The organism is Pseudomonas sp. GW456-E7, from assembly GCF_059424105.1.
Map to the genome: position 1 here is coordinate 1 of NZ_JBWKZB010000024.1, position 57,671 is coordinate 57,671.

General features: G+C 61.7%; 38 protein-coding genes. 11 read left to right on the forward strand and 27 right to left on the reverse strand.

Features of this window, described 5'->3' with window-relative positions:
* The 13 genes from AC07YV_RS16570 to AC07YV_RS16630 all read right to left on the reverse strand — a co-directional run.
* The coding region (locus AC07YV_RS16570) for a sulfatase-like hydrolase/transferase (protein WP_494990327.1) at positions 1-1,001 on the reverse strand (1,001 nt) is incomplete at its 3' end.
* Positions 1,002-1,070: 69 nt separating this feature from the next.
* Positions 1,071-2,099 (reverse strand): HAD family hydrolase, encoded by a 1,029-nt coding sequence (locus AC07YV_RS16575; protein WP_102700019.1) that lies wholly within the window; start codon positions 2,097-2,099, stop codon positions 1,071-1,073.
* On the reverse strand, positions 2,096-3,523 hold the full coding sequence (locus AC07YV_RS16580) for a BatD family protein (protein ID WP_102700020.1): 1,428 nt from the start codon (positions 3,521-3,523) through the stop codon (positions 2,096-2,098). Before AC07YV_RS16580 ends, AC07YV_RS16575 begins: the two co-directional genes overlap by 4 nt.
* On the reverse strand, positions 3,520-5,100 hold the full coding sequence (locus AC07YV_RS16585) for a VWA domain-containing protein (RefSeq protein ID WP_102700021.1): 1,581 nt from the start codon (positions 5,098-5,100) through the stop codon (positions 3,520-3,522). The genes AC07YV_RS16580 and AC07YV_RS16585 overlap by 4 nt, the downstream gene beginning before the upstream one ends.
* A 1-nt stretch (position 5,101) precedes the next feature.
* Positions 5,102-6,094: a vWA domain-containing protein gene (locus AC07YV_RS16590; protein ID WP_102700022.1), complete on the reverse strand. Its 993-nt coding sequence runs from the start codon at positions 6,092-6,094 to the stop codon at positions 5,102-5,104.
* Positions 6,081-6,653 (reverse strand): DUF4381 domain-containing protein, encoded by a 573-nt coding sequence (locus AC07YV_RS16595; RefSeq protein ID WP_102700023.1) that lies wholly within the window; start codon positions 6,651-6,653, stop codon positions 6,081-6,083. Before AC07YV_RS16595 ends, AC07YV_RS16590 begins: the two co-directional genes overlap by 14 nt.
* Positions 6,650-7,594: a DUF58 domain-containing protein gene (locus AC07YV_RS16600; protein WP_494990328.1), complete on the reverse strand. Its 945-nt coding sequence runs from the start codon at positions 7,592-7,594 to the stop codon at positions 6,650-6,652. The genes AC07YV_RS16595 and AC07YV_RS16600 overlap by 4 nt, the downstream gene beginning before the upstream one ends.
* Positions 7,594-8,574 carry an AAA family ATPase gene (locus tag AC07YV_RS16605; protein ID WP_102673574.1) on the reverse strand — a complete coding sequence of 327 codons (981 nt, stop codon included), beginning with the start codon at positions 8,572-8,574 and terminating at the stop codon, positions 7,594-7,596. The genes AC07YV_RS16600 and AC07YV_RS16605 overlap by 1 nt, the downstream gene beginning before the upstream one ends.
* 14 nt (positions 8,575-8,588) lie before the next feature.
* Positions 8,589-9,632, reverse strand: a complete 1,044-nt coding sequence (locus tag AC07YV_RS16610; protein ID WP_102700024.1) for a hypothetical protein — start codon at positions 9,630-9,632, stop codon at positions 8,589-8,591.
* 13 nt (positions 9,633-9,645) lie between these two features.
* Positions 9,646-10,593: a SphA family protein gene (locus AC07YV_RS16615; RefSeq protein ID WP_102700025.1), complete on the reverse strand. Its 948-nt coding sequence runs from the start codon at positions 10,591-10,593 to the stop codon at positions 9,646-9,648.
* Between the two features lie 12 nt (positions 10,594-10,605).
* Positions 10,606-12,021, reverse strand: a complete 1,416-nt coding sequence (locus tag AC07YV_RS16620; protein ID WP_102700026.1) for a DUF1254 domain-containing protein — start codon at positions 12,019-12,021, stop codon at positions 10,606-10,608.
* Positions 12,022-12,031: 10 nt separating this feature from the next.
* Entirely contained in the window at positions 12,032-12,823 is a 792-nt protein-coding gene (locus AC07YV_RS16625) for a hypothetical protein (protein ID WP_102700027.1), read from the reverse strand.
* A 293-nt stretch (positions 12,824-13,116) separates the two neighbouring features.
* On the reverse strand, positions 13,117-13,542 hold the full coding sequence (locus AC07YV_RS16630) for a YciI family protein (RefSeq protein WP_102700028.1): 426 nt from the start codon (positions 13,540-13,542) through the stop codon (positions 13,117-13,119).
* A gap of 423 nt (positions 13,543-13,965) precedes the next feature.
* Between AC07YV_RS16630 and tpx the strand changes: the two genes are divergently transcribed.
* The 7 genes from tpx to AC07YV_RS16665 all read left to right on the forward strand — a co-directional run bounded on the left by tpx (position 13,966) and on the right by AC07YV_RS16665 (position 27,072).
* Positions 13,966-14,466, forward strand: a complete 501-nt coding sequence (gene tpx / locus AC07YV_RS16635; protein WP_102700029.1) for a thiol peroxidase — start codon at positions 13,966-13,968, stop codon at positions 14,464-14,466.
* A gap of 177 nt (positions 14,467-14,643) precedes the next feature.
* A complete protein-coding gene (locus tag AC07YV_RS16640; protein WP_102700030.1) occupies positions 14,644-15,960 on the forward strand; it encodes an MdtA/MuxA family multidrug efflux RND transporter periplasmic adaptor subunit in 1,317 nt (438 codons plus the stop codon).
* Positions 15,957-19,052, forward strand: coding sequence for an MdtB/MuxB family multidrug efflux RND transporter permease subunit (locus AC07YV_RS16645; RefSeq protein WP_102700031.1), 3,096 nt, complete (start codon positions 15,957-15,959; stop codon positions 19,050-19,052). The genes AC07YV_RS16640 and AC07YV_RS16645 overlap by 4 nt, the downstream gene beginning before the upstream one ends.
* A 148-nt stretch (positions 19,053-19,200) precedes the next feature.
* The gene (locus AC07YV_RS16650) at positions 19,201-22,308 is read left to right on the forward strand and encodes an efflux RND transporter permease subunit (protein WP_102700032.1); all 3,108 of its coding nucleotides are present in this window, start codon (positions 19,201-19,203) and stop codon (positions 22,306-22,308) included.
* Positions 22,305-23,786, forward strand: a complete 1,482-nt coding sequence (locus AC07YV_RS16655) for an efflux transporter outer membrane subunit (protein ID WP_102700033.1) — start codon at positions 22,305-22,307, stop codon at positions 23,784-23,786. The genes AC07YV_RS16650 and AC07YV_RS16655 overlap by 4 nt, the downstream gene beginning before the upstream one ends.
* Positions 23,787-24,065: 279 nt before the next feature.
* A complete protein-coding gene (locus AC07YV_RS16660) occupies positions 24,066-26,147 on the forward strand; it encodes a putative bifunctional diguanylate cyclase/phosphodiesterase (RefSeq protein WP_102700034.1) in 2,082 nt (693 codons plus the stop codon).
* A gap of 178 nt (positions 26,148-26,325) precedes the next feature.
* Positions 26,326-27,072, forward strand: coding sequence for an SDR family oxidoreductase (locus AC07YV_RS16665; protein WP_102700035.1), 747 nt, complete (start codon positions 26,326-26,328; stop codon positions 27,070-27,072).
* A gap of 149 nt (positions 27,073-27,221) precedes the next feature.
* On the opposite strand, the gene mapR is transcribed toward AC07YV_RS16665, so the two are convergent.
* From mapR to AC07YV_RS16680, 3 genes are all read right to left on the reverse strand, one after another.
* On the reverse strand, positions 27,222-28,631 hold the full coding sequence (gene mapR / locus AC07YV_RS16670; protein ID WP_102700036.1) for a GntR family transcriptional regulator MpaR: 1,410 nt from the start codon (positions 28,629-28,631) through the stop codon (positions 27,222-27,224).
* 212 nt (positions 28,632-28,843) lie between these two features.
* Positions 28,844-30,256 carry a cytochrome c oxidase accessory protein CcoG gene (ccoG, locus tag AC07YV_RS16675; RefSeq protein ID WP_102700038.1) on the reverse strand — a complete coding sequence of 471 codons (1,413 nt, stop codon included), beginning with the start codon at positions 30,254-30,256 and terminating at the stop codon, positions 28,844-28,846.
* Between the two features lie 195 nt (positions 30,257-30,451).
* The gene (locus AC07YV_RS16680) at positions 30,452-30,685 is read right to left on the reverse strand and encodes a DUF3203 family protein (RefSeq protein ID WP_015095303.1); all 234 of its coding nucleotides are present in this window, start codon (positions 30,683-30,685) and stop codon (positions 30,452-30,454) included.
* 120 nt (positions 30,686-30,805) lie between these two features.
* On the opposite strand from AC07YV_RS16680, the gene AC07YV_RS16685 reads away from it, so the two are divergent.
* Positions 30,806-31,306 carry an MgtC/SapB family protein gene (locus AC07YV_RS16685; protein ID WP_102700039.1) on the forward strand — a complete coding sequence of 167 codons (501 nt, stop codon included), beginning with the start codon at positions 30,806-30,808 and terminating at the stop codon, positions 31,304-31,306.
* Positions 31,307-31,795: 489 nt separating this feature from the next.
* Here AC07YV_RS16685 and AC07YV_RS16690 read toward each other — a convergent pair whose 3' ends face one another.
* Positions 31,796-31,963, reverse strand: a complete 168-nt coding sequence (locus tag AC07YV_RS16690) for a hypothetical protein (RefSeq protein WP_172435747.1) — start codon at positions 31,961-31,963, stop codon at positions 31,796-31,798.
* A gap of 203 nt (positions 31,964-32,166) precedes the next feature.
* Here AC07YV_RS16690 and AC07YV_RS16695 point away from each other — a divergent pair, with 203 nt between their 5' ends.
* The 3 genes from AC07YV_RS16695 (at position 32,167) to glgB (ending at position 39,877) form a co-directional block, all read left to right on the forward strand.
* Positions 32,167-34,164: an alpha-1,4-glucan--maltose-1-phosphate maltosyltransferase gene (locus AC07YV_RS16695; protein ID WP_102700040.1), complete on the forward strand. Its 1,998-nt coding sequence runs from the start codon at positions 32,167-32,169 to the stop codon at positions 34,162-34,164.
* A gap of 137 nt (positions 34,165-34,301) precedes the next feature.
* Entirely contained in the window at positions 34,302-37,643 is a 3,342-nt protein-coding gene (gene treS / locus AC07YV_RS16700; protein ID WP_102700041.1) for a maltose alpha-D-glucosyltransferase, read from the forward strand.
* Between the two features lie 2 nt (positions 37,644-37,645).
* Positions 37,646-39,877: a 1,4-alpha-glucan branching protein GlgB gene (glgB, locus tag AC07YV_RS16705; RefSeq protein WP_102700042.1), complete on the forward strand. Its 2,232-nt coding sequence runs from the start codon at positions 37,646-37,648 to the stop codon at positions 39,875-39,877.
* Between the two features lie 117 nt (positions 39,878-39,994).
* Here the strand turns inward: glgB and AC07YV_RS16710 are convergent, their stop codons facing one another.
* The 10 genes from AC07YV_RS16710 to glgA all read right to left on the reverse strand — a co-directional run bounded on the left by AC07YV_RS16710 (position 39,995) and on the right by glgA (position 57,211).
* Complete coding sequence (locus AC07YV_RS16710; protein ID WP_102700043.1) at positions 39,995-41,062, reverse strand: autotransporter domain-containing protein; 1,068 nt, start codon at positions 41,060-41,062, stop codon at positions 39,995-39,997.
* Positions 41,063-41,362: 300 nt separating this feature from the next.
* A complete protein-coding gene (locus AC07YV_RS16715) occupies positions 41,363-43,960 on the reverse strand; it encodes an autotransporter family protein (protein ID WP_102700044.1) in 2,598 nt (865 codons plus the stop codon).
* A gap of 272 nt (positions 43,961-44,232) precedes the next feature.
* A complete protein-coding gene (locus tag AC07YV_RS16720) occupies positions 44,233-45,066 on the reverse strand; it encodes an endonuclease/exonuclease/phosphatase family protein (RefSeq protein WP_256358999.1) in 834 nt (277 codons plus the stop codon).
* 209 nt (positions 45,067-45,275) lie between these two features.
* On the reverse strand, positions 45,276-46,034 hold the full coding sequence (locus AC07YV_RS16725) for a PIG-L deacetylase family protein (protein WP_102700047.1): 759 nt from the start codon (positions 46,032-46,034) through the stop codon (positions 45,276-45,278).
* Positions 46,035-46,250: 216 nt separating this feature from the next.
* Positions 46,251-48,413, reverse strand: coding sequence for a glycogen debranching protein GlgX (gene glgX / locus AC07YV_RS16730; RefSeq protein WP_102700048.1), 2,163 nt, complete (start codon positions 48,411-48,413; stop codon positions 46,251-46,253).
* A gap of 197 nt (positions 48,414-48,610) precedes the next feature.
* Positions 48,611-48,931 (reverse strand): DUF2934 domain-containing protein, encoded by a 321-nt coding sequence (locus AC07YV_RS16735; protein WP_102700049.1) that lies wholly within the window; start codon positions 48,929-48,931, stop codon positions 48,611-48,613.
* Between the two features lie 21 nt (positions 48,932-48,952).
* Entirely contained in the window at positions 48,953-51,748 is a 2,796-nt protein-coding gene (locus tag AC07YV_RS16740; RefSeq protein ID WP_102700050.1) for a malto-oligosyltrehalose synthase, read from the reverse strand.
* Positions 51,745-53,823, reverse strand: coding sequence for a 4-alpha-glucanotransferase (gene malQ / locus AC07YV_RS16745; protein WP_102700051.1), 2,079 nt, complete (start codon positions 53,821-53,823; stop codon positions 51,745-51,747). Before malQ ends, AC07YV_RS16740 begins: the two co-directional genes overlap by 4 nt.
* Positions 53,816-55,615, reverse strand: a complete 1,800-nt coding sequence (gene treZ, locus AC07YV_RS16750) for a malto-oligosyltrehalose trehalohydrolase (protein WP_102700052.1) — start codon at positions 55,613-55,615, stop codon at positions 53,816-53,818. Before treZ ends, malQ begins: the two co-directional genes overlap by 8 nt.
* A gap of 12 nt (positions 55,616-55,627) precedes the next feature.
* Entirely contained in the window at positions 55,628-57,211 is a 1,584-nt protein-coding gene (glgA, locus tag AC07YV_RS16755; protein WP_102700053.1) for a glycogen synthase GlgA, read from the reverse strand.
* Positions 57,212-57,671 lie beyond the last annotated feature (460 nt).

Below are 57,671 nucleotides of genomic sequence, written 5' to 3' on the forward strand. Positions count from 1 at the left end.
TTGCCCGGCCAACGCACAATGGCCGGCACACGGTAGGCGCCTTCCCAGTTGGAGTTCTTCTCGTTACGGAACGGCGTAGTTGCCGCGTCCGGCCAGGAGAACTGATTCGGGCCGTTGTCGGTGGTGTAGACGACGATGGTGTTGTCGGCGATTTTCAGGTCGTCGAGGGTCTTCAGCAGTTTGCCGACATCGCCGTCGTGTTCGAGCATGCCATCGGCGTAATCGTTGCCGGGCATGCCGCTCTGGCCCTTCATCGACTCGCGCACGTGGGTGAACAAGTGCATGCGTGTGGTGTTCATCCAGACGAAGAACGGTTTGTCCGCCTTGGCCTGTTTCTCGATGAACGCCTGCGCCGCCGCCGTGGTTTCGTCGTCGATGGTTTCCATGCGCTTGGTGGTCAGCGCGCCGGTGTCTTCGATCTTGCCGTCGGCGAAGCTGTGGATCACGCCACGCGGGGTGTTGGCCTTGACGAACTCGGCATCGTCTTTTGGCCAGTACGGACGCTCAGGTTCTTCTTCGGCGTTGAGGTGGTACAGGTTGCCGAAGAACTCGTCGAAACCGTGGTTGGTCGGCAGGTATTCATCCTTGTCGCCCAAGTGGTTCTTGCCGAACTGGCCGGTCGCATAACCCTGGGACTTGAGCGCCTGGGCGATGGTGATGTCACGCTTTTGCAGGCCCACCGGTGCGCCCGGGATGCCGACTTTCGACAGGCCGGTACGCAAAGGCGTCTGACCAGTGATGAACGACGAACGCCCGGCGGTGCAGCTGTTCTCCGCGTAATAGTCGGTGAACATCATGCCTTCCTTGGCAATTCGATCGATGTTGGGCGTCTTGTAGCCGACCACGCCCATGGAATAGGCGCTGATGTTGGTCTGGCCAATATCGTCGCCGAAGATCACCAGAATGTTGGGTTTTTCAGCGGCTCCGGCTGTTGCCGAAATCGCCATCACCGAGGCTGCCACCAAGGCGAGTTTCGGTAGCCACTTACCTATGCGAGTCATCTGACTGGCTCCTTTTCACTGCGTCGCTGAATGCGACAAACGTTTATTGCGGTCCTGCGTTACGTCTTTTTATTGCACTTGCTCGGGTGTGGCGGCGTCGTACGGATAGATCCGGCGCCATTCGGCCGCCATGTCGACGACCGTCCAGCCACGCTTGTTCGCTTCGTCCAGGGCCTTGTCCAGGCGACCGATCTGCGACTGTCGGTCGTAAGCCCATTCGCGTTTGGCGTCGGTGTGGTGCACCAACCCCATGAATCGTTTGCCGGGACCGGCGGCGGTCCACTGGAGCATTTGCAGGTCACCGTCGGAGTTGCCGAACGCGAGGATCGGTCGTTTGCCGATCACGGCATTGATGCTTTCCGGCTTGCCTGGGCCATCGTCGTTGTGGGCCAGTTTCGGCGTGCGCAGGATCGACGCCTCGCCGTCCTTGTACTGGAACGCGGTGACGAAGGTGGTGCCGATGACTTGTTCCGGTGGAATGCCGTAGACCTTCTCGGCAAAGGCGCGCATGAACCCGGTGTCGCCACCGGAGACGATGTAGGTCTTGAAGGCGTTACCGCGCAGGTAGTCGAGCATCTCCAGCATCGGCTGGAAGATCATTTCGGTGTACGGCTTGCCGGTTTTCGGATGCCTGGCCTGATTCAGCCAGGTCTTGGCGTAGTCATCGAACGCTTCGCTGGTCATGCCGGTGTGGGTCGCACCGAAGATCTTCATCATGCCTTCCAGGCCGCTGGCGGCCAGTGCCTTGTGATCGTTTTCCAGCACGGCCTGGAATGGCTGGGTGGTTTTCCATTCCGGGTGCTGCGCCGCGGTGCGTTTGACTTCTTCGAGGGCGAACAGCAATTCGAAGTACATCGGCTGCTCGCTCCACAAGGTGCCGTCGTTATCGAACACGGCAATGCGGTCTTCGGGTTTGACGAAGTCCTTGCTGCTTTGATCGGTGACCGCCTGCACGAACTCGATGATCTGCTTTTTCGACGGCCCATCGTTCCACGAGGGCAGGGGTTCGGCTGCCTGGACCAGCAGCGGCAGGCTCAAGGCCAGGGTCAGCAGGAAGCTGAATACGCGATGATGGTGCAACGATTTCGAATTGGTCATGGGACACCCTTCTCGTGAACGGGGTTGAGCGGTTGAAGAGCAGAAGAGACTGATTCTCTGTTGCACTCGGCCTGACTATGCAGCGTAGACAAGGATTCCCCGATTTGGCGCAGGGCCTGCTCTTTGTCCGTTTCGCGGCCGTAACAGGCCCGCAGGAAGCTTTGCAGGCGCGGGCCGAGACCGGTCAATTTCAGGCCCTGGCGGCTGCGTCGGGTCCACAGGTACAGGGCGCTCAATTGCGTCGGTTTGCCCTCCAGTTGTGCCGGAATCTGCTGCCACGCGTAGTCGGCGGACTCGAGCCAGGCGGCGTGCCGGGTGCGGCGGCGGGCTTGCCACTGGAGGTGCGCGCGGCGTACGAGCGGGCGACTGAACCAGCCCAGTGCTACCACCGCCAACGCCAGTGCCAATAGTCCGAACCAGTGCCCGGAAAGGTGCAAACGATTGTGCTGGCCGAGTTTTTTCAGGTCTTCGGTGATTGAAAACACCGGCTTGTAGGCGCTGTTGGCCGCGGCGTCGAAGGTCACGCCAGGCACTGTGGCCGTGCGGGTTTGCCGGCTGCTGGCATCCCACCATTTCAGTTCGACGGCTGGCAGGCTGTAGTGGCCTTCGGTGTCAATTCGATATGTCACGCTGTCGATGCGCTGGCCGCCAATGAAGTTGCCGCGACCGTCATCCAGATTGCGGATTTGCGCTGGTTTCGGGTAGCGGCTCAGGCCCTTGATGGCGTCCAGCGTCGGTGTCGGCAGTGACATGGCCAGGGCACCGTCGGCCTGTAGCGTCAGTTCCCGGGTGATGCTGTCGCCGACCTTCAGCGGCGTGGCCGAATGGATGGTCTTCTGGGTAAACCGCAGCCCTTGAGCCACCAGCACCGCCTCCCCGGGCTGGAATCCCGGCGGCTGTGCGGCGTTGAAGTGCAATGGCTGACTTTGGGCGCTGAGCTCGTGGCTGGCCTGGCCCGGTGTGGCTTGAACGGTCAGTGCCGGAATGTCGAAGCCCTGGGCCAGGTTCGGGGTGATCAGGTAGCTGTAGCGCATGCCGCTGAAGGATTGGCCGTCGAAAGTCTGGTTCAGGTGTTCGGCGTGGCCATCCGGCGGCATCACCAGTGCGCCGGACAGTTTCAGGTCGGGCAGGGTGGGGGCGCTGGTGAACCAGGTGTCGGTGAAGACATCGAGTTGCAGTTCGACCAGGCTGCCGACCATGACGGGGTCGGCGGGTTGCAGGGTGGCCTGGACTTTCAGTTGAGGGTCGGCGGCGAATGTGTTGAGGCTGATCAGGCCGATGAGCAGGGCTCCGAGATTTGTGGTGAGTGGTCGGGCCCTTTCGCGAGCAGGCTCGCTCCCACAGGGGATTTGAGGTGCGTCTGGATCAAATGTGGGAGCGAGCCTGCTCGCGAAGGCAGCGACTCGGTCTTGAAGGCAGCTCATGGCTTGGCCCCCGCCTGATCCTGCAGACTGAACTTCTGCTTGAGAAACTTCGCCGGCGATGTGGTCAGGTTCTGCAGCCACTGCTCATCCGAGGCCGCTTGTTGGGTTTCCATCTTTTTGCTTTGCCCTTTACCCGGCGCCTTGTCCATCTTGATTTCGTCGGGTTTGACCTCCGGTGTGTTTTTCTCGGCGCTTTCGGTGTCTTTCTGCAAGGCGATGGCCAGGGCCAGGTTGGCCGTGGCTTCCGGAAACTGCGGTTGCAACTTCAGTGCCTGCTGATAAGCCGCGATGGCCTGATCGAACTTGAACCGGCGCACGTAGATATTGCCCAGGTAGAAATACGCCTGTGGTGTATCGAGCCGCGCGAAGCTGGCCAGTGCCAGGTCGAAATCGGCCGCGTTGTAGGCGGCCACGCCTTTCCAGTACGGATCGACGAACAGCGCCGCCGCCTGGGGGTAGTGCTGGTGTTCGAAGGCCCAGCGGCCTTGCTGGTCGCGGGTGAAAAAGGCGTCGGTCAGGGCGTTGGCCTGTGCCGGCGCCGGTGGCAGGCCCAGGCCCACCGCCAGCAGCAATCCAGCCATCCAGTTCACGCTCCAGCCCCTGCGTACGCTGAAGAAAGCGAACAGCAGCAGCGGCCAGCACAACCAGTAACCGGCGTCTTTCCAGTGCAATTCACGCTGTTCGTCGCTGGCTGACTGGTAGTGCTGCTCGGCGTGCAGTTCGATCCAGTCCAGATCGTCATCGTTGAGGGTCAGGCTGCCCAGCGGGGCATCCAGCGTTGAGGCAAGCTGCTTGAGGGCGTCCTGGTCGAAACTGCCGAGTTGCGGGCGACCATTGCTGTCGATGCGCGGCTGGCCGCTGGCTTCGCGGATGATCCCGCCGTCGGTGCTGCCGGCTGCCAGAATCAGCACTTGCAACGCACTGCCAGCCAGTCGTTTGTCCAGCCCGGCCAGGGTCGAGGTGTCGGCGCCATCGGTGATCAGCAGCAGGGTGCCGGGTGTTTTTTCGGCACCGAGCAGGCGCTTGGCCTGATCGATGACAGCGCCGACATCTTTCCCCGGTTTGTTGATCAGGTCGGTGCTCAGGGCCTGGATGAAGGTATCGAGCAGGGCCGGGTCATCGGTGGCGGGCAACACCAGATGCGCGCTGCCGGCGTAGGCAATCAAGGCGTTGCGCGAACCGGCGCGGCGCTGGATCAGGTCGTGGAGCTTGTGCTTGACCGCTTCCAGGCGACTGGGTGGAACGTCGCTGGCGTCCATGGACGGCGACAGGTCGACGGCGATGATCAGCGGTGCGCGGTTTTCCAGAAAGTCCGGGCGATCCTGTTCCCAGGTCGGCCCGGCGGCGGCGAGGGCGCCCAGTACCAACAGCGCACACAGCAGATGCACCGGGCGCAGGCGGTGCCGGTCTTGCGGGGTGATGAGCAGGTGCGGCAGCAGGTGCGCCGCGATGTTGCTGCGCCAGCGCCGTTGCAAATCCTGGCTATGTCGCCACAGCACTGGCAGCAGTGCGCCGAACACGGCGAGCAACAGCCACACAGGACGCAGGAAGTGGAAGTCACCGAGGTTGATGTCCATCTCAGGTCTCCTGCCGTTGACGGGCGAGCATCAGCCGTGGAAGCACCAGGGCGCCCAGGTGATATATCGCCAGCAGCGCGAGGGCCGCGCCCAGTGGCCACCAGAACAGATCGCGTTTGGGCTGATGGCTGAGGGTCTTCACCTGATGCGGGGTGAGCTTGTCGAGGGTGCTGTAGACCTGATCCAGGGTGTTGCGGTCTTCGGCGCGGAAGAAGCGTCCGCCGGTGGCCTGGGCAATCTCCTGCAAACCTTGCAGGTTGACCTTGGCTTCGCCTTCGGCGTTCGGGTCGCCGATGCCGATGGTGTGAATCACCACCCCTTTGGCGGCAGCCATGGCGGCCGCGTGATCCGGGGTGATGGCGCTGCTGGTGTCGTTGCCGTCGGTGAGCAGGATCAGCACTTTTTCCTGCTCGTGGGCCTGCTCCAGCAGTTTCAGGCTCAGGCCGATGGCGTCGCCGATGGCGGTGTTGGGGCCGGCCATGCCGATGCCGGTGTCGTCCAGCAGCAGTGACAGGCTGGCGTGATCGAGGGTCAGGGGTGCCTGCGGATAGGCGCCGGTGCCGAACACGATCAGTCCGATTCGATCGTCCTTGCGCTTGTCGATGAACCCGTGGACCACGTCCTTGACGGCGGCCAGGCGGTTGATTTTCTGGCCGTTGGCGTCGGTGAAGTCGGTGGTTTCCATCGACTGGGATATGTCGATGGCCAGCATCAGGTCACGCACCGGCTGCTGGCGCTCGATGGGCTGTTCCACCCACACCGGCCGGCTTACCGCCACCAGCAACAGTGTCCAGACCAGCAGGTTCAGGAGTAACTGCCAGCCGTTGCTGCGGGTACCGGCCTGACTGGGTGCCTGGCCGACAGCACGGCTCATGGCGCCGAAAAACGGTACGCGCACGGCGCTGCGCGCCTCGCGGTAATCGGGCAGGTAGCGATAACCCAACCATGGCAATGGCAGCAGGATCAGCAGCCAGGGGTAATCAAGCTGCCACATGATGACGCTCCACCCAGGTTTTGCAGGTACTGAACAGTTGCTGTCGCTGTTCGCTGGGCATGGCCCGCAAGGCGGCGTCCGGCGCATAGGCAAGCCGCGCCAGTTGCTGGCTGAAATCGGCCGGTAAGGGCTGTTTACTGTGCCGCTGCAAAAACGCCTGCCATTCCTCTTTCCCCAACGCCGCAACCGTCCCCCTGTAGGAGCTGCCGAAGGCTGCGATCTTTTGATCTTCAGCGGTAAAAGATCGCAGCCTTCGGCAGCTCCTACAGGGGGCGCGGGGGGCAGGCATGGAGAGGGCCACGCGTTTGAGCAGCTCCGGAAGTTCGCGCAATGCATTCAGGTCATTGCTGCGTTGCTGCAACTCCGCCAGCCGTGCCAGCGCCTCGCGCCGATAGCGATCGCGCCGCCATTGCCAGTAACGTCGGGCACTGACCAGCAACAGGCTGAGCACCAACAATGTCAGCAACGCCCACCAACCCCAGGTCTGCGGCGCATAGCTGACCGGCGCCGGCAAGGCCATTTCCTTGAGTTGGTCGATGCTCGGGATAGCGGGGTTCATCGGCGCCCTCCGGCAAGCTTGCCCAGTTCGGCACGCAGTTGTTCGTGGGCTTCGGTGGCGGTGCTGAACATCATCAACGGCACCTGGCTGCGGCGCAGCAAGGTCGCGACATCCTTGAGCCGACCGCTGAGAAAGTCCCCCAATGGCTGATGAACCTGTTGCCGATCCACCGCCAGTTCCACCTGCAATTGCCCCTGGGTGATCAGCACGCGGCCGTTTTTCGGCAGGTTCAGCGCCAGCGGGTCATAGACTTGCATGGCGATCACATCGTTATGGGCCGCCAGTTGCCGCATGAGCTGCAAGGTGCGTTCGCCGGCCCCGGCAAAATCACTGACGATGCAGATCAGGTGATCGTGACCGGCCACGGCCAGGCAATGCTGCAGGACCTTGTCGAGCTGATCTGCGCCCTCGGCATCCGGGTTGCCCGCATTGAGTGCCTGGTTTTGTTGGGCAATGCGACTGCACAGCGCCTCGACGCGTTTGCGGCTGCGCAGTGGGGCGATGCTGTCGATGCGTTGATCGTTGAATACCAGCCCGCCGACGCGGTCGCCGGCGTTGAACACCATCCACGCCGCCAACGCGCCAAGTTCGGCGGCGACCGCGGATTTGAAGCTGCGTTGCGAACCAAAGAACATCGACATGCGCTGGTCGACGAGGATCAGCGCAGGGCGGTCGCGCTCTTCGGTGAATGTGCGTACCACCGGTTTGCCGGTGCGCAGGGAGGCGCGCCAGTCGAGATGACGCAAATCGTCCCCCGGCTGATAACGGCGCAGCTCATCGAAGTTCAGGCCACGGCCACGCAAACGTGAAGCGTGATTGCCCGCGAGGATGCTGCCTTGAGGTTGGCGAGCGACAAAACTCAGGTCACGGGCCTTGAACTCCAGGGCCATCAACTGCGCCAGAGAGACATACACCAGACCGTCGACGCAGTTCATGGACATCAGGCCGGGATCGCGACTTTATCGAGCAGACGGTCGAGCACCTGGTCGGCGCTCACGCCATCGGCCACTGCGTCGTAGCTCAGTTGCAGACGATGGCGCAGCACCGGGTGGACCACGGCGCGCACGTTGTCCGGAGACACGAAATCCTGGCCCTGCAACCAGGCGTCGGCCCGGGCACAACGGTCCAGGCCAATGCCGCCGCGGGGGCTGGCGCCGATGCTGATCCAGCGCCCGAGATCGGCGTCGTAATCGGCCGGATGGCGCGTGGCATTGATCAGGTCGATCAGGTAACGGTCGATGGCCGGAGACACGTGCACCGCACTGACTTCCCGGCGCGCGGCAAAGATCACGTCCTGGGCCAGGGCAAAGCCCTGCACCGCAGCCGTTTTGGCGCCGAGTGCCTGTTCTTCTTCGCGCAGCAGGCGCAGCACCTGGCTTTCGTTTTCCGCGCTCGGGTAATCGAGCAGCACTTTCATCAGGAAGCGGTCCATCTGCGCTTCCGGCAGCGGGTACGTGCCTTCCTGTTCGATCGGGTTCTGGGTCGCCACCACGATGAACAGTTCCGGCAGGGCATGGCTGTTGCCGGCCACGGTGATCTGGCGTTCTTCCATGGCTTCGAGCAACGCGGCCTGGACCTTGGCCGGCGCACGGTTGATTTCGTCGGCCAGGATCAGGTTGCCGAACAGCGGGCCGGGCTGGAAGCGGATTTCGTTTTTGCCTTCGACCTGATGCAGCACCTCGGCGCCGGTGATGTCCGATGGCAGCAAGTCCGGGGTGAACTGGATGCGACTCATCTTCGCGTCCAGGTGTTTGGCCAGTGCTTTCACCGTGCGGGTTTTGGCCAGGCCGGGCAGGCTTTCGAGCAGCAGATGCCCGTTGGCCAGCAGGCCCACAAGGATTTGACGAATGACCTGGTCCTGGCCGAGCACCGCTTCGGCGATGCTGGCTTGCAGGGCGTTGAGGTCGTTGAGAGCGGTCATGAAAGGTTCCTCGCTCAAAGCATGAAGGTCGGAATGACCGGAATGAATGACAGTCGGAAATTCCAGCGACTGCTGATGAGGTCGTCGGGGTGAATCGCCGAATACTGGATCTCCCCGGAAATACGCACCGGCAGCTTGCCGAAGTTGAATATCCGCCCGGCGCCGAGACCGACAGGGAAGGTCACTTTGTTGCCGCCTTCGGCTTTCCAGTTCACGGTGACGTTGGGCGTCATGCCGATCCGCCATTGCTCGGGACCGGGGATCGCGCGCTGGATGAAATACTGAATGTTGGTCAGGCTCACATCCTTGCGCTGGCTGTCGCCACCGACCGACCACCAGTGTTGCGGAAACAAGCCCAGGGTCCAGTCTTCGCCCAGGTACGCGGCGACGAACGCCGGGCCCAGGGAATATTTGCCGGTGCCCAGGACGTCTTTTTCCGCAGTGGGAAACATCGCGGTCGGGCCGAACCCCCAGACCATCTTGCCGCCCCCGGCGAAGCGCACCGGCTCCTTGGGCGAGAACACACCGACATAGGCCAGATCGCCAAAACCGCTGGTGCGGTCGAACGGGTCTTGCACGACCGAGGCAAAGTCGCCACGGTCGCTGAGGATATCGCTGGGGCCCATGCCGATCAGGTTGCCGGCCCGGTGGTTGATCGGGGCGCTGACGTAGCTAATGGGCAGGCGGTTGATCAGGTTCCAGTCTTCGCCGATGGAAATCGGGAAGGTCGGCATGAAGCTGTACTTGCCCAGCATGCGTGTGCCGTTGCTGTGCGGACCTTTGAGTGCGGTGTAGTCGAACTGATTGAACAGCAACACCAGATTGCCCACCGGGTTATCCATCAACTTGGCGATTTGCTCGGTCGACGGGTCGCAGCCGGCCGCCACGACTTTTTTCAGGTCGATGTCGAAGTCCTGTTGCAGCCGGTGACAAGTCTCGGGGTCACCTTTGGCGGCGGCCTGCGCCGGCGCGTCGTTCAGCGTGGGCAATTCACCGCTGGCGCAGGCGAAGCCGCTGAACAGGACACTGCAAAAGGTCAAACGAGTACTGATGGCCATCCCGGGCTACCTCTTAGAAAAATGCCAGGGTCAGGTTGACGCTGATGCCATTGCCTTCGGGCCGGTTCTTGGTGTCGAACTCCGGGACCCAACGGGCACTGATGTTGGCCTGGGCGTCGGCGAACTTGCCGCTCCAGCCTACCGTCGGGCCAGCACCCACCGAGCGTCCGCGAAAACCGCTGGTTGCGCCGGATCCGGAGTCATCGGTGACCTGCTGGATATAGCCTGCCACCAAACCAACGTTCCAGCCGTTGCCGAAGCCGTGGGTCCACAGGGCGTCGAGGGTGAAAATGTTGCCGTTGCGATAATCCGTGGCGTCGTTCTCGGTGTAGAACTCCAGGCCGCTCGACAACGTGAACTCGCCGCCCTTGCCATCCAGGTGAGTGAACGCCACGGTCGGCATGAAGGTGTAAGTGTTCTGCCCGGGGTTGGCCAGGCGATCGTCGTTATAGGCACCGGTCGGCACGTAGATCGGCAGCGAGAACGCGATGTGGTTGAGCTCGTCGAAGTGATAGCCGGCGGCAATCGGCGTCACCAGCATGTCGGCGAACTGGGTGCCGGTATCCTCGGAGCCCAGGGTCCTGCCGCGAGGGCCGGTGATGCTCGCGGTAATGTCGGTGTACTGCACCGGTACACCGATGGCCGAGGCGTAGTTCCAGGGACCCTTGCCCGTGTCCCAGACGCGAGTGAAGTTGGCCATGGTGTAAGACACTTTCATGTCCAGCCCGGTACCCAGGGCGCCCACGATCGGCACCTGGGCGTTGCCCTTGAGGTCGCCGTCGTACCAGATGCTGGTCAGGGACATGACCCAACCCGGCTCCGGGGGCACGATCCCGGCATCGGAAAACACTTGTTGGCCGGTGATCGGGCGACCGACACCGCCTTCGGCCGCCAGGCCCCATGGACTGACGCTGACCATGCACAGCGCCAACAAGGGGCGCACTACGAAAGGCCTGATCATGAACGACTCCGCTTATTGTTGTGGGGTGGCTGGCGCCAGCAGCGGCAGTTTCCACTGGCCGTTGTTGACTTCAGGTTTGGGCAGGTACAGGCGCAGCACGCCGTAGAACGGACCATTCGGTGCCGGCAGCCAGTTGCTTTGCAATGCTTTGGCCGGTGCCTTGTGCTGCACGTAAAGGGTCAGGCCGCCATCGGCATCGAGCTTGAGGTCGGGCAACATCCGCGAATTGATCAAGTAGCGATTGAGCGGGTTGGCCACCAGCAATTTGTTTTTGCCGTCATACATGGTCAGCGACCAGAACGCATCGACCGGGGGCAGGGCGTCTTTGTCAAAATGCAGGGTGTAGTCGGTTTTCGACGCGTCGACCGGTTTTCCGTCCTTGTCGACGAAATAGCCGAAGTAGTTCGCCTCTTCGGCAGAGTTGCCGAAAATCCCCATGTTGGCGCCTGCATAGCGGTACAGGTAGTTGCCCTTGAGGTGGTCGCGACTGCCGAACAGGTCACCGCTGCTGATCTCATGGGTGTCGACTTTGGTTTTCTTGAAATCGGCGAACTCGGCCCTGGCGTCACTGATGCCGTCTTCCAGTGCCTTGCGTTGTTCGGCGCTGAGGTCGCTGAGCTTGAAGGGTTTGCCGGCCCCGACGCCGATTTTTGCGAAACGCGCCAGCAGGTCTTTTTCCACGTCCTGGGCCGGGGTGAATGCCAGCATGAAATTCAGGTAGCGAAACAGGTCCGGGGTCTCGCTCATGGTCGGCGTCGGTTTCGGCCAGTCGATTTTCGGCGCGGCAGCCGGGGCCTTCTGTTTGACGTAGTGACTCAGGGGTTCGACCTTGTAGCCTTTCTGGATCTGCTTGACCTTGGCCAGGTCTTTTTCATCGAACAATTGCGTGCGGTACAGCGCGTAAGCGATGTTGCTTTCACTGCGGACCATGCGGTCGATGTCGACCGGTTGCTGACCCTGCCAGTTCGGGCCGGCAATCATGTAGTGACCCCCGTTGTTGCCCGTGCTGCGAGTACCCAGATAGCCAAAGTTCTGGGTGTAGGCGTCGATCAGTTGCACCGAGTAGTAACGGTGTTCTTCGATGGGCGGCAGGGTCAGCACCAACGGCTCGGCGCGCAAATCCATCCAGACAAAGGAGTAGGGCGTGTCGGAATTCGGCGTGACGAACGCCGTGTCCTTCGCGGTAAACGCCTTGGCTGTATTGCCGATCTGATTGAACGGTGCCTTGAAATTCGGGCTCTTCCTGTCCACGGCCTGGGTGTAGAGGGTCTTGTACATCTCCACCACCGGGAAGCCGTACAGATAGGCCTCCCTGGCAATGGCCCGAGCCTCGTCCGGGGTGGCGGTGAAGTCGACACTGGCCCCTGCACCACAACTGACGAACATTGTCATCAGGCTGAAACCGGCTGCGCGAAGTGCGCCGTGCATACAAAAATCCTTATTTACCGAAGGTGACATTGATCCCGGCGAACACTGTGAACTGCGGCAAACCATCGCCTTTTCGGTCAACGGTCCACTGTGGCTCGATAAAGGCATTGAGGATATTGGACCCGGACTTCCAGGCTTTGCCGCCCCCCAAACCGAGTGGGATGTAGTGAGTGTTGTTCTTCAGGTCGAACGTCCAGATACCGGTCGAGCGCAGGTACCAGCCTTTTTCCAGGTTGTGGATGATGAACGGCTGGAAGGTGGCGGACTCGACGTGAGGGCGGTCGTGATCACCGGCGAACGAACTCTGGTACTGCACCAGTGCGCCAAGGAGTCCGCGTGGCGAGGAGTCGATGGCGATGGCGGACAGGCCAGCCTGCCATTTGCCGGTTCCCAACTCATCCTGCTCAGCGGTCGGCGCAGTGATTTGCGGGCCGACGCCCAACTGCACGCCTTCGGTCTTGAGCAGGAAAATATCGAACAGGTTCAGGTCACCGATGCCGGTGCTGTAGCCGTTGTGGGGATCCGGGCGGGTGCTGACGGGAAGGGTGACGCGCAACAGTTGCGGGACACCAATGAAATCATTCGGCGCCATGGGCAACGCGCCACGCAGCAGTGCGTCATTGGTATGAGCGTTGGTGTCGAACAACTTCGGGGTGTAGTAGTCCTGAAGGTTGACGCCGGGCGCCAGGTTCAGCGGGTTGTTACTTTTGTTGGCCGTTTCGGCGTTATCGGCGTGAGCAAAAAAAACAGGCGCGAGCGAAGTCACCCAGACGAAGGCGTACTTCCCCAATTTCTTTGACATTAATCCCCCGGCTCCCTGGTGGCTGATTGGGCAGACGGTCCTTAAGTTTGGCCGCAACTGCGTAATCCCTTTCCGATCAAGCCTATAGGACTTGTCGGATGAAATTAGCAGTTAACCACGGGTTGGCCAATCTAATGGATTAATTCTTTCGTTTTGTGTGTGGATTCTCGTTATTTTTGTGTACTAAAAAGTTAATGCGGATCAAAGGCTTGCCCAGGCAAGTTGAGTGGCTATCTAGTTCAATGTGGGAGCAAGCCCGCTCCCACAGGAAACAGAGGAAAAGGTCGAATCAGTCAGTTCTTCTTCGCCTGCTCCCAAACCCGCTGTTCCTGCTCGCGCAGTTCCGGCGTGAACTCGGCGCCAAAATCTTCGGCTTCAAACACCTGGCGAATCTCGATTTCGGCTTCGGTGCCCGGCATCGGGTTGGGGCAGCGCTTGACCCATTCGATGGCTTCTTCCCTGGACTTCACTTTCCACAACCAGAAACCGGCAATCAGTTCCTTGGTTTCGATGAAGGGGCCGTCGATCACCGTGCGTTGGTCACCTGAAAACTTTACACGAGCGCCCTTGCTGCTCGGATGCAGGCCTTCGCCCGCGAGCATGATGCCGGCCTTGACCAGTTCTTCGTTGTAGTTGCCCATGGCGGTCAGCAGTTCCTGGCTGGGCATGACGCCGGCTTCGGAATCCTGGCTGGCCTTGATGATGATCATGAATCGCATGGTCTCGTCTCCGTTGCAGTTGAGTGATTCGATTTATAGTCGAACGACGGTGGAGCAATTCGACAGAGTGCTAAAAAAGTTTCAGTCGAAGACGTGTCGCGTACCTTTCGTCATGTACATCGGGAAGCGGCGGGTGAGGGCGTACGCTGTACTTTTGCCGACTTGTTCGGCTAACAAGCGAACCCTGTGGGAGCGAGCCTGCTCGCGATGGCGTCAGTTCGGTCACCAGCGAAGTTGCATGACATTGCGCTTTCGTCGGAGCGCCGCCCGGAGCAAGCCCGCTCCCACAGGGGTATGGGTTGTATCCAGTTTTGTATGCCGATACATGACAATTTATGTTTGACCATAGGTCACAGGACAATTTCGTGGTTAACTTCGGCCTCGTCAAAATTCTCCACCACAACGTTCAGAAGGACTCCGTTCATGGCTCAAGTCACTCTTAAAGGCAACCCGGTTCAAGTCAACGGCCAACTGCCACAAGCCGGTTCCAAGGCGCCAGCCTTTTCCCTGGTTGCCGGCAATCTGTCCGACGTCACCCTCAAAGACTTTGCCGGCAAGCGCAAAGTGCTGAACATCTTCCCAAGCGTTGACACCCCGACCTGCGCCACCTCGGTGCGCCAGTTCAACGCCAAGGCCGGTAGCGTCGACAACACTGTCGTGCTGTGCATCTCCGCTGACCTGCCGTTCGCCCAGGCCCGCTTCTGCGGCGCCGAAGGCCTGGAAAACGTCCAGAACCTGTCGACCCTGCGCGGTGCCGAGTTCATCCAGAACTACGGTGTTGCCATCGCCGACGGCCCGCTCAAGGGCCTGACCGCTCGTGCCGTGGTGGTTCTGGACGAAAACGACAATGTGCTGCACAGCGAGCTGGTTGGCGAAATCGCTGACGAGCCGAACTACGAAGCGGCACTTGCTGTTCTGAAATAAGCGTACCTTTACAATGTTTAACGGCCTGGCCCTGTCCAGGCCGTTTTCATTTGTGCTTCAGTGTCTTACACAAAACTCCTGTTACGTAAGCCGAAAGTAAATTGCCGGTAAAGGCGCTTTGCTTAAAACCCGCCAGTGCTTATCGTTCAGCCTCATGTAAAAAAGCCCACGCGCCCAATGGTTGATCACTCAATGCAATCCTCCGCTTCCCGTAGTCCCCGTCGCTGGCTGTTCGGCCTGCTTGTCCTGTTGGTCATCGCCGCCCTGTGCTGGAAATTCTGGCCGGGCAGCGCTGCACCCAAGGAGGCGGCGGGGCAGAAAGCCGTTGCCGGGCATACCGGGCGATCGGGGGGCATGCGTCCGGGGTTCGGCGGTGCGTCAGGGCCGGTGCCGGTGCGCGTGGCTGCGGCCGTCACCGGTGACTTCCCGCTGTACTTCAAGGCGCTGGGCACGGTCACGGCGCTGAATACCATCAACGTCCGCAGCCGCGTCGGCGGTGAGCTGGTCAAGATCTATTTCGAAGAAGGGCAGATGGTCAAGGCCGGCGACCTGCTGGCCGAAATCGACCCGCGCCCCTACCAGAACGCCTTGCTGCAGGCCGAAGGCACCTTGCTGCAGAATCAGGCGCAACTGAAAAACGCCCAGGTCGATGTCGAGCGCTATCGCGGCCTGTACCGCGAGGACAGTATTGCCAAGCAGACCCTGGACACCGCCGAAGCGCTGGTCGGTCAGTTCCAGGGCACGGTCAAGACCAATCAGGCAGCGGTCAACGATGCCAAGCTCAACCTTGAATTCACCCGGATCCGCGCACCCATCACCGGTCGCGTGGGCCTGCGTCAACTGGACGTCGGCAACCTGGTGGCGGCCAATGACACCACCGCCTTGGCGATCATCACCCAGACCCAACCGATCAGCGTGGCCTTCACCCTCCCGGAAAACAGCCTCGACACCGTGCTTGCCCGTTATCGCAGCGGTGCCAAATTGCCGGCTGAAGCCTGGGATCGCGGCGATACCAAATTGCAGGCCACTGGCGTGCTGCAGAGCCTGGACAACCAGATCGACGTCACCACCGGCACCCTGAAATTCAAGGCCCGTTACGAGAACCGCGATCAGTCGCTGTTCCCGAACCAGTTCGTCAATGTGCGCCTGCTGGCCGACACCCTCAAAAACGTGGTGCTCGCACCGTCCGCCGCGATCCAGTTCGGCACCAACGGCACGTTCGCCTATGTCCTGGAGGGTGACAAGAAGGTCAAGATCCGTCAGTTGAAAGTCGGCGCCAGTGACGGCCTGAACACTGTGGTCACCGAAGGCCTGTCCGCGGGCGACCGCGTCGTACTGGAAGGCACCGACCGCCTGAAAGACGGCAGCGACGTGGAGGTGGTCAACGACAGCCAGGACGTGCCGACCACGCCAACCGAACACCTGCAAGGCAAGTCGGCGGTCAACGCGGCTGAGCCCGCGACCACCGACAAGGCGAAAAAGGGTGGCGCATGAACATCTCGCGGCTGTTCATCCTTCGCCCGGTAGCCACCACGCTGAGCATGCTGGCGATTATCCTGGCCGGCGTGATTGCCTATCGGTTGCTGCCGGTGTCGGCGTTGCCCCAGGTCGATTACCCGACCATTCGCGTCATGACCCTGTACCCCGGCGCCAGCCCGGATGTCATGACCAGCGCGGTGACCGCGCCGCTTGAGCGGCAGTTCGGGCAAATGCCCGGCCTGACACAAATGGCCTCCACCAGCTCCGGCGGCGCGTCGGTACTGACGTTGCGGTTCAGCCTCGACATCAACATGGACGTGGCCGAGCAACAGGTGCAGGCAGCAATCAACGCCGCCACCAACCTGCTGCCCAAGGACCTGCCGGCACCGCCGGTGTACAACAAGGTCAATCCGGCCGATACCCCGGTGCTGACCCTGGCCATCACCTCCAAGACCATGTTGCTGCCCAAACTCAACGATCTGGTCGATACGCGCATGGCGCAGAAAATCGCCCAGATCAGCGGCGTCGGCATGGTCAGCATCGCCGGTGGTCAACGCCAGGCCGTGCGGATCAAGGTCAACCCGGAGGCCCTGGCGGCCAACGGCTTGAACCTGTCGGACGTGCGCACCCTGATCGGCGCCTCCAACGTCAACCAGCCCAAGGGCAACTTCGACGGCCCGACCCGGGTCTCTATGCTTGATGCCAACGATCAACTGACCTCGCCCAAGGACTACGCCAACCTGATCCTGGCCTATGCCAACGGCGCGCCGCTGCGGCTCAAGGACGTCGCTGAAATTGTCGACGGCGCCGAGAACGAACGCCTCGCGGCATGGGCCAACGAGAACCAGGCCGTACTGCTCAATATCCAGCGTCAGCCCGGGGCCAACGTGATCGAGGTGGTGGACCGGATCAAGGCGCTGCTGCCGAGCATCACCGACAACCTGCCGGCCGGCCTCGACGTGGTGGTGCTGACCGACCGCACCCAGACCATCCGCGCCTCGGTCAAGGACGTGCAGCACGAATTGCTGATCGCCATCGCCCTGGTGGTCATGGTCACCTTCCTGTTCCTGCGTCGCGCCAGCGCCACGATCATTCCGTCGGTGGCCGTGCCGCTGTCGCTGATCGGCACGTTCGGCGTGATGTACCTGGCCGGGTTCTCGGTCAACAATCTGACCCTGATGGCCCTGACCATCGCCACCGGTTTCGTGGTGGACGATGCGATCGTCATGCTGGAGAACATTGCGCGCTTCATCGAGGAGGGCGACAGCCCGCTGAACGCGGCGCTCAAGGGCGCCAAACAGATCGGTTTCACCCTGATTTCCCTGACGTTGTCGCTGATCGCCGTGCTGATCCCGCTGCTGTTCATGGCGGACGTGGTCGGGCGCTTGTTCCGCGAGTTCGCCATCACACTCGCGGTGGCGATCCTGATTTCCCTGGTGGTTTCCCTGACGCTGACGCCGATGATGTGCGCGCGGCTGCTCAAGCGCGAACCCAAGGAAGCCGAGCAGGGGCGTTTCTATCGCGCCAGCGGTGCATTCATCGACTGGATGATCGCCGCTTATGGACGCAAGTTGCAGTGGGTGCTCAAGCACCAGCCCCTGACCTTGATGGTGGCTATTGGCACTCTGGCGCTGACGGTATTCCTGTACATGGTGGTGCCCAAAGGCTTCTTCCCGGTGCAGGACACCGGGGTTATCCAGGGTATTTCCGAAGCGCCGCAATCGATTTCCTTCGCCGCCATGAGCGAGCGTCAACAGGAGCTGGCCAAGGTGATTCTGGCCGACCCGGCGGTTGAGAGCCTGTCTTCCTATATCGGTGTCGACGGCGACAACTCGACCCTCAACAGCGGCCGTTTGCTGATCAACCTCAAGTCGCACCGCGACCGTGACCTGAGTGCAACGCAAGTGATTGCCCGCCTGCAACCGGAGCTCGACAAGCTGGTCGGCATCCGTCTGTTCATGCAGCCGGTGCAGGACCTGACCATCGAGGACCGGGTCAGCCGCACGCAGTACCAGTTCAGCATGTCGTCACCGGATTCGGAGCTGCTGAGCCTGTGGAGCGGGCGCCTGGTGGAGGCCTTGGCCGACCGGCCGGAGCTGACCGACGTGGCCAGCGATCTGCAGGACAAGGGCTTGCAGGTCTATCTGGTGATCGACCGCGATGCGGCGTCGCGGGTCGGGGTGTCGGTGTCGAACATCACCGATGCGCTGTACGACGCCTTCGGCCAGCGGCAGATTTCCACGATCTACACCCAGGCGAGCCAGTACCGCGTGGTCCTGCAATCGCAGTCCGGCGAAAAGATCGGCCCGGATGCGTTGAACCAGATTCACGTCAAGACCACCGATGGCGGGCAGGTGCGCCTGTCCAGCCTGGCGCACATTGAGGAGCGTCAGGCACAACTGGCGATCACCCACATCGGCCAGTTCCCGGCGGTGATGATGTCCTTCAACCTGGCGCCCGGCGTGGCGCTGGGGCATGCGGTCGAGATCATCGAGCAGGTGCAGAAGGACATCGGCATGCCGATTGGCGTGCAGACCCAGTTCCAGGGCGCGGCAGAGGCGTTCCAGGCTTCGTTGTCGAGCACCTTGCTGCTGATCCTGGCGGCGGTGGTGACCATGTACATCGTGCTGGGCGTGCTCTACGAGAGCTACATCCACCCGATCACCATTCTCTCGACCTTGCCGTCGGCGGCGGTGGGCGCCTTGCTGGCGTTGATCCTCAGCGGCAACGACCTGGGCATGATCGCGATCATCGGCATCATTCTGCTGATCGGCATCGTCAAGAAGAACGCGATCATGATGATCGACTTCGCCCTCGACGCCGAGCGCAACCAGGGCATGGACCCGCAAACGGCGATCTATCAGGCCGCCTTGCTGCGTTTCCGGCCGATCCTGATGACGACCCTGGCCGCGCTCTTCGGTGCCGTGCCGTTGATGCTGGCCACCGGTTCCGGCGCAGAGCTGCGCCAGCCGCTGGGCCTGGTGATGGTCGGCGGCCTGTTGCTGAGCCAGGTGTTGACCCTGTTCACTACGCCTGTGATCTACCTGTATTTCGATCGTCTCGGTCGGCGCTTTGGCAAGACCGGCGCTCAGGAGACGGCGGTATGAATGCCTGCATAACCTGTGGGAGCGGGCTTGCCCGCGAAGGCGTCCGGTCAGTCGACAGGGATGTTGAATGCAAGGTCCTCTTCGCGAGCAAGCCCGCTCCCACAGAGGGGCAGCAGGGCTCGCGGGTTGGTGCCGGGAGCGGTCATCGATGAATCTCTCGGGACCTTTCATCAAGCGCCCGGTCGCGACCATGTTGCTGAGCCTGGCCATCATGCTGCTGGGCGGCGTGAGCTTCGGTTTGCTGCCCGTGTCGCCGCTGCCGCAAATGGACTTTCCGGTGATCGTGGTCCAGGCCAGCCTGCCCGGGGCCAGCCCTGAAGTCATGGCGTCGACCGTGGCCACGCCGCTGGAGCGTTCCTTCGGCGCGATTGCCGGGGTCAACACCATGAGCAGCCGGTCCAGCCAGGGATCGACCCGGGTGATCCTGCAATTCGACCTCGACCGCGACATCAACGGTGCGGCGCGGGAAGTGCAGGCGGCCATCAACGCTTCGCGCAACCTGCTGCCCAGCGGGATGCGCAGCATGCCGACCTACAAGAAGGTCAACCCGTCCCAGGCGCCGATCATGGTGCTGTCGCTGACCTCCGATGTGCTGGAAAAAGGCCAGCTCTATGACCTGGCTTCGACCATCCTGTCCCAAAGCCTGTCCCAGGTGCAGGGCGTCGGCGAGGTGCAGATCGGCGGCAGTTCGCTGCCGGCGGTGCGTATCGAACTCGAACCGCAGGCGCTGAACCAGTACGGCGTGGCCCTGGACGATGTGCGCAATACCATCGCCAATGCCAACGTACGCCGGCCCAAGGGTTCGGTGGAAGACGATCAGCGGCTGTGGCAGGTCCAGGCCAACGACCAGTTGGAAAAAGCCAAGGACTACGAGTCGCTGATCATCCACTACAACGGCGGCGCGGCCTTGCGCCTCAAGGACGTGGCCAAGGTCAGCGACGGCGTCGAAGACCGCTACAACAGCGGTTTCTTCAACGACGACGCGGCGGTGCTGCTGGTGATCAACCGGCAGGCCGGGGCCAACATCATCGAGACGGTCAACGAGATCAAGGCGCAGTTGCCGGCGTTGCAGGCGGTGTTGCCGGCCAGCGTCAAGCTGAACCTGGCCATGGACCGTTCTCCGGTGATCAAGGCCACGCTGCATGAAGCGGAAATGACCCTGCTGATCGCCGTGGCGCTGGTGATCCTGGTGGTGTTCCTGTTCCTCGGTAACTTCCGCGCCTCGCTGATCCCGACCCTGGCAGTGCCGGTGTCGCTGGTCGGTACCTTTGCCGTGATGTACCTCTACGGCTTTTCGCTGAACAACCTGTCGCTGATGGCGCTGATCCTGGCCACCGGGCTGGTGGTGGACGATGCCATCGTGGTGCTGGAGAACATTTCCCGGCACATCGACGAAGGCGTGCGGCCGATGAAGGCAGCCTACCTCGGCGCCCAGGAAGTCGGCTTTACCTTGCTGTCGATGAACGTGTCGCTGGTGGCGGTGTTCCTGTCGATCCTGTTCATGGGCGGGATCATTGAAAGCCTGTTCCGCGAATTCTCCATCACCCTGGCGGCGGCCATCGTGGTTTCGTTGCTGGTGTCGTTGACCCTGACCCCGATGCTCTGCGCCCGCTGGCTCAAGCCGCACACGCCGGGGCAGGAGAACCGCCTGCAACGCTGGAGCCGGCGGGCCAACGACTGGATGGTTGGCAAATACGCCACCAGCCTCGACTGGGTGCTGCGCCACAAACGCCTGACGTTGCTCAGTCTGTTCGTGACAATTGGCGTGAACATTGCGCTGTATATTGTTGTTCCTAAAGCATTTTTACCTCAGCAGGATACCGGTCAGCTGATCGGTTTCGTGCGCGGCGACGACGGCCTGTCCTTCAGCGTGATGCAGCCGAAGATGGAGATTTTCCGTCGAGCGGTATTGAAGGATGAGGCGGTAGAAAGCGTCGCCGGCTTCATCGGCGGCAGTAACGGCACCAACAACGCCTTCATGCTGGTACGCCTGAAGCCGATCAAGGAGCGCAACATTTCCGCGCAGAAAGTCATCGAACGCCTGCGCAAGGAAATGCCCAAAGTACCCGGCGCTCAGCTGATGCTCATGGCCGACCAGGACCTGCAGTTCGGTGGCGGCCGTGAACAGACCACCTCGCAATACTCCTACATCCTGCAAAGCGGGGATCTCGGGGCATTACGCGAGTGGTATCCGAAAGTCGTCACCGCGCTCAAGGCCTTGCCGGAACTGACGGCCATCGATGCGCGGGAAGGCCGGGGCGCCCGGCAAGTGACCCTGATCGTCGACCGCGACCAGGCCAAGCGCCTGGGTGTCGACATGGAGATGGTCACGGCGGTGCTGAACAACGCCTACAGCCAGCGGCAGATTTCGACCATCTACGACAGCCTCAACCAGTATCAGGTGGTGATGGAGGTCAACCCGAAATACGCCCAGGACCCGATCACCCTCAAGCAGGTCCAGGTGATCACCGCCGATGGCGCGCGGATCCCGCTGTCGACCATCGCCCATTACGAAAACAGCCTGGAAAACGACCGGGTCAGCCACGAAGGCCAGTTCGCCTCGGAAAGCATTGCCTTCGACATGGCCGAAGGCGTGACCGTGGAGCAGGGCGGTGCCGCCATCGAGCGGGCGATTGCCAAGGTCGGGCTGCCGGAAGAGGTGATCGCGAAAATGGCCGGCACAGCCGACGCTTTCGCGGCGACCCAAAAAAGTCAGCCGTGGATGATTCTGGGGGCGTTGGTGGCGGTGTATCTGGTGCTGGGTGTGCTGTACGAAAGCTACATTCATCCGCTGACCATCCTGTCCACCCTGCCATCCGCCGGGGTCGGCGCGTTGCTGTCGATCTATGCGCTGGGCGGCGAGTTCAGCCTGATTTCGTTGCTGGGGCTGTTTCTGCTGATCGGCGTGGTCAAGAAAAACGCCATTCTGATGATCGACCTGGCGTTGCAGCTGGAGCGGCATCAGGGCATGGCGCCGCTGGAATCGATTCGCAGTGCCTGCCTGCAACGTTTGCGACCGATCCTGATGACCACCCTGGCGGCGATCCTCGGCGCCTTGCCGTTGCTGCTGAGCCGCGCCGAAGGGGCAGAAATGCGCCAGCCGCTGGGCCTGACCATCATCGGCGGGCTGATCTTCAGCCAGGTGCTGACGCTTTACACCACGCCGGTGGTTTACCTCTATCTCGACAAACTGCGCCATCGCTTCAACAAATGGCGTGGGGTGCGTACCGATGCTGCTCTGGAAACTCCGCTATGACTGAACGTTCGCTTTTCAACCTGGCTGCACCGCTGATCACGGCTCGAGGCTCGCGTCTGCTGAGCCTGTCACTGTGCGTGGCGATGCTCAGTGCCTGCGCCGTCGGCCCGGATTACCAGCGCCCGCAAACCGCGGAACCTGCGCAATACAAGGCCGCAGAAGGCTGGCGCCAGGCCAACCCGAGCGATGCCCTGGCGCGCGGCGCATGGTGGGAGCTGTATGGCGATCAACAGCTCAATGGCCTGATCGAGAAGCTCAACAGCGCCAACCAGACTGTCGCCCAGTCCGAAGCCCAGTACCGTCAGGCCCAGGCCTTGGTGCGCAGCGCACGCGGGGCGTTTTTCCCGACGGTCGACCTGAACGTCAGCAAGAACCGTTCGAGCCAGGGCACCGGCAGCAGCAACTCCAGCCTGAGCAGTTCGTCCAGCGGTATTCGCGACACGTATTCGGCCCAGGCGGGGGTCAGTTGGGAAGCGGATGTGTGGGGCAAGCTGCGCCGTGGCCTGGAAGCCGACACCGCGAATGCCCAGGCAAGCTTTGCCGATCTGGCGGCCATGCGCCTGAGTCAACAGTCGGAGCTGGTGCAGAATTACCTGCAATTGCGCGTGATCGATGGTCAGAAGCGTCTGCTCCAGGACACGGTCGAGGCTTATCAGCGCTCCCTGAAAATGACCGAGAACCAGTACCGCGCCGGCGTATCCGGCAAGGACGCCGTGGCCCAGGCCCAGACCCAGCTCAAGAGCACCGAAGCGGACATGATCGACCTGATCTGGCAACGCGCCCAGTTCGAGAACGCCATTGCCGTGCTGATCGGCCTGCCGCCGGCGCAGTTCAGCCTGGCGGAAAGCCAGGACATTCCGCAGTTGCCACAAGTGCCGCTGGCCCTGCCTTCGCAGCTGCTGGAGCGTCGCCCGGACATCGCATCCGCCGAACGCTCGGTAATGGCTGCCAACGCCAACATCGGTGTGGCCAAGGCTGCCTATTACCCGGACCTGACCCTGAGCTTGAACGGTGGTTACAGCAGCAGTACCTCGAAAGACTTGTTCAGCCTGCCGAACCGCTTCTGGTCGGTCGGGCCGCAATTGGCCATGACCCTGTTCGACGGCGGCCAGCGCTCGGCGGAAGTCGACCGCAGTGAAGCGGCCTATGACGAAACAGTGGCCAAGTACCGCCAGACCGTGCTGGACGGATTCCGCGAAGTGGAAAACTTCCTGGTGCAGCTCAAGGTGCTGCAGGACGAAGCCGTCGTGCGCCAACAGGCGCTGGACGCCGCCCGTGAATCGTTGCGCCTGACCCAGAACCAGTACAAGGCCGGCTTGATCGCATACATCGATGTGGTGGTGACCCAGGCGGCGGCGCTGAGCAATGAGCGCAGCAACCTGGACCTGTTGCAAAGCCGCCTGATCGCCAGCGTGCAGTTGATTGCGGCATTGGGGGGTGGCTGGGATGGACAGCTTGAAGTGAGCGACAGCCAATAGCGCAATCCCTGTGGGAGCGAGCTTGCTCGCGATAGCGGTGGTTCAGGCAACATTCATGCTGAATGTGACGCAGCCATCGCGAGCAAGCTCGCACCCACAGGTTTTGTGGTGCCAGCAGCTTGACGTGAGTTAATGTAAAACCTTAAAACAAGCGTTTCATCGGACTGATGGCCCTTTGCTAATTTTGTGGGTGCGTTCTCATTCGGAATCAGTACAATCGCCGCATTTTCCCCCGCCGAGAATCAATACCATTAACGGGGGCATTCGCGAGAAGTCCCCATGCTCATCGGTAGCTATTCCCCCACCCTGGTTATCATTTCGCTCTGTGTCGCGATTCTCGCCTCATATACCGCACTCGACCTGACCGGACGCATTGCCACTGCCAAAGGCCGCGCGGTGCATTTGTGGACCGCGGGCGGGGCCATTGCCATGGGCATCGGCATCTGGTCGATGCACTTTATCGGCATGCTCGCATTCAAGTTGCCGATCGATCTGGGCTATGACGGCGCAATCACCCTGTTGTCGCTGTTGATCGGGGTGCTCTCCAGCGGTTTTGCGCTGTGGCTGGTCAGCCAGCCGCAACTGCCGGCGTGGCAACTGGCCTTTGGCGCGCTGGTCATGGGCGCCGGCATCAGCGCGATGCACTACACCGGCATGGCTGCCATGCGCATGCAACCGGGCATCGACTATGACCCGACGCTGTTCGGCGCTTCGCTGATGATCGCTGTCGGTGCTTCGGGCGCGGCATTGTGGATCGCTTTCCGTTTGCGCCAACACACGCCTTATGTCCGTCTGATCCGTGGCGGTGCCGCCGTGATCATGGGCATCGCCATCGTCGGCATGCACTACACCGGGATGGCCGCCGCACGCTTTGCCGATGGCAGCTTTTGCGGGGCGGCGGTCGATGGGTTGAGCGGCAAGGGCCTGGACAACCTGGTGCTGATCACCACGCTGGCGGTGCTGAGCATTGCCTTGCTGACCTCGATCCTCGACGCACGCCTGGAGGCCCGCACCGCGAGCCTGGCCCAGTCGCTGACCGAAGCCAACCGTGAACTGACCCAATTGGCCCTGCATGACACCCTCACCGGGTTGCCGAACCGGACGTTGCTCGCCGACCGAATCGATCAGGCCATGTCGCGGGTTCGTGAAGAGGGTGGTTGCTTTGCCCTGATGTTCATCGACCTGGACGGCTTCAAACCCGTCAACGATGCCTTCGGTCACCACATGGGCGACTTGCTGTTGCGCGAAGTGGCCCTGCGCCTGCGCGAAGACTTGCGCAGCCAGGACACCCTGGCGCGCATCGGCGGCGATGAGTTCGTGTTGCTGGTGCAATTGAGCGAGCAGAACGATGCGTTGAACCTCGCGGCCCGCCAGGTCGGGTTGATCGCGCAGGCGTTCCGGGTTGCCGAACATGATTTGCACATTTCCGCCAGTGTCGGCATCGCGCTCTATCCGGGTAACGGGCAGTCCGCCCACGAATTGCTGATGAACGCCGATGCGGCGATGTACCACGCCAAGGGCGCGGGTAAAAACGGCTACAGCTTTTTCGACGCCTCGATGAACAACAACGCGCGCAAGCAACTGCAATTGCTGCAGGACTTGCGCAATGCCTTGGAACATCAGCAATTCAGCCTGCATTACCAGCCCAAGTTCGATGCCGCCAATGGCCGGCCAGTGGGCGCCGAGGCCCTGTTGCGCTGGGAGCATCCGACGCAGGGGTTGCTGTTGCCGGACAAGTTCATCGAACTGGCGGAAAAAACCGGGCTGATCATTCCGATCGGCGAGTGGGTGCTCAACGAAGCGTGCCGCCAGATGCGCGAGTGGTACGTGCTGGGCTACACCGATTGGCGCATCGCCGTGAACCTGTCGGCCATCCAGTTTTGCCATGCCGGACTGGTCCAGAGCGTTGCCAAGGCACTGGCGACTCACCATCTGCCGGCCAACAGCCTGACCCTGGAAATCACTGAAACCACCGCCATGAGCGATGCCGACGCGAGCATGACGGTGCTTCAGGAACTCTCGGAAATGGGCGTCGACCTGTCCATCGACGATTTCGGTACCGGTTATTCGAGTTTGATGTACCTCAAGCGCCTGCCGGCCAACGAACTGAAGATCGACCGCGGTTTTGTCCGCGACCTGGAGCGCGACAGCGATGACGCCGCCATCGTTTCGGCCATCGTGGCGCTCGGCCAGGCGCTGGGGTTGCGCATCGTTGCCGAGGGTGTGGAGACGGACTCGCAGCAGGACTTCCTGACGCAACTGGGCTGCGACTCGTTGCAGGGTTACCTGCTGGGGCATCCGTTGCCGGCCGCAGGTTTCATGGTGGAAATCCATCGCTCGGAGCGATTGGCGCTGGCTTGACAGTCCGTGTCATCGTTCATCGCGGGCAAGCCACGCTCCCACAGGTTTTACATATTCTGTGGGAGCGTGGCTTGCCCGCGATGGCGTCTGTGCAAACGCTGCCGAATTCATGCAAAAACCACCAATGGCGGTTATTCTTGCCCCCGACCGCTTAAGCTTTGATTGGGGGAAGGCTCGCATGGACAAAGTCATCGTCATCACCGGCGGCAGCCGCGGCATTGGTGCCGCCACCGCACTGTTGGCCGCGGCGCAAGGCTATCGGATCTGCATCAACTACCAGGCGGACGAAAAGGCCGCACTCGGCGTGCTGGAGCAAGTCCGCGCCCTCGGTGCGCAAGCCATTGCAGTACGGGCCGATGTCAGCATCGAGGACGAAGTCATCGCGCTGTTTCATCGGGTCGACAGTGAACTGGGCCGGGTCACGGCGCTGGTGAACAACGCCGGCACCGTGGGGCAAAAGTCCCGGGTCGACGAAATGTCCGAGTTCCGCATCCTCAAGATCATGAAAACCAACGTCCTGGCGCCGATCCTCTGCGCCAAGCACGCGATCCTGCGCATGTCGCCCAAGCACGGCGGGCAGGGCGGCAGCATCGTCAACGTGTCCTCGGTGGCCGCACGCTTGGGCGCGCCCAACGAATACGTCGACTACGCGGCGTCAAAAGGTGCGCTCGACACCTTCACCATCGGCCTGTCCAAGGAAGTGGCGGGAGAGGGGATTCGTGTCAACGCCGTGCGCCCGGGCTACATCTACACCGATTTTCATGCCTTGAGCGGCGATCCGGACCGGGTCAGCAAGCTTGAATCGGCGATCCCGATGGCCCGGGGCGGGCGTCCGGATGAAGTGGCGGAGGCGATTGTCTGGTTGTTGTCGGACAAGGCTTCTTATGCGACGGGGACATTTGTCGATCTCGGCGGTGGGCGTTGAACTGAGGTTTGCGTTGTCAGTGCTGGCCTCTTCGCGGGCAAGCCCGCTCCCACAGGGTTACCTGGTGTACGCAAAGTCTGTGAACACCCGAGATTCCTTGTGGGAGCGAGCCTGCTCGCGAAGGCGATAGTACGGGCAACATCCAGCCATCAGAACGACCGCACAATCCGCCCCAACGTCTCCATCGCCTTCTCCGCCGCCTCATCCCACGGGCTCCCATAATTCAAGCGAATACAATTCCTGAACCTTTGCGTCGGTGAAAAAATCGGCCCCGGCGCAATGCTGATCCCCTGCGCCAGCGCCATCTGAAACAACTTCAACGAATCCATCTGCTCCGGCAATTCCAGCCACAAAAAGTACCCGCCCGCCGGTTGGCTGACCCGGGTCTGCGCCGGGAAATAGCGGGCGATGGCGGCGAGCATGGCGGCTTGCTGGTCTTCCAGCGCGTGACGCAATTTACGCAGGTGCCGGTCGTAGCCGCCGTGTTGCAGGTAGTCGGCGATCGCCGCCTGTGCAGGCATGGACGCGCACAGCGAGGTCATGAGTTTCAGGCGTTCGATCTTCTGCGCGTAGCGCCCGGCGGCGACCCAGCCGATGCGGTAACCGGGGGCCAGGCTTTTGGCGAACGAGCCGCAATGCATCACCAGGCCTTCGGTATCGAATGCCTTGGCCGGTTTCGGGGCTTGTTGACCGTAATACAGTTCGGCGTAGACATCGTCTTCGATCAGCGGCACCTGGTGGCGGCGCAGCAGTTCCACGAGCTGCTGTTTCTTGGCCTCGGGCACGGTCGCGCCCATGGGGTTCTGGAAGCTGGTCATGCACCAGCAGGCCTTGATCGGATGACGCTCCAGGGTTTGCTCGAGTACGCCGAGGTCGATGCCATCGCGCGGGTGCACGGGGATTTCCACGGCTTTGAGTTTCAGGCGTTCGAGCACTTGCAGGCAGGCGTAGAACGCCGGGGCTTCGATGGCCACCAGGTCGCCAGGTTGCGTCACCGCTTGCAGGCACAGGTTGAGGGCTTCCAGGGCGCCATTGGTGATCAGCAGTTCTTCCATGGGCAGCATCAGTCCGCCGACCATGTAGCGCAGGGCGATTTGCCGGCGCAGTTGCGGGTTGCCGGGCGACATGTCGGTGACCACCATGCGCGGGTCCATCTCGCGGGTGGCGCTGGCCAGGGAGCGGGACAAGCGTTGCAGGGGGAACAGTGTCGGGCTGGGGAATGCCGAGCCGAAGGCCACGGTGTTCGGGTCCTTGATCGAGTCGAGTACCGAAAACACCAGTTCGCTGACGTCGACTTCCGTGGATTCGTTGACCTGGCTGCTGATCACCGGCTCGGAAAACGGTCGCGGCGCATGGGCATTGACGAAATAGCCGGAGCGCGGACGGGCGCGGATCAGGCCCCGACGCTCCAGCAGGTAGTAGGCCTGGAACACCGTCGACGGGCTGACGCCGTAGGTCTGGCTGGCGTAGCGCACTGACGGCACACGCTGGCCCGGTCCGAGGACGCCGGAGCGGATCAGTTCTGCGATGTCGTCGGCGAATTTTTCGTAGCGTTTCATCGGTGTCCCGCAATGGAGTCGTTTCGATTAATTGTGGCGAGGGGATTGCCTGTGGCGAGGGGGCTTGCCCCCGTTGGACTGCGTAGCAGTCCCATTTTGGGGCCGCTACGCAGCCCAACGGGGCGGTGCGGCGTTCCGACAAGCCCCCTCGCCACAGAGGATTGCATTGCCAGAACAAGACTGCACTTCAACAAGGTCAACATCTTAAAGGCTCAGCGATTCATTGGCGCAACAAACCGGCTCTTCGCCACGCTGTAGACGCCAGGCTCATCGCTGTCGATTACCTTGAAACTGATGCTCTGCGAACTGCTGGCCGGACGCTCCGTGAGCATCGCCACCGACACCGGCACGTCGACAATCTCGCCCGGCGCCAGGCTCAACACGGTCTTGCCCTGCAACTCGAAATCATCGGCATCGACCAGGCGCAATTGATAGTCCTGACGCTGCTGGGTCTTGTTGATCACCTTCAGGCTGTAGATGTTTTCGATCTGCCCCCGGCTGTTTTCGCGGAACAGGCCCCGGTCCTTGCTGACGTCGAGCGAGACCATCGGCCGTTCGACCAATGCCACCACCAGCGCGGCAATCATCACCAGCAGCACGGTGGTGTAGCCGATCAGGCGCGGGCGCAGCAGGTGCGTCTTGCCACCGTGCAACTGATGTTCGGAGGTATAGCTGATCAATCCCCGGGCGTAGCCCATTTTGTCCATGATCGAATCGCAGGCGTCGATGCATGCAGCGCAACCGATGCATTCCATCTGCAAGCCATCGCGGATGTCGATGCCGGTCGGGCAGACCTGTACGCAGAGCTGGCAATCGATGCAGTCGCCCAAACCGGCCTCGGCGGGTTTGACCTCGCGTTTGCGCGGGCCACGGTTTTCGCCACGGGCCACGTCGTAGGAAATGGTCAGGGTGTCTTTGTCGAACATCACGCTCTGGAAGCGCGCGTAAGGGCACATGTGCATGCACACCGCTTCACGCAGCCAGCCGGCATTGATGTAGGTGGCACCGGTGAAAAACAGCACCCAGAACAGGCTGACGCCGCTCATTTGCAAAGTCAGCAGTTCTTCGGCCAGGGGCCGGATCGGGGTGAAGTAGCCGACGAAGGTCAGGCCGGTCAGCAGGCTGATGGCCAGCCACAAGGTGTGTTTGGCCGAGCGACGCATCAGTTTATTGACGCCCCACGGCGCGGCTTGCAGCTTGATCCGTTGGTTGCGCTCGCCCTCGGTGATTTTCTCGCACCACATGAAGATCCAGGTCCACGAACTTTGTGGGCAGGTGTAGCCGCACCAGACCCGCCCGGCAAACACGGTGATCGCGAACAGGCCGAACGCGGCGATGATCAACAGTGCCGACAGCAGGATGAAGTCCTGCGGCCAGAAAGTTGCGCCGAAGATATGGAATTTACTTTCGGAAAGATCCCAGAGCACCGCCTGGCGGCCACCCCAGTTCAACCACACGGTGCCGAAAAACAGCAAAAACAGAAAACCCGCGCCGCTGATGCGCAGGTTGCGGAACAGCCCGGTGAAGCTGCGGGTGTGGATCAGGTTATCGCTGGTTTTGGCCTTCGTCTTTGGACGCGAAGGCTCGAATGTTTCTACGGTTCGGACGGGGATTCTTTCGCTCATGGTCTTTCGCTCATCAGCCTCCATCAGGCATGAGCACTATGAGCGGCGATCTGTTTGCATAACAGACTCAGGTATTGCATTAAAAAGCGGATCAGATGGCCGTGTTCGTCCGGCCTGCGACAACTTGAAGCAGCCGTCGCACAAAGGTGCAAGCGCCTATGCACAACAGCTGCGGCGGGTGTTGATCAACGTCAGTCAAATCACCGAATCACTGTCGCTGGCTTTCAGGTGTCGGCGTCCATCCACCGCGCCCGCGACGGTCAAGGCGTCGGCTTCCGCTTCGGTGATGTAGATGCGCTGGCCTTCGATGTCCACTGCCGACATGGCTTTGCGCCCATCGGTGACGATGGTCACGTCAGGACACAGACGAATCTGTTCGCCATTTTCGGTGGTGAAAAAGCAAGTCTGGTTCTCGATGCGAACGGTCATGGCGGAATCCTTTTTCAGGGGTATCTGAAGTTTCAGGCCGCAACTGCCGATCATCGTTCTGTGCGACCGATTAATGGTCGCTGCGGTCCACTCTCCATGGCTCCTCACAAGGACAACACCATGAACGCCTGGTGGCACGAAGTCTGGGTGACCCTGCAAGCCGAGTTCGCCGACATCACCGATGCCTCGCAATTGACGCGGATGACCGTGCGTCTGCTGATGGCCGCCGTGCTGGGCGGAATTCTCGGGTTCGAACGTGAACACCAGGGCAAGGCTGCTGGTGTGCGCACCCACATGCTGGTGGCGATGGGGGCGGCGTTGTTCGTGCTGGTGCCGCAAATGTCCGGTTCACAGGCCGATGCCATGAGTCGGGTCGTGCAGGGCGTGATTGCCGGGATCGGCTTCCTGGGGGCCGGCACCATCCTGAAAAACCGCGACGGCGACGAAAGCGACGTCAAGGGCCTGACCACCGCCGCCGGCCTATGGATGACCGCCGCCATCGGCGTCGCCACCGGGCTGGGCCGGGAGGCGACGGCAGTGCTCAGCACGCTGTTGGCGCTGGGGGTGTTCAGTGTGATGCCGAGGATCGTGAAGCTGATTGACAAGGATCATCAACCCTAGGAGCTGTCAGGGATTAACCCTGTCTGCGCAAGTCGCTTCACAGCCTGACTCCTGCTCGTTGCTCTGTGTTTCGCAGAGTTCGTGCTGGCTGTAGTCCATATCACCGTGAAGCAGATGTTTCTCCAGCTCCCTGATGATTGAGCTTTTGGTTGATTGTTTAGAGGGATTGCGTTCGGCTTCGAAGCAAAGAAATTCGTAGTTGAATATTTTCACGGAATGGCCAGCCGTCGAGTGGTCGTTCACGGTGTAGCGCGTGGTGCTGTGCGCTAGCTCTGTTTGTGAATTCGCTGACGCTGGAAAAAAACGTTTTCATGGCTAACCACACTCAAGGCTGAAGAAGTGATGGCTATATAAGGCGCGGGGTGTAAGTTTCGTAAAGTGTCGGACGGGCAGAATTGGCGCTTTGGGATCGGTACTACAGGTACTTGGGAAGTGTCATTCATTTTTGATGATCGTTCCTGGTGTCTAGGCAGGAACGATCAACTGTCTTCATTCAGGATTCACAATCACCGGCGGCATCGTCGCTGGCGGTTCTTCCCTTGGCGGCGGGGTTGTGCCAGGTGGGTCCTGTTCGGGCACCGGTTGTGGCTCGCTCGGCGGTATCACCGGGTTATCGATGTTTGGATCGGGGGTTTCTGCCGGGAATGGATTGGTCATGGTTCAAGCCTCCAGTGGCACATGGCGTGAGTCGTGCTTAAGTAGGTGGACTGCTGTGCGAACGATTTGATTCCGCAAATTGCTGATGAACTTTTCCCGCCAGCCATCGCTCGGAACCTAAGTGAGTAGGTCCCGGGGCGGATGGCCCGTTGGGGTAGCGACCAGACACAAGCGCGTCCATGGGGCGTAAGGAGAGAGGCTCGATGACGGCTGAAAAACCGACTGAGTTGAGCTACAACCCGCACATGCCGCTGTCGCAGGCGCTGTTGCTGCCGCGCATTGTCATGGAAAACATCATGCCGTCCCTTGACGGCGGGCAGTTCGCGGTCAAGGCGGTGGTGGGGCAGGATGTGGTGGTGACGGCCAAGGTCTTTGCCGACGGGCATGACAAGCTGGCGGTTCGCGTGCGCTGGCGGGCCGAGGACGAGGATGTCTGGCAAAGCGCTGTCATGCAGGATCTGGGCAACAACGGTTGGCAGGGGCAGTTCCGGGTGAACGGTCAGGGCCGTTATCTGTTCTGTATCGAAGCCTGGATCGATCAGTTCGCCAGTTTTTGCTACGAACTGGAAAAGAAGCATATAGCAGCGGTGCCCGTCAGCCTCGAATTGCAGGAAGGGCGGATCCAGGTTCAGCAAGCCGCCGAGCGCAGTGAGGGGCAACTCAGTGAGCAATTGGCGGCATTGCACCATGAACTGGCAGGACTGCTCGAAACCGAGCAGGTCGCACTGTTTTTGCACCCGCGTAGCGCCGACCTCATGGCCCGCGTCGATCATCGTGCCTACCTGAGCCTGAGCCCGGAGTACCCGGTGGATGTGGAGCGCGAGCTGGCGCAGTTCGCCAGTTGGTATGAATTGTTTCCGCGTTCGATCACCGACAGCCCGGAACGCCACGGTACTTTCAACGATGTGCATTCGCGGCTGGCGATGATCCACGACATGGGCTTCGATGTGCTGTATTTCCCGCCGATCCACCCGATCGGGCGCAGCTACCGCAAAGGCCCGAACAACTCACTGACGGCAGGCCCCGATGATCCGGGCAGCCCCTATGCGATCGGTAGCGAGGAGGGCGGCCACGAGGCGATTCACCAGCAGTTGGGGACTCGCGAAGACTTCCGCCGACTGGTCTCGGCCGCTGCGGCCCACGGCCTGGAAATCGCCCTCGACTTCGCCATCCAGTGCTCCCAGGACCACCCATGGCTCAAGCAGCACCCCGGCTGGTTCAACTGGCGGCCCGACGGCACGATCAAGTACGCGGAGAACCCGCCGAAGAAATACCAGGACATCGTCAACGTCGACTTCTATGCCCCCGAGGCGATTCCGAGCCTGTGGGTGGAGTTGCGTGACATCGTGGTGGGCTGGGTCGAGGAGGGCGTGAAGATCTTTCGCGTCGATAACCCGCACACCAAGCCGCTGCCGTTCTGGCAATGGCTGATCGCCGATGTACGGGCGCTGTACCCCGAAGTGATCTTCCTGGCCGAGGCCTTTACGACCCCGGCGATGATGGCGCGCCTGGGCAAGGTCGGTTATTCCCAGAGCTATACCTATTTCACCTGGCGCAACACCAAGGCCGAACTGGCGACTTACTTCAGCGAACTCAACGAATCGCCGTGGCGCGAGTGCTACCGGCCGAATTTTTTCGTCAATACCCCGGACATCAACCCGGCGTTCCTGCATGAATCCGGGCGTCCCGGGTTCCTCATCCGCGCCGTGCTGGCGACCATGGGGTCGGGCCTGTGGGGCATGTATTCGGGGTTCGAGTTGTGCGAGTCGGCACCGGTGCCGGGCAAGGAGGAGTACCTCGACTCCGAGAAGTACGAGATCCGCCCCAGGGACTTCAATGCGCCGGGCAACATCATTGCCGAGATTGCCCAGCTCAACCGCATCCGTCGGCAGAACCCGGCGCTGCACACGCATCTGGGCCTGAAGGTCTACAACGCCTGGAACGACAACATCCTGTACTTCGGCAAACGCAGCTTTGACGGCAGCAACTTTATTCTGGTGGCGGTCAGTCTCGATCCGCACAACGTGCAGGAGGCGAACTTCGAGTTGCCGCTGTGGGAAATGGGTTTGCCCGACGACGCCAGCACCCAGGGCGAAGACCTGATGAATGGCCATCGCTGGACCTGGCATGGCAAGCATCAGTTCATGCGGATCGACCCGGCGTACCAGCCGTTCGGGATCTGGCGCATCACCACTGCTTGAATGCGCCGCCCCTCCTGTAGGAGCTGCCGCAGGCTGCGATCTTTTGCTTTAAAGAGAAGATCAAAAGATCGCAGCCTTCGGCAGCTCCTACAGGGGCGTATTGAGAGCGGCCTTTATGAATTCACCAGGAGTTTCACATGGCGAAGAAACCCAAGGCAGCCACGTTCATCAAGGACCCGCTCTGGTACAAGGATGCGGTGATCTATCAAGTACACGTCAAATCGTATTTCGACTCCAACAACGACGGGATCGGCGACTTTCCCGGCCTCATCGCCAAGCTCGACTACATCGCCGACCTGGGCGTCAACACCATCTGGCTGTTGCCCTTTTATCCCTCGCCACGGCGCGACGACGGTTATGACATCGCCGAGTACCGCGGCGTGCACAGTGACTACGGGACCATGGCCGATGCCAGGCGTTTCATTGCCGAGGCACACAAACGCGGCCTGCGGGTGATCACCGAACTGGTCATCAACCACACCTCCGACCAGCATCCGTGGTTCCAGCGCGCACGCAAGGCCAAACCCGGATCGGCGGCGCGGGACTTCTACGTGTGGTCCGACGACGATCAGAAATACGACGGCACCCGCATCATTTTCCTCGACACCGAAAAGTCCAACTGGACCTGGGACCCGGTCGCCGGCCAATACTTCTGGCACCGTTTCTACTCCCACCAGCCGGACCTGAATTTCGATAACCCGCAAGTGATGAAAGCGGTGCTGTCGGTGATGCGTTACTGGCTCGACATGGGCATCGACGGCTTGCGCCTGGATGCGATTCCCTACCTGATCGAGCGCGACGGCACCAACAACGAAAACCTGCCGGAAACCCACGATGTCCTGAAACAGATCCGCGCCGAAATCGATGCCAATTACCCCGACCGCATGCTGCTGGCGGAGGCCAATCAGTGGCCGGAGGACACCCAGCTGTACTTCGGCGACACCGACAAGAAAGGCCTGAACGGCGACGAATGCCACATGGCCTTTCACTTCCCGTTGATGCCGCGCATGTACATGGCGCTGGCCCAGGAAGATCGCTTCCCGATCACCGATATTCTGCGCCAGACCCCGGATATTCCCGCCAACTGCCAATGGGCGATTTTCCTGCGCAACCACGATGAACTGACTCTGGAGATGGTCACCGACAAGGAGCGCGACTACCTGTGGAATTACTACGCCGCCGACCGTCGCGCGCGGATCAACCTGGGGATTCGCCGGCGCCTGGCGCCGCTGGTGGAGCGTGACCGACGCCGGGTCGAACTGCTCAACAGCCTGCTGCTGTCGATGCCCGGGACGCCGACCCTGTATTACGGCGACGAGATCGGCATGGGCGACAACATCTACCTCGGCGACCGCGATGGCGTGCGCACACCAATGCAATGGTCCATCGACCGCAACGGCGGTTTCTCCCGTGCCGACCCGGCCAGCCTGGTGCTGCCGCCGATCATGGACCCGCAATACGGCTATCTGTCGGTCAACGTCGAAACCCAGGCCGGCGACCCGCATTCGCTGTTGAACTGGACCCGGCGCATGCTCGCCGTGCGCAAGCAATCCAAGGCCTTCGGGCGCGGTACATTGAAGATGCTGTCGCCGAGCAACCGGCGGATCCTGGCCTACACCCGCGAATACACCGGGCCGGACGGTAAACACGAAGTCATCCTGTGCGTGGCCAACGTGTCGCGCAGTGCCCAGGCCGCCGAGCTCGATTTGTCGGCCTACGTCGGCATGGTGCCGGTGGAGATGCTCGGGGGTAACGCGTTCCCGCCCATCGGCCAGTTGAATTTCCTCCTGACCCTCGCGCCCTACGGCTTCTACTGGTTCGGCCTCGCCGCGGAAAACCAGATGCCCAGCTGGCATGTGGAACCCGCACAGAGCCTGCCGGACTTCACCACGCTGGTGCTGAAAAAACGCATGGAAGAACTGCTCGAAGCGCCGTCACGCCACACCCTTGAGCAGAGCATTCTGCCCAGTTGGTTGCAGAATCGTCGCTGGTTCGCCGGCAAGGACGCCGCCATCGAGCAGGTCGATCTGGCCTACGGCGTGCGCTTCGGCGATGCGCAACATCCGGTGCTGTTCAGTGAGATCAATGTCACCAGCGGTGGCCAGAGCAGTCGTTATCAGCTGCCGTTCGGCTTTATCTCCGAGGATCAGGTCGGTACACCGCTACCGCAGCAGCTGGCGCTGTCGCGGGTACGGCGCGGACGCCAGGTCGGCCTGATCACTGATGCCTTCAGCCTGGAATCCTTCGTGCAAGCCGTATTGCAAGGGATTCAGGCCGGTACCGTATTGCCCAGCAGCGATGGCGACATTCGCTTCGAGTCCACCGCCGAACTGGAAAAGCTCGGCCTCAACGCCGAGTCGCCGGTGCGCTACCTGTCGGCGGAACAGTCCAACAGTTCGGTGGTGATCGGCAACAGCATGGTGCTCAAGCTGATCCGCAAGGTCGCCAGCGGCGTGCATCCCGAGCTTGAGATGAGCGCCTACCTGACCGCAGCCGGGTTCAGCAATATCTCGCCACTGCTGGGGGCCGTGGTGCGCCGGGACGGGGCGGGTGAGGACAACCTGCTGATGATCGCCCAGGGTTACCTGAACAATCAGGGCGATGCCTGGGAATGGACGCAAAACAACCTCGAACGGGCGCTGCGCGATGAACTGGCCGACGCCATGTCCGAGCAGGAGCAACACTACAACGCGCTCGGCGAACTGAAAGATTTTGCCGGTATGCTGGGCCGGCGCCTGGGGGAAATGCATCAGGTGCTGGCAGTGCCCAATGCCAACCCGGACTTCTTGCCGCAGGTCACCACGCAAAAGGACGCGCTGGCCTCGGCCAAGGATGTCGCAACGCAAATCGAGCACGCGCTGAGCTTGCTCAAGCAGCATCAAAATCAATTGACCCCGGCGGACCAGACCCTGGTCAGCCATTTACTGGACAACAAAAAAGCCATTCTCGGACATGTACAAGCGTTGGGTAAAAAGACTGCGGGTGGCTTGCGCATTCGTGTGCATGGCGACCTGCATCTGGGCCAGGTGCTGGTGATCAAGGGCGATGCGTACTTGATCGACTTCGAAGGGGAACCGGCGCGGCCCTTGCATGAACGTCGGGGCAAACACAGCCCGTACAAGGATGTCAGTGGCGTGCTGCGTTCCTTCGACTATGCGGCGGCCATGGCGATCAACGTGCACAACGTCGATAACACGGCGGCGGCCGATGCCGCGCGTGTGCGGGTCACCGAGCGCTACTTGAGTGAAGCGCGAACAGCATTTGTCGACGCCTATCGGCTGGCGGCAGCTAGTCTTGCCCATGCATGGCAAGATCCCGAAGGCGAGGACGCCGCGCTGGCGTTGTTCGGTCTGGAGAAGGCGGCGTATGAAGTGGCCTATGAGGCGGAAAATCGCCCCACCTGGTTGCCCGTGCCGTTGCACGGTTTATATGGATTATTGAGTGGGCTTAAACCCTTTTCCGATCTTGGTGGAGAGTAGTCATGAGTGTCTCGAACAAGGAACAGGGTCATCACAAAGAAGCGCTGCTGCCCGGCGCACGGGATATCGATGCCTTGGTGCGCGCCGAGCATATCGATCCCTTTGCCATACTTGGCCCCCACGGTGATGGTGCCGGTGGACAGTTCATCCGCGCCTATCTGCCGGGCGCCCTGAGTGTAGAAGTTCTGGCCCGGGACTCGGGCGAAGCGCTTGGGAGTCTTCAAGCCACAGAGACGCCGGGGTTGTTTGTCGGGCATTTCGACCGTGCGCAAGCCTATCTGCTGCGCACCCGTTGGGCCGGCGGCGAGCAGACGGCCGAAGATCCTTACAGCTTCGGCCCCTTGCTGGGCGACATGGATTTGTACCTGTTTGCCGAAGGCAATCACCGCGACCTCAGTGCGTGCCTCGGTGCCCAGCTCAAGACCGTGGACGGCGTCGACGGTGTGCGTTTCGCGGTGTGGGCACCCAATGCCCGGCGGGTGTCGGTGGTGGGTGATTTCAACGTCTGGGACGGGCGCCGCCATCCGATGCGCCTGCGGCATCCCACCGGGGTCTGGGAATTGTTCATCCCGCGCCTGCAAGCAGGGGACGCCTACAAGTACGAAATTCTCGGTGCCCACGGCATCCTGCCGCTGAAGGCCGACCCGATGGCGCTGGCCACCAGCCTGCCACCGGACACCGCCTCGAAAGTCGCCTCGCCGCTGAAAATCGACTGGCAGGATCAGGACTGGATGCTGTCCCGAGGCGACCACCAGCGGGTGACGGCGCCCTTGTCGATCTACGAATTGCACGCCGGCTCGTGGCAATGCGAGCTGGACGACCTGGGTGAAGTGGCCCGCCAGTACACCTGGCCGGAACTGACCGAACGACTGATTCCCTATGTCAAAGACCTGGGCTTCACCCACATCGAACTGATGCCGATCATGGAGCACCCGTTCGGCGGTTCGTGGGGTTATCAGTTGCTCTCGCAATTCGCGCCGAGTGCGCGTTATGGCACGCCGGACCAGTTCGCCGCGTTCGTCAATGCCTGCCACCAGGCCGGCATCGGGGTGATTCTCGACTGGGTGCCGGCGCATTTCCCCACCGATACCCACGGCCTGGCCCAGTTCGACGGCACGGCGCTGTATGAGTACGGCAACCCGCAGGAAGGTTTCCACCAGGATTGGGACACGCTGATCTACAACCTGGGGCGCACCGAAGTGCACGGCTACATGCTGGCGTCGGCGCTGCACTGGCTCAAGCACTTCCACGTCGATGGCCTGCGGGTCGATGCCGTGGCCTCGATGCTGTACCGCGACTACTCGCGCAAGGCCGGCGAGTGGGTGCCGAACCGTCACGGCGGGCGCGAGAACCTGGAGGCCATCGATTTCCTGCGCCACCTCAACGATGTGGTCGCTCTGGAAGCACCCGGTGCGCTGGTGATCGCCGAGGAATCCACCGCATGGCCGGGCGTCAGCCAGGGCACCCAACAGGGTGGCCTGGGCTTTGCCTACAAATGGAACATGGGCTGGATGCACGATTCGCTGCATTACATCCAGCAGGACCCGGTGTACCGCGCCCATCACCACAACGAGCTGAGTTTTGGCCTGGTGTACGCCTGGTCCGAGCGCTTCATCCTGCCGATCTCCCATGACGAAGTGGTGCACGGCAAACACTCGCTGATCGATAAAATGCCCGGCGACCGCTGGCAGAAATTCGCCAACCTGCGGGCCTACCTGAGTTTCATGTGGGCGCATCCGGGCAAGAAACTACTGTTCATGGGCTGCGAGTTCGGCCAATGGCGCGAGTGGAACCACGATCAGCAACTGGACTGGTACCTGCTGCAGTACTCCGAGCACAAGGGCGTACAGAAACTGGTCGGCGACCTCAATCGCCTGTACCGCGAAGAGCCGGCCCTGCATGAGCAGGACGACGTGCCGCAGGGTTTCCAGTGGCTGATCGGCGATGACGCGATCAACAGCGTTTATGCGTGGCTGCGCTGGAGCAAGGACGGCCGACCTGTGCTGGTGGTGGCCAACTTCACACCGGTACCCCGCGAGGCGTATCGCGTTGGCGTGCCGTTTGCCGGGCAGTGGAACGAGGTGCTCAACAGCGATTCGTCTATCTATGCCGGTTCCAATTACGGCAATAGTGGCGGGGCAATGGCCGAGGAAACGCCGAGCCATGGGCAGGCGTTGTCGCTGGTGTTGAATTTGCCGCCGTTGGCGGTGTTGATGTTACGGCCGCAGGGCTGATCCAGAGACGGCGCCATTGCTATTGGCGAGCAAGCCCGCTCCCACATTGGATGAATGTGGGAGCGGGCTTGCTCGCGAAGGGGCCAGCCTCGCCAAAAGATCTTTTGAAGTATTCCCTCACCAGCGCATCCGCACACCCAGGCTGCCAATCAACCCATTCAAATCATTGTCGTCCACGTCGCTGCTGTAGTCGGCACTGACGTACAGGCTCACGGTCGGGGTGACCCTGGCGACCAGACCCAGGCCCAGTTCGACGGTCGAGGACTTGCGGCTGCTGCTGATCTTGTCGACCTGATCGAGGGTCACGGTATTGCCGGTGTACACCGTGTGCCACAAGTTGGTCCGCACGTAAGGTTCGACCGGCATCCCGCTGATGTCGTAACTGCCTTTCAAGCGCGCACCGACCCGGCCGCTCCACGAAGTCAGGTCAGTGGAAGACGCGTTTCCCGAGCCGGCATACGGGGTGTCCAGGGTGATGCGCTGGTTGATCAATTGCGCCTGGGGTTCAATCACCCAGTTTTCGCCCAGACCGATAGGAAAACCGCCTTCCACCGACAGCGTCATCGCGCTGCCTTCGGTGGCTCTTCGGGTCCCTTGCTCATTACGGGTGAAGCCGCTGACCCGGCCACCGCTGGCGGTCAGGTCGACGTACCAGCCTTGTGGTCCGGTCAGGCTCCAATAGGCGCCGAGGCTTTGCCCCTGAAGATTGAGCGTGTCGCGGTTGGGGTTGGACATGGCCGGGGTGACCTGTGCGCCCTTGTTGTTGAGCTGGAACTGGTTCGAGCCACTGACCAGGCCGACCCTTTGCGTATGGCCGCTGGCACTTTGCAGGGTGAGGATCGCCGGGCCTTTGAGTGCGTTGGTACCGGGAACGGCCAGACCCTGGGAAAGGTAATCGGCTTGTGCCTGGCGAGAGGGCTGGCCGTAGAGTTGGTCCCAGGCCGTGGGCGCGGCGTCTTCGGTGGTCAGGCTGGAACTGCGTAGATCGGGATGCGCGCTGAATTGACCGGGCCAGGTTGCTGCAAGGGGAGTCAGACCGAGTGTCGGGATGTCCTGGCGATACCACGGCGTTGTTTCCTGTTCGGCAGTGGCGGCGAGCAATTCAATGGAGGAACACAGCAGGAGTGAACTCGATACGGTGCAAAAAGTGACTTTGATTTCTTGCGAGGTGAGGGGGATGTTCATGGAGGCCTACCTTGCAGTTGCATGTGGTATCTCGCTCTGGCGTCTCTCCTACCCCGAATGAGGGGCGACCGAAAGGATTAGGCGGCGTCACGGGCTGCCCGTTTTTACGGGAGCCCGCGGCTGGTCCTGGTAGTGGTTCCGGGGGTAGTAACGTGAAGTCAAGAAGACCGAAACAGTCGAGTCAAGAAGATGGCCGATAAGTGGTAATGGTTTAAAAGGGGCTGTTCAATGGCGTGTCTCCAGGTGCTTTTTTATTCGAATAATCGTCAAAAAACCTCGGGATAGAGCGGTTTCAACGCCTCACCACCTCACCCGAATCCCCATGTTACCGAATGTCCCCCGTTGTTGGTTGCTGTCGATATTGCTGGTGTAGTCAAGTCCGGCGTACACGCTGACCGAGGCGGCAACGCTCAGTACCATGCCGATTCCGAGGTCGGCGGACGAGGTTCGTTGCTGGGTTTCGATCTGGTCGACATGATCAAAGGTGACCGTGTCGGTACCCGTGAAGGTGTGCCAGATGTTGGCCCGCAAATAGGGTTCCAGCGGTCGGCCACTGACTTCGTAGCGACCCTTGAGACGTGCGCCGACGCGGCCGGTCCAGGCACTGTCGGAATCGAACGAGACACGGGAGATGCCGTCGTCCTGGCTGTCGAGCTTGACCTGCTGGTAAATCAACTGGGCCTGGGGTTCGACTACCCAGTTGCCAGACACGGCGACCGGGTATCCAACTTCTGCCGAAAACGTCGTTACGTGGCCGTCATTGTCGATCTTCAGGCCACTTTCGGAGCGGTTGTCGCCATTGAGCCAGGTGTACATGGCCACGATATCGAGATAGGCACGAGCAGGATCGGTCAGGGTCCAGTAAACGCCAAGGCTGTCGCCTTTCAACTCGACGTTGCCGGAGCGCTTGCCTTCGAAGCCCTGATTGAAACCGTCGACATCCCCTTGCAGGCGACTGTGGCCGATGAAGAAACCGCTGCGCTGGGTTTGCCCACCCGCCAGCTGTGAACTGAACAGGTCATTGCCGACCTGGAAGCCATTGAGCGAGCCATCCAGTCTTGGTGTGACGGTGCCGGCCCAGGTCTGCTCGAGGTTCTTGCCGTAGACCCGTCCCCAACCTGCGCCCAAGGCCCCGGTTTCCGTTAGCAGATTCTGATCGCCCTGACGGTCATGAAAGGTACCCAGTGCTGACAGGCTCAATTGTGCTGCAGCCGGTGGTACCACCGACCAGGTAGGCACCGCCTCTCGATACAGGGGGATAGGGTCTGCGCCGGGTACGGCGGCTGGTAACGCAAGAGCTTTGAGCGTCACGACGCCTTCAGATCCTTGAGCCCCGGTAGCCACGACCACAGGCGCGGCGACCGGCACTGCCACGATGGGCTCCAGCGTCGGCGGCAAGGCGGTATCCGGGTTGGCGACGGCAACCACGGGCGGCGCCACCACCGAGGAACGCAAGTACCAACTGTTTTCGCTGCCCGGTGTGATGCCGCCTTTGAACAGGCGGTAATCGAAGGCACCCACCGACACCGGGGCTTTGAGGGCGAACGCAGTGTTGTCGCTGACCGCCGTGCCTTGGGCCTGTACCAGCTGGATACCGTTTTGCCGGGTCAGGGCACCCGCGCCGCCAATGTTGGTGACGCTGATCAGGGTGCTGCCGGTCAGCGTTCCGTTGTTGACCACCAGCTTGTCACTGGGGGAGCTGTCATCGCCCACTGCGCTTTGCAAGAGCAACTGGCCGCCGTTACCCACGTAATTGCCTTCAACCGTCAGGGTGTCGTTGGTACGCGAGTTACCGCTGGCAAGGTCGATGACCCCGCTGTTGTTCAAGGTCGCGAGCCGGCCCGGGGTCAAAGAGGTGATGCTGCCCTGGATTGACGTGAGCATACTGCTGCCGTCGATGTTGAACACGCGCGTCTCGCTGTTCTCGTCCCCCAGTTGAAAGCTGCCATCCAGATCGAACCGAGAACCGTTGCCCAGGTTGACGGTTTCCCAGTTGATATACCGGGCAGCGCCCGATGAGGTGGTGTGATCGAAGGTCAGCAGGTCATTGCCATCGCCGCCATCGATGCTCGGGGTCTGGGCGAGGGTGCTTTCGGTCAGATTGCGCAAAGTGGCGCGGTCGTCGCCTGCCTCCAGCAGGACTGGCGAGCGGATGATTCCGCCGCCGTCCCACAGCAGCGTGTCATCGCCGTTGCCGGCGCGAATCTCGCCGACGATTTCTCCGCCGGTGATCGTGATGCTGTCGTTGCCGTTGCTGACACTGATATTGCCGCCGATACGCCCCCCGGAGACGATGATCTCATCGGTGCCTAAACCCGTCACCAGATTGCCGAGGATCTGCCCACCGGACATATCGAAGATATTGTTATCGAGTTTCATGTTGACGCGGCCGATGGTACCGCGGGTCATTTTGGCGACGTCGCCATCTTCGAAGGCGCCGACGATGGTGCCTCCGGTCATCAGAAAGGTGTCGCGGCCGTCCCCTTGGGCCAGGGACTCAATGCTTCCGCCGGACATGATGAAGTCATCGATGCCACTGCCTTGGTTGACGGCTCCGGTGACTTGCTCGCCGGTGATCGTAAAACTATCTGCCCCGTCGCCCAGATCCACTGCGCCGGCCACGATGCCCGAGTCCATGTTCACAGCGTCGGCGCCGGCACCAAAGGTCACGTTGCCATTGATCCTGCCGGTGCCATTGGCGGGGAAGGTCAGGGTGTTATTGCCCGACAAATCGGTCAACGGCCCACTGGTGCCGCTGTCGCAGACGAAGTTGGAGTTGCCGGCGGTTGAGGTGAGTGTGCAGGCTGCGTAGGCGGGTTGGGGCCAGTTCGCACATAACCAGATCGAGAACAGGCAGGCGCCATAACGGTACTTGGACAGATCTGTCGAAAACTCCATGTTGCCTCCGCGATGGGATCAACTTCCGTTCCTTTGGCCGGAATCAATGGCCAGGAACCAGACGTGCTGGGCAGCGCGAGTTGCAAGACAACATCGGGTGCAACTATGACCCGCAAGTACCTTCGGCAACCAAGGCGCTACGTGTGTGTCGCAAGCCCCTGCGGATTTCCCTCAGGGCGGCAACAACGTAGCAGGCACCGATACAACGTGGCTACTGTCAGAAATAACAGGTGGGGATGACCTTTCGTCACTTCGAACCGAAAGGCCGCGATTCAAAGATGCACTTCCACCGCCAACGGCAAATGGTCGGAAAGGTGCGTCCACGGCTTGTTCCCGAGTATTTTCGGCTCATGACTGCTGGCATTGCGCAGGTAGACGCGATCCAGGCGCAACAGGGGGAACCGCGCAGGGTAGGTTTTGGCCGGGCGGCCATGGTGGCGCTCGAAGGCTTCGTGCAGGTAGTCGCGGCGGGCAAGGGCGGCGTTGCCTTGCATCTGCCAGTCGTTGAAGTCGCCGGCAATGATCACCGGCGCATCATCCGGAAGGGATTCGAGGAGCTGGCAGAGCAACTGCAATTGCAGCTGACGATGGCTTTCCAGCAGGCTGAGGTGCACGCAGATGGCATGCACTTCGCTGTGCCCCGGCACGTCCAGCACGCAGTGCAGCAAGCCGCGGCGTTCCGGGCCGGTAATGGATACATCCAGGTTTCGGTATTCGCGGATCGGGTATTTCGACAGCAGGGCATTGCCATGGTGACCGTCGGGATAGACGGCGTTGCGTCCATAGGCGAAGTCGCTCCACATGCTGTCGGCAAGGAACTCATATTGCGAGGTCTGTGGCCAATCGTTGTAGCGGGAGGAGTGGCGGTCGTGCTCGCCGACCACTTCCTGCAGAAACACCAGGTCCGCCGACGTACTGCGCACGGCTTCACGCAGCTCGGGAAGGATGAAGCGCCGGTTGAGCGCGGTGAATCCCTTATGGGTGTTGACCGTCAGCACGCGCAGTCGGTGGATGTCCGGGGGAGTACTCAACGGCACCGATTCAGCTGATTGGTGCTTGGAATGACTGGCCACGTTCGCTCCTATGATTCGGGGCTGCCTATGCATGCGACTGACGCATGGACGGGCAGTTCAGTTTGCCTTTAACGCCAACGTGCCAGATTTGACACTTTGCGGCGTAACCTCGGCGGTCAATGCCCCCTGTAGGAGCGAGCTTGCTCGCGATAAACCTGAGAGCACCGCGGGGTGTCAGGCTCCCCGCATCATCGTTGACCTCCATCGCGAGCAGGCTCGCTCCTACAGAAAGCGTAGTGGGCTTAGACGAAGACGATTTCATAAGGCAAACGAATGCGCTCCAGCAGCGTGCGCGGTAGCAACGGCGCAAGGCCGATGGCGGGTTCACCATCGAGTTGGCTGGCGTAGGCGTGGGTGGCGTGGCTCTTGCGGGCGATGGTCCAGGCATCGAGGCGCACCTTGCGCGCACGATGCCAGGGGATCAGCTCCCGGTCCCGTGCCGGCCAGTGCCAGGCCCGGAACGGCACGTCGTTGTAGGTGGCTCCCACACTGGCCGCCGCCCTGGCACTGGCGCGGCCGACGGTGTCGTGGTCGACGTTGCCGTCTTCGCACCAGGTGCTGAACACCACATCACCCGGGCGCAGGTAGCGCCCGATGAACTGGGCGATCCGTTCTTCGTGTTCCACCAGGGCGTTGTCGGTAAACCCGCCACGGATCCACTTCAGGCTGTGCATCGGCAACCCGAGTCGGCGGATGGCTTCCACGCTTTCCTGGGGACGAAATACGCTGAGGCGTTTTTCCGACCACTGCCGGGAACCGGGATGGCTGGCGCTGCCGTCGGTGATCGAGATCAATTGCAGCGGGTGGCCCAGGTTGCTGAGCAATTGCAGCAGGCCACCGCAGGTCACGACTTCATCGCCGGGGTGCGGGGCAATGAACACTGCGCGTGCACCGGCAGGCACCAGGGATTGGGTGCTGATGGACGCAATGCTGTCCAGTTGCGGGGCACTGTTCCAGATCTGGGAGGGCAGACTGGCTTCGCTGAAGGAAACGGATTTCATGGGTATTACGTCCTTGTGCTGCTTCGCCTTCAGTCGTGCGCGAGACAAGCCCGGCCGACCCGTGAGGGCTGGTGGATAGCGAGGTGCGACAACCCCAACCCTGGATCGCCGCGAATCGAGTATTGCTCATGCAACGCTATTCGTCGCGTCGCGAACCCGGCCAAAATGATTTTTCCGCTCTGTGGCAGTCGCGCGCTGAATGCCTGAGCCTCGTCGTCACTCCTCTTCCTCATGCTGCAACTCGAACAGCAGCAATGAACGACCGGTAACCGAGTATTCATGGCCGAACTCGAAGCGCTCCTGGCCACGGATCGCCGGCTGGTTGGTGTCGATCATGCACGTCCAGAAACCGCCGTCAGGCACTTCCGGCAGGCGGAAATTGACGATGTCGTGATGCGCGTTGACCACCAGCATCAGGGTCGCGTCGGCGCCTTTGCGGCGAATGCCGGTTTCCTGGGCGCGGCCATCGAGCAGCATACCCAGGCAGCGGTTGTGTGCATCGTGCCAATGCTTGGTGGTCATTTCCGTGCCATCCGGTGCCAGCCAGGTCACGTCCTTGACGCCGATGTCTTCGTTATAGTTGCCCACCAGAAAACGCCCGCGGCGCAGGATCGGGTAGGTCAGGCGCAACTTGATCAGGCGTTTGACGAACTTGAGCAGGGCCTTGCCGTCTTCGCTGAGGTCCCAGTTGACCCAGCCGATCTCGCTGTCCTGGCAATACGCATTGTTGTTGCCCTCCTGGGTGCGGGCGAATTCGTCGCCGGCCACCAGCATCGGCGTGCCCTGGGCCAGCAGCAGGGTGGCGAAGAAATTGCGCATCTGCCGATGGCGCAGCGCGTTGATCTCGGGATCATCGGTGGGGCCTTCGACGCCGTGGTTCCAGGACAGGTTGTTGTTGCTGCCGTCCTGATTGTTTTCGTCGTTGGCCTCATTGTGCTTGTCGTTGTACGACACGAGGTCGTTGAGGGTGAAGCCGTCATGGGCGGTGACGAAGTTCAGCGATGAATAGGGGCGGCGCCCCCGTTCATTGAACATTTCGCCTGAAGCGGTCAGGCGGCTGGCGAAGTCCGCCAGCTGACCGTCGTCGCCCTTCCAGAACGCGCGCACGGTGTCGCGGAATTTGTCGTTCCACTCGACCCAGCCCGGCGGAAAGTTGCCGACCTGATAACCGCCGGGGCCACAGTCCCAAGGCTCGGAGATCAGCTTGACCTGGCGCAGCACCGGGTCCTGGCGGCAGGCGACGAGGAAACTGTGGCGCTCGTCGAAACCGTCGTGATAGCGCCCGAGTATGGTCGCCAGGTCGAAACGGAAACCGTCCACGTGCATTTCCGAAGCCCAGTAGCGCAGGGAGTCGGTGACCATCTGCAGCACGCACGGGTGACTCAGGTCCAGGGTGTTGCCGGTGCCCGAATCATTGATATAGAAGCGCTTGTCATCGGGCATCAGGCGGTAGTAGGACGCGTTGTCGATGCCGCGCATGGACAGGGTCGGGCCTTGCTCGTTGCCTTCGGCGGTGTGGTTGTAGACCACGTCGAGGATCACTTCCAGATTCGCTTCGTGCAGGTGCGCGACCATTTCCTTGAACTCGGCAATCTTGCCACTGGCCAGGTAACGCGGATCGGGGGCGAAGAACGCGATGCTGTTGTAGCCCCAGTAATTGGTCATGCCCTTGTGCAGCAAATGCTGGTCGTTGACGAACGCGTGGATCGGCAGCAACTCCACGGTCGACACGCCGAGCTTGCGGATGTGTTCCAGCACGTCATCGACCATTAACCCGGCAAAGGTTCCGCGCAGGTTTTCCGGAACCGAAGGGTGACGCATGCTGAAGCCGCGCACATGGGTTTCGTAAATGATCGTCTTGTCCCACGGTACGCTGACGCGGTGGTCGTGGCCCCAGGTGTGCGCCGGGTCGATGACCTTGCACTTGGGCACGAAGGGTGCGCTGTCACGCTCATCGAAGCTGAGGTCGGCATCGGGGTGGCCGATGGTGTAGCCGAACAGCGCTTCGGACCATTTCAACTTGCCGACCAGCTGTTTGGCGTAGGGGTCGATCAGCAGCTTGTTGGGATTGAAGCGATGACCGTTGGCCGGGTCGTACGGACCGTAGACACGATAACCGTAAATCAACCCGGGGTGAGCGTCGGGCAGGTAGCCGTGGTAGATCTCGTCGGTGTATTCAGGCAACTCGATGCGTTCGAGCTCCACCTCGCCGCTGTCGTCGAACAGGCACAGTTCAACCCGGGTGGCGTGGGCGGAAAACAAGGCGAAGTTGACCCCCAGTCCATCCCAGGTGGCACCCAGCGGGAAGGGCAGGCCTTCACGGATTCGCGTGGCTTCAGCGCGAGGGGCTGGCGCGGGGGCTTTTTTGGGGCTGGTCATAAGTGCTCCTGCAAACGGGAGTTACCTGTAGGAGCGAGCTTGCTCGCGAAGGCGGTGTGTCAGGCAACATCAATGCTGGAAGTGATGGCCTCTTCGCGGGCAAGCCCGCTCCCACAGTGTTTGGTGGTGTGGCTGAGCTCCCTGTGGGAGCGGCGGTGCGACGATTCGACTTGCCCGCGAAGGGGCCTCAAGACAAATCAAACCGCGGGCGGTTTTCGTGGTGCCCGGGGCTTTTTCTCGACGGCCTTTTCCCCCGGCGGAATCACTTTCGAGGCCGCTGCAGGCTTGGCTTTTGTTTTGGGCGCAGCGACTTTGCTTTCGCCGGCCTTGCCATTGGCCGTTTTGCTGACCGGGGTTTTGCTCGCCGCTGCTTTGGCAGGTTTCTTTGGTGCCAGGGCTTCGGCTTCCGCCAGTTTGCACGCCATCTCCCAGTGGCGGGCTTCCTGACCTTCGGGTTTTCCTTCGGACTCCCAGATCTGATAGGCGAATTCGCGGATGCGTTTATCGTCGGTACTCATCGCAATGCTCCTGAACTGAACTCAAGTGTGGTTAGTTTGAATAATGAGATTGACCGGGAAATCCCCCAGCGCGTCGCTGATCAGCAGCTCTCTGTGTTTTGTGACTGTGATGCCGCTGAAAAGTCCCTTCAGATGTTCGTCGGCAACGGTGAACGGCAGTTTGACCCGGGTATCGCCCCACAGCGGCGCGTGGACCTGGGGGACGGCACTGTTTTCCAGCAGTTCGGCACAGCGTATCGGCACAATCACGATGGCGCGTTCTCCCTCCCGTTCACGGACAAAACCCAGCACTCGATGGGCCTCGCTGCCCAGCACTTCCAGGGCTCGATAAGAGCCACGCCGAAACAGCTCGGCATGTTCGGCACGCAGGCCCAGAGTGCGCGCAATCAGGGCTTGCTTGATGCGCCCGTCCTGCCAGTTCGACAGCAGGTCCGGCAGGTCTGCCGCTTGCTGCAGTGCCTGCTGGCGGCTGGCGTAATCCACGGGGCGACGGTTGTCCGGGTCGACCAGGCTGAAGTCCCAGAAATCGTTGCCCTGATACAAATCCGGCACGCCGGGCACAGTCATGCGCAGCAAGGTTTGCGCCAAACCGTTAAGGGCACCGGGGACGGCAATCGAACGGGCCGCCCTGGCCAGAGCCGCACGCAGCAGCTCACCTTCGGGGCTGAGCAACAGGCGCTGGATAAAGTCCTCGGTCGCTTGCTCGTAAGCGTCATTGGGCGCGCTCCAGCTGCTTTGCAGCTTGGCTTCGCGCAGGGCCTTGCGCTGCCATTGCCAGAGGCGTTTGGCGTAGTCCTCGAGCGCCGGTGGATTATCGATAGCCAAACCCAGTGGCCAACTGCCGAGGATCGCCTGGTACAGAATCAACTCATCGCCCGCCGACGGCACTTGATCGTCTTGGCGCAAGGGCCGGGCGAGGGCGCGCCACAGGCCGATCTGCTCGCTGTACCAGCCGCTGCGCTCACTCAATACCGCCAGCCGCGCGCGTGAGTCTTCGCCACGCTTGTGGTCGTGGGTGGCGCTGGCCAGCAGATTGTCCGGGAAGGTTTCAAGGCGCTCGATGCAGGCCCGATGAAAGTCGGCCACCGGCGCACTGAACTGCTCGGTGCTGAACCCCACGTCATTGCGCGAAAGCAGGACGGCCGAACGATAGAACGCGGTGTCTTCCACCGCTTTCGCCGCGGCTGGCGAGGTCAGTTGCTGGAAACGCACGCAGGCGTGCTTGAGGCGTTTGCGCTGGCGACCGGCCGGGCGTTGCCGCCAGGGCTCACCACCGAGCCAGCCGGCCAGGCAGTCGAGCACCGGCCAGTCTGCCTCGCCCAGAGTCTGGCGGGCGCCGTCCATGGCCTGCTGGAAAAACACCTCGTCCTGGCCTGTCCGGCCGAGGGGGCTGATGTAGGTGCGGTACACCGGGAAATGCACGATCAGCGCCTGCAAGGCCCGGCGAATCGCACCGAGGGTCAGGTCGCGGGTCATGAGGTTGTCCCGGGCCACTTGCAGCAAGGCCTGGGCGACGCTTTCGAAATCACCGGCCAGGGAACCGTTGAGGATTTGCTGGCGGGCCAGCTGTGTTTCCTGGGAGAAGTCGGCAGACCGCTCGCTGTGGCGCTGCCAGCGTTCGGCCAGTGCCTGGGCACCCCGAGGGTCGGTTTGCAGCAGTGACAACTGGTTCATGAACTCGTAGCCGGTGGTGCCATCCACCGACCAGTCGCGGTGCAGAGGCTCGCCTTCGCCGAGGATTTTTTCGACAAAGATCGGCAGGTGGCGGCCTGCGGACAGGCTGTCGACCCGACGCCGCAGTTTTCGGCAATAACCCCGCGGATCGGCAAGGCCGTCGATGTGGTCGATGCGCAACCCGTCGATCAGCCCCTCGGCCACCAGTTGGAAGATCTTCGCGTGGGTGGCTTCGAACACCGCGGGGCGCTCGACGCGCAGTCCGCCGAGTTCATTGATATCAAAGAAGCGCCGCCAGTTGATGTCATCGGCGGCCGTGCGCCAACTGGCGAGGCGATAGCTCTGGCGCTCCAGCAGGTTGTGCAGGCGCTGGAAGCCTTCGTCGGTCAATGAGTCGTAGTGTTTCAGGTGTTGCTCAATGGCTTGAGCAATCAGCGGATCACTGACCAGATCGCGCAGTTCCGCTTTCAACGGTATGGCCAGGCTGTGGGCGTCGGACTGGTAGCTCAGGGTGCTGAAGCGATCGGCCAGGTTTTTCAGTTGTTCGGCCTGCTCCGTATCGAGCGCTGCATCGGGCTTGAGCAGTTCGCCGTAATCCCAGGGGCAAATCGGGAAACGGTGTTCGTAGTGCTCGACATGGAAGCTGCCGTGCCAGGCATCGAAGCGCAAGGGCAGGGTGCCGTCCTGCAATGCCACGCCGTAATCGCTGCCCAGGAACGGCAGGAGCAGCTGGCCTTCCATCAACGGATCGGGAGAGTGCCACTGGATGTCGAAAAACTCGCCGTAGGGGCTCAGGCGTCCCCACTCCAACAGGTCCAGCCACCAGGGATTGTCAGCGCCGCCGACCGCCATGTGGTTGGAGACAATGTCGAGGATCAACCCCATATCCTGCTCGTGCAAGGCGTTGACCAGGTTGCGCAGCGCCCCTTCGCCACCCAGTTCCGGGTTGACCCTGGTCGGGTCCACCACGTCATAGCCATGCATCGATCCGGCTCGGGCACGCAGCAAAGGGGAGGCGTAGACATGGCTGATGCCCAGGCGTGCGAAATACGGCACCAGCGGCACCGCATCTTCCAGCGTGAAGCCTTTATGAAATTGCAGGCGCAGCGTGGCGCGCAGCGGGTGGGTCGGCTGTTGGGTCATCGGTCACGCTCGGCCGCCTGCAGTCGCGCACAGGCGAGCAGTTCCAGGCGCCGCGCGGCATCCGGTCCATCGAGCAGGGCTTCGCTGTAGCCGGGCAAGCGCCGCGACCAGTTCGGGTGGGTGTCGATGGTGCCGGGCAGGTTGGCCTGTTGTTCCACGCCAAGGGCATCTTCCAGCGGCAGCAGCACCAAGGGTGCCCGGGTATGCCCGAGAAAACGCACGCTGGCATCGAGCACCTGGTCGGTTTCGTGGGATTCTTCGCGAAAGTTCTGCGGGTCCTGACTCAGTGCCCGGCGCAGCCCCTCGCGCTCGCGCTCGCGATGCTGGCGCCATTCGATCTCACCGCTGGCGTCGACCATGCCGAGCCGGGCGTTCCAGTCGATGTCGCGGCCATGCCACCAGCCGTTGAGGGTGGGCAGGTCATGGGTGCTGGTGGTGGCCAGGGCGTTGTCCGGCCAGTCGAGGATCGGCTTGAAGTGCGTGTTGTCCTGCTCGAACAGCAGTACCCGCATGCCAAGCATCGAACGGGCGATGAGTTTTTCCCGCAGGCCGTCCGGCACGGTGCCGAGGTCTTCGCCGAGGACGATGGCCTGGTGCCGATGGGATTCCAGGGTCAACAAACGCAACAGGTCGTCCACCGGGTAATACAGGTAGGCGCCGTCGGCCGGCGGCGAGCCGTTGGGGATCACCCACAGACGCTGCAGTCCCATGACGTGATCGATACGCAAGCCACCGCAATGGGCGAAATTGGCCCGCAGCATCTCGATGAACGCCCGGAAACCATTGCGCACCAGGCCTTCAGGTGAAAACGCGGAAATCCCCCAGCCCTGGCCCGTGCGGTTGAGAATATCCGGTGGCGCACCGACAGTGAGGGACGCGAGCAATTCGTCCTGACGGCTCCACGCCTGGCTGCCGCCGCCATCGGCGCCAACGGCCAGGTCGGCGATCAGGCCGATGCTCATGCCGCTGGCGCGGGCGGCGGTTTGCGCGCGTTCCAGGCAGCGGGTGATCAGCCACTGGCAGAATGCGAAGAAGCCGATGCGCCCGGCATTCTCTTCGGCAAAAGCTGCGAGTTCGGCGCTACGCGGATTACGCCAGGGTTCGGGCCACAGTCGCCAGTCGAGGCCTTCACCGCGAGCGGCGCGTGCCTCCTGTATGGCTTCGAAGCGACAGTGGTTTTCCAGCGCTTCGCCGCCAGCGTGACGAAAACTGCTGAAGTCTTCGTGCAAGGGATGTTCACCCTGGACGAAACCTTCGTACAGCGACTGCAACAGCCGATGCTTGGCTTCGGCGGCGGCCGGCCAGTCAATCAGCGCACGCTCCTCCAGCGCCTTGAGCTCAATGGCCAGCCCCGTTGCATCAATGGCGGTGCGCAGGGCGCGCTCGCCGAGAATGGTGCCGGGGGCGCAGTAAAGGCTGTTGAGAAACAGACGGCTGGACGGCGAATACGGGCTGTAGCGTTGGGTGTCATTGGAAAACATCGCATGCAAGGGGCTGATCGCCAGCGCCTCGGCGCCACGTTCACCGGCCACCCGGGCGAGGTCCTCCAGCGCCTGGGTGTCACCAAACCCGCAATCGCCGGGGCGGCGCAAGCCATACAATTGCACGCTCAGACCCCAGGCACGGGGGATCGGGTTGTCCACGGCATCGGCGACGCTGTAACAACGGGATGGGGCCACCGCCAGGGTGAAGGTTTGCCCGTCGATGCTGACCTGTTGATAGCCGACCGGTACCAGCCCCGGCAGCTTTGCGTTGGCGTCCAGTTTCAGGTTGAGCCGCGAACCGTCTTCGAGGTGGATTTCGCAAGGGGTTTGAGGTGCAAAAAAACGCGCCAGATCCAGGCTTGTCCCGACATCGGCGGTGATCAATGGCGGCAAGTGATGGGTCTGTTGCACCGCTTGCAATTCCAGCAGGCTGGCGTCGATTTCCTGGGCGCTGCCCGCCGGGTGGCCCAGGCCGGTCAGCACATTGCGCAACACGGAAGGTGCGACTTTTTGCGGGCGGCCGTTGGCGTCGATCCAGTCGACCGCGAGGCCGGCACGGCTGGCCAGAATTTCCAGTTGCGCATCACTCATGGACGCTCTCCATACGAAGTGGCATAGGGGCTGCGGCGGCGAGACTGACGAGCGCGCAATACGGGGCAAGGGTGCCCTGGTCCAGCAGATCGGCGCTCTGTGGCGGGTATTCGAACAACCGCGCGGCACCGGTCTGTGAGGAGTGGACTACGGGCTTGTCGCTGAGGTTCAGGTCAATGCGCAGTTCGCTGCCATCGCCCAGGCGCCAGGCGGCACTGACCGCGCCTTCGCCCAGCTCGTCCGCCCCCAGTGCCTGGGTGCCCGGCAAGCGGGGGATGAGAAGCCGGTGGCGGATCTGCAACAGCCGGCAATACAGGTCGTGCATCTCAGTATGGCCGGTCGAAGGCAGGACAGGGCGGGACGCTGAAAATGTCTGCGGATCGTTCGGGTCAGGAATGTGTTCGCGCAGGAGTGGGTCGGCAAACACGCTGAACGCCGCGAACTCGTTGCGCCGGCCGTCCCGTACCAACTTGGCCAACTCACCGTGATGGCTGGTGAAATACAGGAAGGGTTGCTCGACGGCGAACTCGTCGCCCATGAACAGCAGCGGAATCATCGGCGACAACAGCAGCAACACCGTGGCGGCCCGCAGTGCTTGCGGGTGGGCGAGTTGATGCAGGCGCTCGCCGAAGGCCCGGTTGCCGATCTGGTCATGGTTCTGCAGGAACAGGATGAAGGCGCCGGGTGGCAAGTGCCCGCTGGGTTCACCGCGTGCCACGCCATGACGATTGAGATGACCCTGGAACACGAAACCCTGGCTCAGGCAGCGCGCCAGTTGTTCGGTGGGGTTGTGCGCGTAGTCGGCGTAATAGGCCTCGGTTTCGCCGGTCAGTAACACATGCAGGGCATTGTGGCCGTCATCGTTCCACTGCGCGTCGTAACCCTGTTCGAGCAGGCCCGCCTGGTTGTGTTCGTTCTCCACCATCAGCCACACATGCCGCGCCGGTCCCGTCTGCTGGCGCACCCGTCGTGCCAGTTCCTGGAGGAAATCCGGCTCTTCGATGGCGTGCACCGCGTCCAGGCGCAAACCGTCGAAACGGTATTCGAGCAGCCACATCAAGGCGTTTTCGATGAAAAAGTCCCGTACTTCGCGGCGGCGGAAGTCGATGGCCGCGCCCCACGGCGTCTGTTTGTCTTCGCGAAAGAAGCCCTTGGCATAACGATGCAGGTAATTGCCGTGCGGACCGAAGTGGTTGTAGACCACGTCGAGAATCACCGCCAGACCATGACCGTGGGCGGTGTCGATCAAGTGTTTGAGCTGCTCGGGTGACCCGTATGACGCCTGGGGCGCGTAGGGCAGGACGCCGTCATAGCCCCAATTGCGCTCCCCGGGAAACTGCGCGATGGGCATCAGTTCGATCGCGGTGACGCCCAGCTCGACCAGGCGTGCCAGATGCTGCTCGACGGCACTGAAGCCGCCGAGGGCACCGACGTGCAACTCGTAGATCACCGCTTCGTTCCACGGCCGTCCCGGCCAGGCACTGTGTTGCCAGACATAGGCCAGCGGATCGACCACCACACTGTGCCGGTCGATATCGCCGTCCTGAGCGCGGGAAGCCGGGTCGGGCACTTCCAGTTCGCCGTCGATGCTGTAGCGGTAACGCGTGCCCGCCGCGCATCGGGTATTGCTCACGAACCAGCCGTCGGCCTGGGGCAGCAACGGCAAGGACTGTCCATGTTCCAGTTCGACACTGACGTAAAACGCATCTGGCGCCCACAACGCGAATTGCGTGTGCTCTGCGTCCAGCATGATTGCGCCGTGGGGCCAGGTCTCAAGGGTCCGTAACGGCATCTTGAAAGCCTCTTACTGTTTGTTCGATTTCCCCAACGCTTTCGCCACAAGCTGTTCATAGAGTTCGGCGTAGGGTTCGACCGCCTTGCACCAGTTGAACGGCGCTGCCATGGCCCGGCAGCGCATGGCGTGCAGCAGGTCGGGGAAGGCGAACACCTTGAACGCGCGGCTCAGGGCTTCCTGGTAGCTCTGCACCGTTGATTCATCGAACAGGAAGCCGGTCACGCCGTTTTCGATGGTGTCGGCCAGGCCACCGGTATTGCGCGCCACCGGCAACGAGCCGAAGCGCTGGGCGTACATCTGGCTCAGGCCGCAGGGTTCGTAACGCGAAGGCATCAGCAGGAAGTCGCTGCCGGCGAACATGCGCCGGGCATCGGTTTCGTTAAAGCCGATGCGCACGCCGATCTGCCCGGGGAAACGCAGGGCCAGTTCGCGCATCGACTGTTCTTCTTCCGGCTCGCCACGGCCGATGATCGCGATCTGGCCACCGGATTTGACGATGTATTCGGAGACTGCTTCGGTCAGGTCCAGGCCTTTCTGGTAGACCAGGCGCGACACCACGGCGAACAGCGGCCCTTCGGAGTCTTGCAGGCCGAACAGCTCGCGCACATGGGCGGCGTTCACCGCCTTGCCCTCCCAGTCGCCGATTTCGAACGGGCAGAACAGGTGCGGGTCGGTCGCCGCATCCCAGCTTTCATCGATGCCGTTGGGAATCCCGCTGAGCAGGCCTTGCTGGGTCTTGGCGGCGAGGAAACCGTCGAGCCCGCAGCCGAAATCCGGGGTGGTGATTTCCTGGGCGTAGGTCGCGCTGACCGTGGTGATGTGGCTCGAGTAGGCCATGCCGGCCTTGAGGAACGACATCTTGCCGTAGAACTCCATGCCTTCCTGTTGCAGCGCGTGATGGGGAATGCCCAGTTCGGGGCACGAGCCCAGGCTGGTCACGCCTTGATAGGCCAGGTTGTGAATGGTGAACAGCGTTGGCGTGCGCTGTCCGCGCCAGTGCATGTAGGCCGGGGCCAGGCCGGCCGGCCAGTCGTGGGCGTGCACCAGGTCCGGGCACCAGTGGATTTGCGCGAGATTGGCGGCAATATCGGCGGCCGCCAGGCCCAGGCGGGCGAAACGGATATGGTTGTCTGGCCAGTCGCGGCCGTTGTTGGCGCCGTAGGGTGAACCTTCGCGCTCGTAGAGTTCGGGGCAGATCAGTACGTAGATGACCAGACCATCGGGCATGTCCATGCGCCCGATCTTGCACGGAGGCAACGCGGCATGACCGCCGAGCTCACCGATGATATGAATGGGGTTCTCGCTGTGCAGCACCTGCGGGTAACCCGGGATCAACACCCGCACATCGTGCAGATGGGCCATGGCCCGTGGCAGGGCCGCGGAAACGTCGCCCAGGCCACCGGTCTTCACCAGGTCGGCAATTTCCGAGGTCACGAACAACACTTTCTTACGGTTCGGATTCTGCTGGGCTGCCGGGGTCAGCATCCTGGTGCCGGGCACGCTGACGGGTTGGGTGTTCGCGGCAGTTACGGCGCTCGATTCGCCGACCTGATGAGCACGTTCTCCCTGTATTTCCAAAGCCGTACTGATCATATGAATCTCCCGTGCTGTTGATCTAATTCTTAGGTCTGGCAAACGGTGTTTCATGGCCAACTCCCGTGGCCGGCGCAAAAGCGCTGCGCATCAGTGAGCAAGCGCTGCCCGATGCTTCGAAGCAAAAGGGGTGAATGAGCCGTTGCAAAGATTGCACCAGTCGCAACGCACCTTCTTGTCAGAGGACCGATCGGGAATGGAAAAAGTTTCGACTGTTTTTCCACTTTGTGACCGACCGGTTTCGCTTTGAGAAAATGAGTCTAGGCCAGAACTTAGAGCGGTAAAGGGCCGATGGCAAAATTGTTCGACAATCGGTTTGTAACGGTACGGACGTGCCTGATCGAGGTGCAAACGCCCCGACGAAGTGCATGTTTTTTTGCGTTTTGGCCGCAAAAAGTCACCGGGCGGTCACATGAATGTGCGACGTGATCGAGCGGTCGCGCACCAATGCGGTGCGTGC

Excerpts from the sequence above, each read along its gene's own strand:
- AC07YV_RS16575 (WP_102700019.1), bottom strand. The coding sequence starts at position 2,099 with ATGACCAATTCGAAATCGTTGCACCATCATCGCGTATTCAGCTTCCTG.
- AC07YV_RS16580 (WP_102700020.1), bottom strand. The coding sequence starts at position 3,523 with ATGAGCTGCCTTCAAGACCGAGTCGCTGCCTTCGCGAGCAGGCTCGCT.
- AC07YV_RS16585 (WP_102700021.1), bottom strand. The coding sequence starts at position 5,100 with ATGGACATCAACCTCGGTGACTTCCACTTCCTGCGTCCTGTGTGGCTG.
- AC07YV_RS16590 (WP_102700022.1), bottom strand. The coding sequence starts at position 6,094 with ATGTGGCAGCTTGATTACCCCTGGCTGCTGATCCTGCTGCCATTGCCA.
- AC07YV_RS16595 (WP_102700023.1), bottom strand. The coding sequence starts at position 6,653 with ATGAACCCCGCTATCCCGAGCATCGACCAACTCAAGGAAATGGCCTTG.
- AC07YV_RS16600 (WP_494990328.1), bottom strand. The coding sequence starts at position 7,594 with ATGTCCATGAACTGCGTCGACGGTCTGGTGTATGTCTCTCTGGCGCAG.
- AC07YV_RS16605 (WP_102673574.1), bottom strand. The coding sequence starts at position 8,574 with ATGACCGCTCTCAACGACCTCAACGCCCTGCAAGCCAGCATCGCCGAA.
- AC07YV_RS16610 (WP_102700024.1), bottom strand. The coding sequence starts at position 9,632 with ATGGCCATCAGTACTCGTTTGACCTTTTGCAGTGTCCTGTTCAGCGGC.
- AC07YV_RS16615 (WP_102700025.1), bottom strand. The coding sequence starts at position 10,593 with ATGATCAGGCCTTTCGTAGTGCGCCCCTTGTTGGCGCTGTGCATGGTC.
- AC07YV_RS16620 (WP_102700026.1), bottom strand. The coding sequence starts at position 12,021 with ATGCACGGCGCACTTCGCGCAGCCGGTTTCAGCCTGATGACAATGTTC.
- AC07YV_RS16625 (WP_102700027.1), bottom strand. The coding sequence starts at position 12,823 with ATGTCAAAGAAATTGGGGAAGTACGCCTTCGTCTGGGTGACTTCGCTC.
- AC07YV_RS16630 (WP_102700028.1), bottom strand. The coding sequence starts at position 13,542 with ATGCGATTCATGATCATCATCAAGGCCAGCCAGGATTCCGAAGCCGGC.
- tpx (WP_102700029.1), top strand. The coding sequence starts at position 13,966 with ATGGCTCAAGTCACTCTTAAAGGCAACCCGGTTCAAGTCAACGGCCAA.
- AC07YV_RS16640 (WP_102700030.1), top strand. The coding sequence starts at position 14,644 with ATGGTTGATCACTCAATGCAATCCTCCGCTTCCCGTAGTCCCCGTCGC.
- AC07YV_RS16645 (WP_102700031.1), top strand. The coding sequence starts at position 15,957 with ATGAACATCTCGCGGCTGTTCATCCTTCGCCCGGTAGCCACCACGCTG.
- AC07YV_RS16650 (WP_102700032.1), top strand. The coding sequence starts at position 19,201 with ATGAATCTCTCGGGACCTTTCATCAAGCGCCCGGTCGCGACCATGTTG.
- AC07YV_RS16655 (WP_102700033.1), top strand. The coding sequence starts at position 22,305 with ATGACTGAACGTTCGCTTTTCAACCTGGCTGCACCGCTGATCACGGCT.
- AC07YV_RS16660 (WP_102700034.1), top strand. The coding sequence starts at position 24,066 with ATGCTCATCGGTAGCTATTCCCCCACCCTGGTTATCATTTCGCTCTGT.
- AC07YV_RS16665 (WP_102700035.1), top strand. The coding sequence starts at position 26,326 with ATGGACAAAGTCATCGTCATCACCGGCGGCAGCCGCGGCATTGGTGCC.
- mapR (WP_102700036.1), bottom strand. The coding sequence starts at position 28,631 with ATGAAACGCTACGAAAAATTCGCCGACGACATCGCAGAACTGATCCGC.
- ccoG (WP_102700038.1), bottom strand. The coding sequence starts at position 30,256 with ATGAGCGAAAGAATCCCCGTCCGAACCGTAGAAACATTCGAGCCTTCG.
- AC07YV_RS16680 (WP_015095303.1), bottom strand. The coding sequence starts at position 30,685 with ATGACCGTTCGCATCGAGAACCAGACTTGCTTTTTCACCACCGAAAAT.
- AC07YV_RS16685 (WP_102700039.1), top strand. The coding sequence starts at position 30,806 with ATGAACGCCTGGTGGCACGAAGTCTGGGTGACCCTGCAAGCCGAGTTC.
- AC07YV_RS16690 (WP_172435747.1), bottom strand. The coding sequence starts at position 31,963 with ATGACCAATCCATTCCCGGCAGAAACCCCCGATCCAAACATCGATAAC.
- AC07YV_RS16695 (WP_102700040.1), top strand. The coding sequence starts at position 32,167 with ATGACGGCTGAAAAACCGACTGAGTTGAGCTACAACCCGCACATGCCG.
- treS (WP_102700041.1), top strand. The coding sequence starts at position 34,302 with ATGGCGAAGAAACCCAAGGCAGCCACGTTCATCAAGGACCCGCTCTGG.
- glgB (WP_102700042.1), top strand. The coding sequence starts at position 37,646 with ATGAGTGTCTCGAACAAGGAACAGGGTCATCACAAAGAAGCGCTGCTG.
- AC07YV_RS16710 (WP_102700043.1), bottom strand. The coding sequence starts at position 41,062 with ATGAACATCCCCCTCACCTCGCAAGAAATCAAAGTCACTTTTTGCACC.
- AC07YV_RS16715 (WP_102700044.1), bottom strand. The coding sequence starts at position 43,960 with ATGGAGTTTTCGACAGATCTGTCCAAGTACCGTTATGGCGCCTGCCTG.
- AC07YV_RS16720 (WP_256358999.1), bottom strand. The coding sequence starts at position 45,066 with ATGCATAGGCAGCCCCGAATCATAGGAGCGAACGTGGCCAGTCATTCC.
- AC07YV_RS16725 (WP_102700047.1), bottom strand. The coding sequence starts at position 46,034 with ATGAAATCCGTTTCCTTCAGCGAAGCCAGTCTGCCCTCCCAGATCTGG.
- glgX (WP_102700048.1), bottom strand. The coding sequence starts at position 48,413 with ATGACCAGCCCCAAAAAAGCCCCCGCGCCAGCCCCTCGCGCTGAAGCC.
- AC07YV_RS16735 (WP_102700049.1), bottom strand. The coding sequence starts at position 48,931 with ATGAGTACCGACGATAAACGCATCCGCGAATTCGCCTATCAGATCTGG.
- AC07YV_RS16740 (WP_102700050.1), bottom strand. The coding sequence starts at position 51,748 with ATGACCCAACAGCCGACCCACCCGCTGCGCGCCACGCTGCGCCTGCAA.
- malQ (WP_102700051.1), bottom strand. The coding sequence starts at position 53,823 with ATGAGTGATGCGCAACTGGAAATTCTGGCCAGCCGTGCCGGCCTCGCG.
- treZ (WP_102700052.1), bottom strand. The coding sequence starts at position 55,615 with ATGCCGTTACGGACCCTTGAGACCTGGCCCCACGGCGCAATCATGCTG.
- glgA (WP_102700053.1), bottom strand. The coding sequence starts at position 57,211 with ATGATCAGTACGGCTTTGGAAATACAGGGAGAACGTGCTCATCAGGTC.